Source organism: Methylocystis sp. Sn-Cys (genome assembly GCF_016745395.1).
Taxonomy (GTDB): Bacteria; Pseudomonadota; Alphaproteobacteria; order Rhizobiales; family Beijerinckiaceae; genus Methylocystis; species Methylocystis iwaonis.
Map to the genome: position 1 here is coordinate 1 of NZ_JAERVJ010000011.1, position 55,495 is coordinate 55,495.

Here is a 55,495-nt window from a genome sequence, read left to right on the forward strand (position 1 = left end):
GACGAATAAAGTTCGGAGCCGCGCTGACCTTCTACGATGTGTGAATCCGATAGCGCTTTAGCGGGGGAGGGACAGGGAGGGGGCGCCTCTCATTGTCGATGGCTATGAAGGCTTGCATCGCGCGGCGTCTACAACAAGGCGGAATACGAACCGCAGGAATGAAACCCGACAGGAAGTTCGAATGGACATTGTCGAAACCGACCGGCTGATTTTGAGAAACTTCAGGCAGGGCGACGCCGCCGATCTCTTTGCCTATCTGCGTCAACCCAGGTCGAATTGTTTCGTCTCACTCAGACTTGCGGATCTCGACGCCGCGCAAGCGGAAGTGGAGACGCGCAGTCGCAGTGATGAGCATATCGCTGTGTGCTTGCGGGGCGTCGACAGGCTGATCGGCGATTTGTTCTGCGTCCATGAGCCGCCCGACACATTTTCTGTGGGGTGGAATTTCAACGCGGATTTCGGCGGCGCCGGTTACGCCACCGAAGCCGCGCGGGCGCTCGTCGAGTATTTGTTCACGGTGAAGCAGGCCCGGCGTCTCTACGCTTATGTGGAGGAAGACAATTTCGCCTCGCAGCGCCTGTGCGAAAGATTGGGGATGCGGAGGGAGGGGCTGTTCAGAGAGTTCGTGTCCTTCGTGACCGATGACGACGGCGCCCCGATATTCGAGAACACGATGCAATACGCCATCCTGCGTAAAGAGTGGACGGCGCGACGATAACCGTCCAGGTCTTCCAGCTTGTTGTTCGACTATGAAGGCTCGCGACGCGCCGCGGCCAACGCCTCGCGCGCTTGCGCCTCCAGCGTCTCGGCCGCTTCCTTGCTGAGCCGCCCCCGCGGCGTCGCAATGTCGAGCGTCGCGACGACGCGGGCGGGGCGCGGCGAGAGCAGGAAAATCCGGTCCGCGAGCGCGGTCGCCTCGGCAAGGTCATGCGTCACGATCAGCGTCGTGATGTGTTTCTCCTCGATCAGCGCCGCGATCTTGTCGCGCAGCGCGCGCGCGAGCGCGGCGTCGAGCGACACGAGCGGCTCGTCGAGAATGAGAAGATCGGGCTTTACGGCGAGCGCCCGCGCGAGCGCTGCGCGCCGCGCCAGGCCAAGCGACAATTCGCCCGGATAATGTGTCGCATGCTCGCCAAGCGAGAGTTCGTCGAGCAGCGCGGCGATCTCATCCTCGCTCGCCTCCGGCGCGGCGATGCGGATGTTGTCGGCGACGCTGCGCCAGGGCAGCAGGCGCGGCTCCTGAAACACCATGCCGAGCCGGCCATGGGCGGGCAAATGAATATCGCCGGCATAATCATGGTCGAGCCCGGCGATCAGCCGCAGCAAAGTCGTCTTGCCGCAGCCCGAGGGGCCGACGAGGGCGCCCGCCTGTCCGATCGGCAGAGTCAGGCGCAGATCGTCGAGCGCGCGCAACGCCCGCCCGTCGGCGCTCCTGTGATCCTTATGCGCGATCGCGACGTCGAGCGCCGCCGCGCCGCCAGCGGGCGACATGTCGTTCAAGGGGTTGCACCAGAAAGGTTTCGACGGCGAGCATGAGGCCGACGAAGGGAAGAGCGTAGGCGAACAGCAGCTTCATGTCGAATTGCTGGAACGCCATATTGATCTCGAAGCCCACGCCGTTGGAGCGCCCGAGCAGCTCGACGACGAGCACGATCTTCCACACGAGCGAGAGGCCTGAGCGCGTCGCCGCGGCGAAATAGGGCGCAAGCTGCGGCAGGACGACGTGCTGCAACCGCATGGCCGGTGAGAATTTGAAGGCCTGCGCCATTTCCTCGAGCTGCGGATCGAGCGCGCGGGCGCCTTCGCGGATCATGACGACGGCGTTCGGCAGCTTGTTCAGCGCCACGGCGCCGATGGCGGCGGCCTCCGTCAAGCCCGCCCAGACATAGGCCAAGACGATCACGACCAGCGCCGGCAGATTGAGCAGCGCGACGAGCCAGGGGTCGAGCAGGCGGTCGGCGATCCTGTTGCGGCCCATCAGATAGCCGATGGCCGCGCCGAGGCTCATGGCGAGAACGAAGGCGGCGATCACGCGGGCGAGCGTGATGGCCAGATTAGAAAACAGCGCGCCGGAACGCGCTTCCTCCATGATCGCCTCGAATACGAGCGCCGGCCCCGGCAAGCGCCGCGGCTCAGAGAGCCATGCGCCAATCTGCCAAAGGCCGAGAAGCGTCGCGAGCGATATGAGGCGGATCAACGCGCGGCGGCCTCGCCGCCCTTGTAGAAGGTTCCCGGCGCGAGGGTCTTGCCGGGGCCGACGAGCTTCTCGCCCCCGGTTTCGGCCAGCACCTTGTAGAGCGCGGCGGCGTCCGCCTCTTCCTCCGCGATCGGTCGCTTGGGAATTCCCGCGACATAGCGCTTGCGGTAGATGTCGAGCGTCGCGGCGTCCTTTTGGCCGATACGGCTTGCCGCCGCCGCCCAGGCTTTGTCGTCCGTGGCGATGAGCGCTTTGGCCTTGCCCGTCATCACGAAAAACCGGGCCAGCGCGTCCTTGTTTTTGGCGGCGAAAGCGTCGTCGAACACATAGCCGGTGATGACGACATTGCCTTTGGCGCCGAGCGCCTTCTCCACATCGACGATGTCGATCGCGCGCGCGAAACCCTTGCCTTCGAGATCAGCCGCGAAATTCCAAAATTCCAGCGCCGCGTCGATTTCGCCCTGCAGGGCCTTTTCGGCGATGAGCGGCGGCGCGCCATAAAGGATGGTGGCGCTTTTCGCGAGATCGACGCCTTGCTTCAGCGCGAAGGCTTCGAGCATCAGCCAGCTCTTATCCAAAGGCCCGCCAGCGACGCCGAGCTTCTTGCCGACGAGATCCTTCACGCTTTTGATCGAGGCGTCCCGCGTCATCACCGCGCCGACCCCGGTGGAGTAGGGGTAAAGCGTGAGCTTCGCGCCCTGGGCGCGCTCACGCGCGACCCAGAGCCAGTCCGAAACGATAAGATCCGCGCTTCCGCCCTGAATGGCGATCTTGCCGGCCTCCGGCGAGGCCAGCTCCGTCACCTCGAGCTCGAGTCCCGCCGCCTTGTCGAGGCCGAAGGCTTTCACGGCGGCCATCTCCCAGCCGGTCGTGCCGGTCTTCTGCAAGGCGAGGCGCAGTTTCTCCGCCTGCGCCGGCGCGGCGAGAAGAAGAGCGGCGGCGAGAAAGGCGAGGCGGCGTTTCATGTGCTTTCCTGGATTAGCGGCGGTGGTCTTACCGCAGGAAAAGCCCTGCGTCGATGCGCTACCGGGTCGCGCGCGCGAGCATTCGATCATAGACCGCAAGGGTTTCCGCGACATGGCGCTCCAGCGTCGCCGGCGACGCCCAATAGGCGTCATAGGCCTTGTTCGACATTTGCGCGATCACCGCGTCGTTTCTCAGCTCGCGGATGGCGGAGGCCAGCGACTCCACGTCGCCGCTCTTGAACCATAATCCGGTAACGCCATCCTCCACCGCCTCGCGCGCCGCGCAGCCGTCGGCCACGATAACCGGCGTGCCCGTCGCTTTCGCCTCCAGCGCGGTGAGCCCGAAGGTCTCGTACCAGAGCGAGGGAAACACCAAGGCGCGCGCCGCGCGCATCGCCGCGCGCACCTCTGCCGGCGAGCGCCAGCCGAGGAGTTGCGCTTGCGGATAGCGCGCGGCAAGCTCCCCGGCGATCGGGCCGTCCCCGACGAAGATCGGCGTCACGCCCGCCCGCTGCGCCGCTTCGGCGAAGAGAAACGCGCCCTTTTCGGCCGAAAGCCTGCCCACGAAAAGGAAGCCGCCGTCCGTCGGGTCGCCCTTATGGCCCAGCGGCTCGGCTTCCACCGGATTGGTCACGCGATGGATGGCCGCGCCCGGCGGCAGGCAGGAGGCGAGCACTTTCTCCTGCAGATCCGAGAGCAGCAGAATATCGGAGAAGGTTTCGGCCAGATGCGCGACATGCTCGGCGATGAAAAGGCGGATGTTGCGCCAGAGTTTGAATGGATAGTTGCGCGAGTCGCAATGCGTCCTCCAGCAGGCCAAGGACATGGGCTTCAAGGGGCAGACGTCGTTTTTCTGGAAATTATAGAATCCGCCATTCGGGCAGCTCAGGAAGAATTCATGCATCGTATAGGCGGCAGGCAAGCCGCTCGCCTGTATCGGCCTGGCGATCGACGGCGACAGCGCCTTCGCCCAGCCATGCACATGGACGATCGCTCGCTCCCTCGCGAGTGCGCTCAGCGTCTCGTCGAGCGCCTTTGCGGCTTCGAAATTCCAGATTCCCTGCCGGGCCGCGTCGAGGCGGGAGGGATTGCCGAGAATATCATGCTGGCCGAGACTAACGGTTTCGACGCCGGCCGCCTCTAAGCGCGCATCGGCCGGGCCGCAGGCGGAAAAGAAAATCACCCGGGCGCCCGCGGCCTTCAGGCCCAGCGCGCTTTCGATCGCGACCTTGGATTGGCCGCCGCTGACAAAGGCATGATCCACGCAGATGACGACGGTGAAAGGGCGCATGGCGGCTCCAGGGAAAAGACGCGGAACCTTACCGAGGCGAGCTTGCGCGGGCGTAAATGCGGGGCGCCCCTCAATGTATTCATAGGTTTAAAGCTAAGCTTTATTAATCTTTTGCGCGCAATTTTGAGAGCTGTGCAATTATCGAGTGCTTTGTCTGCGAAACGCGTTGCGAGCGAGAGACAATTCATTTGATTTTAGCGCGGGCACGGGAAGCGCTTCATGGATAGGGCGGACATGGACTGCAGCGGCTGCGGGAAGCCTTCCATGCTCGGGCTGAAAGCAATACAGCACGCGGCTCTGGAAGGCGTCGCGCGCGACCAGCCCGTGAAGGCGATCATGAACCGGCTCTGCCTTCAGGTGGAGCGGCTGGCGCCCGGCGTCATCTGCTCGATTCTGTCGGTGGACCCTCTGGGAAAATTGCGTGTGCTGGCGGCGCCCAGCCTGCCGGAGGATTATTCCGCCGCGATCGACGGTCTGCTGATCGGCCCGTCGGTCGGCTCCTGCGGCACGGCCGCCTATTTCGGCAAATCCGTCGAGGTGACGGACATCGCCACCGATCCGCTCTGGGCGGATTTCAAGGATCTCGCTTTGCCGATCGGGCTGCGCGCCTGCTGGTCGTCGCCCATACGCGCCTCCGACGGCCGGGTCATCGGCGCATTCGCCTTCTATTACCGCACCTGCCGTGGCCCGAGCGCGCTCGACCGCACCATTGTCGAGGCCTGCATAAACCTTTGCGCCATCGCTCTGGAGCAGGAGGAGCGCAAAGCCAGCATCCATCGCCTCGCTTATTTCGACGGCCTGACCGGGGTCGCCAATCGCGCGGCGTTCGAAAAACGTGGACGCGAGGCGGTGTCGGAGGCGGTCAAGAACGACTCCAGCCTCGCCATCCATTGGATCGATCTGGACGGCTTCAAGAATATCAACGATACGCTCGGCCACGGGGCCGGAGACGCGGCGCTGCAAATCATCGCCAAGCGGATTGCGGACGTGCTGCGCTCTGGAGAGTATCTCGCCCGGATCGGCGGCGATGAATTCGTGGTGCTCCAGCAAGCCGCCGGCAAGCAGGAGGATGTAGAGGCGCTCGCCCGCCGGCTGATCGCGGCGGCGAGCGAGCCCGTCGATTTCGGCTTCGGGGTCTTCACCTCCATCGGCGCCAGCATCGGGGTCGCGCGCGCGCCGCAGGACGGCCTGGCGCTTCCCGATCTGATGAAAAAGGCCGACCTCGCGCTCTATGAGGCAAAGCTCGCCGGCCGCAGGCGGTTCTGCTTTTTCGACGCCGAGATCGAAGCCCATTTCGCCTCGCGCTGGCAATTGGAGCAAGATCTCAAGCTGGCGCTCGCCCGTCAGGAGTTCGAGCTCTATTTCCAGCCGATCGTCGATCTTGCCGAGGCGAAGCTCGCAGGCTTCGAGGCGCTGCTGCGCTGGCGCCGGCCGGGCCACGGTTTGCTGAGCCCGCCGCTGTTTCTCGACATCGCCGAACGCATGGGGCTGATCAACGACATTGGCGCCTGGGTTTTGAAGGAGGCCTGCACATGCGGGGCGTCGCTGCCGCACCCGCTTCGCGTCGCCGTCAATCTCTCGCCGACGCAATTGCTCAAGCCCGGCTTTGCGCTGGAGGTGGCCAGGATCGTCGGTGAAAGCAAATTCTCCCCACGCCGGCTCGAGCTCGAAATCACAGAATCGGCGCTTTTTCTGGAGAACAGCGCCACGCTCGCTTGCCTGAAGGATCTGCGGCGCCTCGGCATTTCCGTCGCCCTCGACGACTTCGGCACGGGATTTTCCGCCTTGTCGCATCTGCGGGTTTTCCCGGTCGACCGGATCAAGATCGATCGGTCCTTCGTGCAGGAGGCCGACAAAAACCCCGAAACGGCGTCGATCATCCGCGCCATCACCGGGCTGGCGCGGGAGCTCGGGGTCAGGACAACGGCCGAGGGGATCGAAACCGAGGCGCAGTTGCGCAAGCTCAAGAGCCTGGGCTGCGACGAAATCCAGGGCTATCTGGTCAGCCGCCCCAAGCCGCTCGGGGCCTTCCAGAATTTGGAGGAGCTGGCGGTCGGCGGCTCCCGCCCGGCGAAGACGGCGTAAGCGCGACCATTCGTCCGCCAATCCTTTGGCTGGAGCCTCGCGCATCCCCTTCCGAATCGCGCTAAGATGGCCGCATGGCCACGAAACCCGATCTTTTCGGCGGCGCGCCGCGCAAGGCGCCCGCGCCCAAAACCGCCGCGAAACCGACCCCTGCGGAATATGACGCCGGCTCCATCGAGGTGCTCGAGGGGCTGGAGCCCGTCCGCCGGCGCCCCGGCATGTATATCGGCGGCACGGACGAGACCGCGCTGCACCACCTCTTCGCCGAGGTGCTCGACAACGCCATGGACGAGGCTGTCGCCGGCTACGCCACCTTCATCGAGGTGACGCTGGAGCCCGATGGCTGGCTGACGGTCAACGACAATGGCCGCGGCATCCCGGTCGGCCCGCATCCCAAGATGAAGGACAAATCCGCGCTGGAGGTCGTCATGACCGTCCTTCACGCGGGCGGCAAATTCGATTCCGGCGCATATCAGACCTCCGGCGGCCTGCACGGCGTCGGCGTGTCGGTTGTGAATGCTTTGTCAGAGAAGGTGGAAGTCGAGGTCGCGCGCGAGCAGCAGCTCTACCGCATGGCGTTCTCGCGCGGCCTGCCGCTCGGCAAGCTCGTCAATGTCGGCAAGATCAACAATCGCCGCGGCACGCGCGTGCGCTTCAAGCCGGACGCGCAGATTTTCGACGCGAACGCCCATTGGAAGCCGGCGCGGCTCTTCCGCATGGCGCGCTCCAAGGCCTATCTCTATGGCGGCGTGGAAATCCGCTGGCGCTGCGACCCCTCGCTCATCGAGCCGGGTTCGGACGTCCCCGCCGAGACGGTGCTGTGCTTCCCCGGCGGGTTGAAGGATTATCTCGCCCGCGAGACGCACGATAAGGAACTCGTCACCGATCAACCCTTCTCCGGCAAGGTGACGCGCGAAGGCGGCCATGGCTCGCTCGAATGGGCGGTCGCCTGGTTCGCCGAGGACGACGGCTTCATCCATTCCTACTGCAACACGGTCTGGACGCCCGACGGCGGCACGCATGAGGCGGGTCTTCGAAACGCGCTATTGAAGGCGCTCAAGGACCACGCCGATCGCACTGGTCAGACAAAGCGCTTCAAGGATGTGACCGCCGACGATCTGATGAGCCAGGCGGCGGCGATGATCTCCGTCTTCATCCGCGACCCGCAGTTCCAGGGCCAGACCAAGAACCGGCTGATGAGCGCCGATGGCGCGCGCATCGTCGAGGGAACGGTGCGCGACGCCTTCGACCATTGGCTCGCCGCCGCGCCGACGCAGGCCAATAAGCTCCTCGACTTCGCGGTGACGCGCGCCGAAGAGCGCCTGCGCCGCAAGGCCGAGAAAGACGTCGCCCGCAAGACCGCGACGCGCAAATTGCGCCTGCCGGGCAAGCTCGTCGACTGCACCAATAATTCGGCGGAAGGCTCCGAACTGTTCATCGTCGAAGGCGATTCGGCCGGCGGCTCGGCGAAGGAGGGCCGCAATCGCACGATGCAGGCCATTCTTCCCCTGCGCGGCAAAATCCTCAACGTCGCCTCGGCGACGAAGGACAAGCTCCTCGCCAATCAGCAGCTCGCCGATCTCACGCAGGCGCTGGGTTGCGGGCTCGGCGCGCATTATCGCGAGGAGGAGCTTCGCTACGAGAAGGTCATCGTGATGACCGACGCCGACGTCGACGGCGCCCATATCGCCTCGCTGCTCATCACCTTCTTCTACCGGCAGATGCCGCGGCTCATTGAGAACGGCCATCTCTATCTGGCGCAGCCGCCGCTCTATAAGCTCACGCAAGGCGCGAAGACGGTCTATGCGCGCGATGACGCCCATCGCGACGAGCTGATCCGCACCGTGCTCACCGGCAAGGGTAAGGTCGAGACCAACCGCTTCAAGGGCCTGGGCGAAATGAGCGCCGCCCAGCTCAAGGAAACGACCATGGACCCGGGAAAGCGCACGCTGCTCAAAGTGGTTCTGGTCGGCGAGGAGCGCGAGGAGGTGGCCGATTGCGTCGAGCGGCTGATGGGCAACAAGCCCGAGGCGCGCTTTGCGTTCATCCAGGAGAAGGCGGCCTTCGCGACGGAATTGCTGGATATTTGATTGGCCCCCTCCCTGTCCCTCCCCCGCAAGCGGGAGAGGGGACGCTCACGATCAGCATGGTCTATGAAGTCCGCAATCTGCCCCCTCTCCCGCGAAGCGGGGGAGGGACAGGGAGGGGGCCAACAGCCACCACCCGCTCGCGCCCGCGCCCGTCTGCCTCTATAATGCCGCATCTCCGAAAGGTGATGCGTGAGCGATACGGACACATTCCCCGACGCCGGCGAGGCGCGCGGCGCGGCTTCGGACTGCGGCGCGATCCAGGATCAGGCCTATGCGCTCGAGCGCATGCAGCTCGCGCTCGACGCCGGCCGCACGGGCGTCTGGGACTGGAACCTCGTGACCGGCGCGGTGCATCTCGACGCCCGCGTGCGCCAGCTCTGGGGCCTCCACGACGACACCGAGCCGAGCTTCGACGTCTTCCGCAATGCGCTGCACCCGCAGGACAAACGCCGCAGCAAGGAGGCCGTCGGCCTCGCGCTCGATCCGACCTATGAAGGCGATTACGAGATCGAATATCGCGTCATCGGCGTGAAGGATAAGATCGAGCGTTGGGTGTCGATCCGCGGGCGCACCTTCTTCGAGAACGGTCGGCCCGTGCGTATCCTCGGCACGGCGCGCGACATCACCGAGCGCAAAATGCGCGAGCAGCATGTGCGCGTGCTGCTGCGCGAATTGGTGCATCGCTCGAAAAACCTCTTGGCCGTCGTGCAGGCCATGTCGCGCCAGACCGCGGCGGGCGCGCCGTCGGTGGAAGAATTTCAGCGCAAGTTCAGCGCGCGCCTTCAGGCGCTTTCCATGGCGCATGATCTTCTTGTGTCGCAGGATTGGCGCGGCGCCTCCATGCGCGAATTGGTGGGCGCGCAGCTCGCCTATTGCATGGACGTTCCCAAAGACGACCTTCCCGAGCATGCGCGGATCGAGGGCCCGAAGATCAATCTGAAGCCGGAGGCCGCGCAGAACATCGGCCTTGCGCTGCACGAGCTCGTCACTAATGCATTGAGCTATGGCGCGCTCTCCGTGCCGGAGGGAAGCGTCTCGCTAAAATGGGGCTTCGAGGAAGACCGGCTCAACATCGAATGGCGCGAGAGCGGCGGACCGCCGCTCGTCACGCCGCCGAAGGAAGGCTTCGGCCATAAGGTGGTCAAGAAGCTTGTCGCCCAGGCGCTCGACGGCGAAGCCACATTGAGCTTCCCGCCGGACGGGCTGATCTGGACGCTGTCGATCCCCGCGAGCTTCGCGATGATGCGCGAGTAGCCAATCAGGCCCCGCGCCGTCATTGCGAGCGAAGCGAAGCAATCCAGGGCCGTAATGCGGCTCTGGATTGCTTCGTCGCTTTGCTCCTCGCAATGACAGCGGGTGTCGAATTACTCCGGCTGCGCCGCACGATAGGCGTCGAAATCATCCTTCGTTTGCTTCGCATAGAGCATGGCAAACGAAGCCAGCGCATCCTCGAAAGCCTCGCCCTTGCCCATATAGCCCGCGAGCACGGCGGGCCGCGACGAGCGCGCATGGGCGCGCGCCAGCGTGCTGCCGCAGAGCTCCGCGTAGCGCGGGAAGGCTTCGTCCTTCAGCAGTTCCGAGATCGACCCGAGACGGCGCGTCTTGAGATGACGCATATAGAAGCGCCGCCCGGTTTCGGCGTCGTCCGCATGGGCGAGGAAAATATCCGACGCCGCCTGCATCACCCGCTGTCCCGTGGTCACGCGCTTTCCTTGCGACTCTTTCCAGCCTCCCTGGCCGAAACGCTCCAGCACGGAAGGCCGCGCTTCCTTGATCTGCAAAGCGAGCGGCTGGTCATCTTCCGACATATAGAGGCCGATCGCGCAGAATGTGCCGACGCTGCCGACGCCCACGGCCTTGAAGGCCGTGTCGCTGAGCCGGTAGCGCTCGAAAAGCGTGGCGAAGGGCGCCTGTAGGCCGTCTTGCACAAGATGCTCGAAAAGCTTCGGCAGATCGACGTCCGCGCCCGGATCGCGCAGCGACTCGAGATGTTGAAGCTTCGGCGGCTTGTCGACGAAGCGCCAACCGTCGCCGACCTTTTCGATTTTCGGCAGGCCGTCGATGCGGTCCTGCGGGCCGTTCCCCTCATAGATCGCAGCGCTGAGCTTGTCGTGCAGCACGCGGTCGCGCAAAGCTTTGACAATGTCGCGCAAATGAACGCGCACGTTCCAGACCTCGATCGGCGACATGGCCGCGAGCTCCAGCAGGCGCGCGCGATAGGTCTTTACCGTGCGGCGCGCGAATTGGCGCGCTTGGCTTTTGGAGAAATTCATATCCAGCGCCGCCACTGCGACGCTCGTCGCCAAACGCCGCAGATCGAAGATGATGTCGACATGCGGCAGCGTCTCGTCGAAGTCGTTGACGTCGAAAAGGATGTTGCCTTCCGGCGACGAGAAGGCGCCGAAATTCATCAAATGACAATCGCCGCAGGCCTGCGCGGTCACGCCGGGCGCGAGCTGGCTTGCGAGATCGAACGCCATGACATCGGCTGCGCCGCGCAGGAACGCAAAGGCGGACTCCGCCATCGCTTTGCGCCGCATGGGCAGCAAGGATTGCAGACGCGGGCGTTCCGTCTCCGCAATGATCGCGATCGGATCGCGGATTTCGGGCGGGACAAAATCCGCGAGCGCCTCGCGCGGGACCGCCTCACGCAGGCTTTTCCCGAGCTTGTAGCAGTCGCGCCGGCCGAGGCTGGCGGCGTCGCGATGTCCGAGATCTTGCCAATCGATTTCCGTCATGAGCGGATGTTAGCCCGCCCACATGGCGTTACCAAGTCGTCTACCCAAGCAGATCGATCAGCGGCGCAATGAGCGGCGCGTCGGCGGGCGGCATGTCGTATTTGCGCAAATCCCGCGCGCGCGCCCATTTCACCGCCTGGCCCTCCGCGGGCGTCACGAAGCCTTCCCATTTGCGGCAGACATAAAGCGGCATGAGGAGATGGAACTCCTCATAGGCGTGGCTCGCGAAAGTGAGCGGCGCGAGGCAGGGGGCTTTCACAGTAATGCCGAGTTCCTCCGCAAGCTCGCGGATCAGCGCATCCTCGGGACGCTCGCCGGGGTCGATCTTGCCGCCGGGAAACTCCCACAATCCCGCGAGCTGCTTGCCCTCGGGACGCTGCGCGATCAGCACGCGATTATCGGCGTCGACAAGCGCGCAAGCGACGACGAGAAGGAGTTTCATGCCAATCCCTATTTCCCGGAGATGACGACCTCGACCGGCTTGGTCTCTGCGCCGGTCACTGTGGCTTCCTCATATATCAGGCCGCCTTCCGTCACAAAGGACTGCTCCGGCTTCCAGATCACCTGCGTGGACAGATAGTAGCGGCCGGGCGGCACGTTTTCGAATTTGAATTGTCCAGTAGGCCCGGCCTTGGTCGTGCGGGTGTGGGCGACATAATCCGGGTCGGGGTCGTTCTTCGGGATGGACGAGGCGGGCGCGAATTTGGCGCCGTGGAAATAATAATCGAGCCGAGCAGTAGCGTAACTCGTCGCAGGGATAAGCCGCACGACCTCGCCCATCGCGTAGTGAACATGCGCGCCCGTTTTATCCGGCAGGAAAGCCTGGCCCTGAATCGTGGCCTTGCCGGGCTTGTCGAGAAACGCGGCCTCGGCTGCGTCGAAGCGCGCCTGTGGCGGCGAGGCGGACGTCGAATTGCAGGCGAGGAGGGGGAGGGGAAGGAGAATAAGGAAAAGTCGCGATAGAAACATATGCAACGCCTCGAAATGATTGACAGCAAAAAATGCAGGTTTCCGCGCAATCGAGTGAATAGCGAACTGGCGAGATTAGCCCCAATACCTCCCCTTTACGGGGAGGTCGGCGGCCAAAGGCCGCCGGGTGGGGCTCGCGCCGCAACCATTTCGATGGGGCTGGGCCCCACCCGACGCAGCTTCGCTGCGCCACCCTCCCCGTAAAGGGGAGGGATTAGCTCACGCCCAGCATCCACTCGATTGCCAGAAGCAGAGTTTCAGTATGGCGTGTGAAAAGCAAGCGCCGTCATTGCGAGCGAAGCGAAGCAATCCAGGGCCGCGCCGACGCCGCTGGATTGCTTCGTCGCTTACGCTCCTCGCAATGACGGTGGATGTATTTCCGCGGCCAACCCGCGCCCGTCATTCCCGGCAGGCCGAAGGCCTGACCGTGAATCCAGAGCAACGGCGACGCTCTTGCGAGCCTTCAGGAAACTCAGCTCCGGTAATCCCCGTTGATCGCCACATATTCCTTCGTCAGATCACACGTCCACACAGTGGCGGCGCCGTCGCCGAGGCCGAGGTCGACATTGATGACGATCTCCTGCCGCTTCATGATCTCCGAGACTTCCTGCTCGTTGTAATCCGGATCGCGCAGGCCCTTGAAGGCGACGCGCACGCCGCCGAACCAGATGGCCAGCCTGTCGCGCTCGGCATATTCGCCGGCCTTGCCGACCGCCATCACGATGCGGCCCCAATTGGCGTCTTCGCCGGCGATCGCCGTCTTCACCAGCGGCGAATTGGCGATGGCAAGCGCAACCCGCTTCGCCGCTTTCGCGCTTTCGGCGCCGGTCACCGTCACTTCGACGAATTTGCGCGCGCCCTCGCCATCCTTCACCACCTGATGGGCGAGGTCGAGCAGCACGGCGTCGAGCGCCTTCTTGAACTCAACGAGACGCCGGTCGCTGGCCTTTTCGATCTTCGGCGCGCCGCGCTTCTTGGCGGCGCCCGTCGCAAACAGCAGCAGCGTGTCAGACGTAGAAGTATCGCTGTCGACCGTGATCGCGTTGAACGAGCCCTGCACGGATTTGGCGAGCATCGTCTGCAGCGCTTCGGCGGCGATGGGCGCGTCGGTGAAGACGAAGGAGAGCATCGTCGCCATGTCGGGGGCGATCATGCCGGCGCCCTTGGCCATGCCGCTGATCGTCACGTCCACGCCGCCGATCGTCGCGGTGCGCGTCGCGAGCTTGGGGAATGTGTCGGTGGTCATGATGGCGCGCGCCGCCTCTTGCCAGCCGTCGGGCCGCGCCTCGGCGGCGAGCTTCTCCAGCACGCCCTCGAATTTCGTCGCGTCGAGCGGCTCGCCGATCACGCCCGTCGAGGCGATGAAGATCTGCCGGTCGCTCGCGCCCGTCGCGGCGGCGGCGATCTTGGCGGAGCGCTTCACCGCTTCGGCGCCGACCTTGCCGGTGAAGGCGTTGGCGTTGCCGGAATTGACGAGCAGCGCCTTCGCCTTGCCGCCCTTCAGTTTCGCGCGGCACCAATCGACCGGCGCCGAGGGGCATTTGGATTTGGTGAAGACCCCCGCGACCGCGGCGCCCTCGTCCATGACGGCGAGCATTACGTCGGTGCGGCCGGCGTAGCGAATGTTCGCGGCGCCGGCGGCGAAGCGCACGCCGTCGAGCGGCGCGATTTCGGGAATGGTTGCGGGCGCGAGCGGCGAGAGGGGGGCGTCATGGGCCATGGTGAAAACCCTGCGTATATCGATGCGGCCGCCTGAAGAGGGCGGCGCGGAGAATGTGTTTGCAAATGGGGTTTGGCGGCATGGAGCCGCGCCGTCAAGCCGCGACGCGCGCGGCGGCGGCATTTTGCGCTGTCATTCTCCGCTGCGTGCAAAAGTTTATACTCCCGTCACGGCGGCCTGCTTGTCTGGCCCTTCGCCGCAAAGCATTTTTAAGGGAGAATGATGTGTCGAAGCCTTTATACGAAATCGGCGTGGTGTTGTCCGGCGCCATCTCGGCGGGCGCCTATTCGGCCGGCGTCATGGACTTTCTCATCGAAGCGCTCGACGCCTATGAGAGCGCCAAGGCGCATCCCGGCTGGGACGGTCCCACGCATGACGTGCGCATCCCGATCATGGCAGGCGCCTCGGCGGGCGGCATGACCGCGGCGATTTCCGCGCTCCACGCCTTTCGCCGGCCCGAGCATGTGTGGCCCGGCAAGCCGCTGCCGCTGCCGCCCGCCAACCGGCTTTATTCGAGCTGGGTTCACGACATCGACATCATGCGGCTTCTCGAGACCACCGATCTCGATGGCGCCAGGGCGGCGCAGGGCGTGAAATCGGCCTTGTGCTGCGACGTCATCGACGAGATCGTCGCTAACGCTTTCGAGCTTTCGGGCGAAATACGGCGGCCAAATTGGGTGGGACGCGGCGCCTCGCGCGATCTGCGCGTCTTTCTCACGCTCACCAATCTGCGCGGCGTGCCCTATTCCTTCCAGCTCTTCGGCTCCGACGATCCGCGCCGATACGGCATGCTCAATCACGGCGACTACCTCGATTTCAACATCGGCGTGGCGCCGGGGCAGGCGGATGGCGCCCTGGCGCTGGACATTGGGAGCACGCAGACCGAGGGTTGGGAGCTTTTCCGCACGGCCGCCAAGGCGACGGGCGCTTTTCCGGTCGGCCTCGCGCCGCGCTTCATCCAAAGGAACGAGCTGGATTACTGGCATAGCCAGCGGGTCGGCTTCGAAGCCAATGGCGGGTTCACGCCTGTCTATCCTGATGACTGGGTAAAATCGGTCCAGCCCTATTCATTCGTCGCGGTGGACGGCGGGACGATCGACAACGAACCACTCGAGCTTGTGCGGCGTTATCTTGCCGGGACAGGCGGAAGCAACGAGCGCAGCGCCGACAGAGCGAATAGATCGATCATCCTCATTTCGCCCTTCCCCAATCTGCAGAAGACGACCCTCGAGGGCCGCGGAGAGAGGCTTCTCGACGTCCTGCCCAGATTATTCTCGACGCTGATCGATCAGGCGCGCTTCAAGCCGGACGAGCTGGCGCTGGCGCAGGACGAGCGCGTCTATTCGCGCTACATGATCGAACCGGAGCGGGAGCCCAATGCGCATCCCGACTCCAAGCTCTATCCGATCGCCTGTGGCGTTCTCGGCGGCTTCGGCGGCTTTCTGCACCAATCTTTCCGCCACCATGATTATTTGCTCGGCCGGCGCAATGCGCAGGCGTTTTTCCGCGCGAATTTCTCGCTGCCCGTCAGCAATCCGCTGTTTGCGGAATTCCCCGAGGCGTTGCGCAAAAAATGGCTCGTTCGCGACATCGACAGCGGCGATCTTCGTTTGCACGACACCGAGCGCGGCAAGGAGCCGGGCCTGCCGATCATCCCGCTCACGCCGGAGATCCAAGGGGTCACGCCCGACATGATGAAAGAAATCGCCATCGGCGCCAGCGATCTGCCGCGCCCTCAGGTCTTCGACAATCCGGTTGTCAGAGGCAATCTGCAGAGCGCGATCGAGAAGCGCGCCGCGACGGTCGTCGCCGCTTTGGTGGAAAACGATCTCAAAGCTTTCACCTCGGGACCGCTCGGCTTTTTCAAGCGTCTCGGCGCCCGGCATTTCGGAACGGATATGGTGGTCGCGAAAGCCAATAACGCCATTTTTGGCATTGGGGGCGCAATCGACAATGTCAGAAACGCTTTTTTCGAAACGAAAGTTTGAAGGCGGAAAATGCGCCGTTACTCCCGTCGGGCGAAAAGCCCGACGGAGAATCCGGCCCCCACCGTCATTGCGAGGAGCGAAGCGACGAAGCAATCCAGGGCAGCGAGCGTGGCTCTGGATTGCTTCGCGTCGCTCGCAATGACGGAGCTGGTTTGGCTCTGGATTCCCGATCGCTCGCTTTGCGAGCGTCGGGAATGACATCGACCCGGTCGAGCGATCGCCTTACTTCTTCTTCTCTTCCGGCTTGGCCGTCGGCGCCGGAGCCGCGCCGCCCTTGGCGGCGTCGGCCGGCTGGTCGGTGCGCTCGATCTTGGCGCCTTCGCGCAGCTTCATCACCAGCTCGCTCTGCGCCTTCTGCACGACATAGCGAGCGACCTGCTCCTTGACCTGATCCATCGGCGGGAAGGTCTTCGGGCGGGTCTCGTCGAGCTTGATGATGTGCCAGCCGAACTGGGTCTTCACCGGCTCGGAAATGTCGCCGGGCTTCATCTTCGAGGCCGCCTCGCCGAATTCCGGCACCATGCGGTCCTTGGTGAACCAGCCGAGGTCGCCGCCCTTGGAGCCCGGGTCCTTGGAGACTTCGCCGGCGACCTTGGAGAAATCCTCGCCGCCCTTCACGCGCGCGAGCGCCTTCTTGGCCTCTTCCTCGGTGGGCACGAGGATGTGATGGGCGTGGAACTCGGTCTCGGGCTTCTGGTTCTTGGCCGCCTCGTCATAAGTCGCCTTGATGGCGGCGTCGGTCGCGGCGTTCTTGGCGACATTGCCGAGCAGGGTCTCCATCAGCGCCTTGTCGCGCAGATAGGCCATCTTCCTGGCGAATTCCGGGGTTTCGGCGAGCTTGTCGGCCTGCGCCTTTTGCACGACGAGCTGCTCGTCGATGAGGAAGTCGATAATATAGCTGTCGCGCGCCTTGCCTTCGAGCTGACGCGGAATGCCCGGGCCGAGATCTTCCATGGCGATTTTGAGGTCGTCGTCGGTGATCTCGACGCCATTCACCTTGGCCAGCACCTTGGCCTGCGCGGGCGCGGCGGCGGCCATCAGGGCGACGAGACCGAGCGTCCCGAAGGCGACGCCGGCCAGGGAACGCGCGTTATAGCGGGCATTTGACATGATATGCTCCAGAAATCGAGGCAGAAGGCCCCAGAAAAGCCGCCGCCACGGTCGGCGCGGAAAGTTCCTGCGTGACGAATGGGGCGTATCTATGCCGGAGGCGGCGCCTCTGACAACTCCCCAGCGCCGGTAGCGGGCCCAGAAAACGGTCCGATGACAGACAGGAAAATCTCCCGCGTTCTCTTCTGAGAATCGGCGAGCAGCGCCTCGAGATGGGAGAGATTGGGCGAATCCCCGACCCGCAGCAGCAGTTCGGTCAGGCCGCGCGGCGCGTCCGTCGCCCGGAACGGGCCGTCAACGGCAAGGCGCAGCACTTGCGTGAGCCCCTGGTAAAGGCTCGCGGCGGCGCGAAGCGTCTCGGCCGCGCCAGCGTCGAGCAGGCCGGCGTCGCGCAGCTTGCGCAGCGCCAAAGGCGTCGTCGTGGAGAAAATCTCCGGATGCGCCGCGCCATGCAGAAGCATCAGATATTGGGCGATGAATTCGATGTCGATCAGCCCGCCCGCAACCTGCTTCACCTCCCAGGGGCTGTTCGAGCCCTTGGCCTGCTCGATGCGCTTGCGCATGGCGAGCACGTCGATTTTCAGCTTTTGCGGGTCGCGCGGCCGGGTCAGCGCGGCGCGGATCGCCGCCTCGACGCGAGCCGCGAATGCCGCCGGCCCGGCGACGACGCGGGCGCGGGTCAGCGCCATATGCTCCCATGTCCAGGCCTCTTCCGCCTGGTAAGCCTCGAAGGATTTCAGGCTTACCGCGATCGGCCCCATATTGCCGGAGGGGCGGAGACGAAAATCCGTTTCGTAGAGCGTGCCTTCAGCGGTCGGCGCCGAAATCGCGGTGATGAGGCGCTGGGTGAGGCGGGCGTAATATTGCGCCGTCGAGAGCGAACGCTCGCCCCCGATAGACTCCGCGTGCGGATCGGCCTCGTAGAGCAGCATGAGGTCGAGATCGGAGGCGGCGGTCATTTCGCGCCCGCCGAGCTTGCCCATGGCGACGACCGCCGCCGCGCCGTTCTCTATGCGGCCATGCGCCTTTTCGAACTCCTTGCAAACCTCTTCGAAGAGGCTGGCAATCAGCGTCTCGGCAAGGCGCGTATAGGCGGCGCCGGCGTCCGCGACCGAGATCGAGCCGGTCAGCACGCGCACGCCGATGAGAAACTTCTGCTCCTGGCCGAAGATGCGGGCGCGGTCCAGCGCATCTTCATAGGAGCGCGCCTCGGCGAATTGCGCCGCAAGGCGCTCACGGAGATCGGCGTCGCTCGGCAGAGTGTGGAAGAACGCCGGCTCCATCAAAGCGTCGAGCACGCGAGGCCGCTTCGAGATGGTGGCGGAGAGCTTGGGCGCCGCGCCGGTGATGGCGGCGAGCAGCGTGAGCAGGCGCGGCTGCGAGACGAGCAGCGAGAAAAGCTGCACGCCGGCGGGTAGCTTCTGGATAAGCTTGTCGAAAGCGAGAAAGGCCTGATCGGCATTTTCCGTCGCGGCGAGGGCTTCCAGCAATTTTGGCGTGAGTTCGGTCAGGCGTTCGCGCGCGACGGTCGAGCGCGTCGCGGCGTAGCGGCCAAAGTGCCAGCCACGAATAGTTGCGGTCACCATTTTGGGGTCTTTGTAGCCCATGCGCGCCAGCGTCTCGATCGTCTCGGGATCGTCGTCGTCGCCCGTGAAGACGAGATTGCCGCCGGTGGCGGAAAGCTCGGGCGCGCTTTCGAAGAGCCGCGCATAATGGCCCTGCACGATGTCGAGCCGCTTCATGAGCGCTTCGGCAAAGTCGTCATAGCCCGCAAATCCCATCATACGGGCGATATTCTCGACGCCTTCTTTCGTCTCGGGCAGCGTATGTTTCTGCTCGTCGGCGACCATCTGAATGCGATGCTCGACGTCGCGCAGGAAGAGATAGGCTTCCCGCAAATCGTCGCGCGCCTGCGCTTCCACCCAGCCGCTTTCGACGAGCTGGTCGAGCATGGGCAGCGTCGCGCGGCCGCGCAATCTTTTGTCGCGTCCGCCGGTGATGAGCTGCTGCGTCTGCGTGAAGAATTCGATCTCGCGAATGCCGCCGCGCCCCAATTTGATATTGTGGCCGATGACGGCGATCTTGCCGTGGCCTTTATGCGCATGAATCTGCCGCTTGATCGAATGCACGTCGGCGATCGCCGCGAAGTCGAAATATTTGCGCCAGACGAAGGGCGACAGCTCCTGCAAAAACTGTTCGCCCGCGTAAATGTCACCGGCGACGGGCCGCGCCTTGATATAGGCCGCGCGCTCCCAATTCTGGCCCATGCTTTCGTAATAGGAGAGCGCCGCCTCCAGCGGAATGGCGATGGGCGTCGCGCCGGGGTCGGGACGCAGGCGCAAATCGGTGCGGAAGACATAGCCGTCGCTCGTGCGCTCGCTCATGATCTTCACGATGCGCTTGGTGAGCTTCACGAAGAGATCGACGTCTTCGGAAGGGTCGGTGAGGCGGGCGCGGGAACGGTCGAAAAAGACGATGAGGTCGATGTCGGAGGAGTAGTTCAGCTCATAGGCGCCGCCCTTGCCCATGCCGAGGAAAATCCACCCAGAGGCGCGTTCGGGATCGCGCTGGTCGGCGAGCTCGAGCTTGCCTGCGTGCTGGGCTTGGCGCAGCGTGAAACGAATGGCGGCGGAAAGCATGGCGTCGGCGATGCGGGTGAGGGCCTCCGTCGCCTGCAAAGTGTCCCAGGCTTTGGAGAGATCGGCGAGCGCGATGACGAGCGCCGCTTCCTGCTTGATGAGCCGCAAACGGCGCATGATCTCGGCTTCGTCGTCCGTCTCCAGCGCGCGAGCCTCTCCGATAAGCCCGTCGACGCGCGTCTGCGGATCGGCCGCGAGCGCCGTCGTCAGACGCGCCGGGTCGCGCGCCGCAAGATCGGTGAGATAGGGTGAGGAGCCGAGGACGCCGAAGAGCAGGTCGCGCGCCTTGGGGTGTGCGGCGAGGAAGGACGCGAGCGGGCCCTTATCTTTCTCCAACACGCGATCGAGCGCCTTTTGCGCTCTTTCGGCGTCGGCGGGGGAGATGATGATTTTCGCACGGGAGAGCAGGGCGTCGGCGTCGAGCGTCAAGGCTGTCCTCTAGTTTTTGTATCAGCGCGGCATCGCCATCCGCGCTAATCCCTCCTCTTAACACGCGAAAGCGGGGTCGGAACCCACGGACCGCGAGCCTTCAGGCTCGCATATCGCAGAGCGAGCCTGAAGGCTCGCGGTCCAGGGCGCCCGGCGATCCGGCGATCGGCTGCTTATGATCCCCAAACGCGGGGCTCTCCCCTTCTCCCGCTTGCGGGAGAAGGTGGCCCTCGCGTCAGCGAGGGTCGGATGAGGGCCCACTGTTTATCGTTCCCGCTCATCCCCCAAGCCCCTCACCCACCCTCTCCCCGCGCTGTGCGCGGGGAGAGGGGCAGAGCGCGGCCGTCGCAAAGAATTTCGCCCCCTAATTTATCCCCACCCTCAAAAACCGCCTTATCCTTCCCCCGCCTCGTCAACTTGCAGGGGCGTCGTCAGGGTCGGCGGCGTCGGCGGGGTCGGTTAAGCGCGGGACGCGACCCTCGTTCCGTGCGGGACTCCGGCGCCGCCCGCCGGGTCTCTCCTTCGTGGGGAGATTGCGTGGAGAAATCCACGCAAAGGCTGGGCATAGTTTTCGCGCCCGCGACACGCGGCCCGAGTACCGAAAGGGAAAGCGCCGGCGGGCCGGAGGCGGCGCATGTCGAGGCCCTTGCGACGCGCTCGGGAGGTTCAAACCTCCCGGGAAAGAAGCAGGCGCCGTCTGGCGGCTGCGCCGGACGGAGGAACCGCCACGAGATGGCGCTACTTCGGCCCGGAAAGGTGCGCGCGAATAAAGACCGCAGCCGGGACGCTCTGGCCCCGATGCGCTTATTTTTCACGCTACCGGCCGAACGGGGCCGGGGCGTCCCGGCTTCCTGTATCGCCTCGCGTCGGAAATCGGCGGCGGGATTTGTGGCGCTGCATTGCCCCCTCCCCAACCCTCCCCCGCTTCGCGGGAGAGGGGGTAGATTGTGGCCTTCATTGAGAATGCTGATCGCGAGTGTCCCCTCTCCCGCTTTAGCGGGGGAGGGACAGGGAGGGGGCGTTTCAGTGATGTGAAGGAAGGATGCACGTGGTCACACCCGCCAGCGCCCCACACGCAATTTGCGATAAGGTTGCGCTCGAGATTTTTGTTTAGGACGCCCCAATGTCGAAAAAGAATATCGCCGCCCATCTTTCCCGCATCGCCGACGCGCTCGAGCGCCTCGCGCCGCCCGCGCCATCGGCGCCGGATTTCTCGGCCGCCGAAGCCTTTGTCTGGCGCGCGGCGGGCTCGGTCTTCCATCCGGTGGAGCGGATCAACCGCGTGAGCCTTGGCCTGCTCGAGGGGATCAACCTTCAGCGCGATATTCTCTTTTCCAACACCGCGCGTTTCGCCCAGGGCCTGCCCGCCAATAACGCGCTGCTCTGGGGCGCGCGCGGCATGGGCAAATCCTCGCTCGTCAAGGCCGTGCATGGCGCGCTGGCGGGGGAGGGGCGGCTCAAGCTCGTCGAAATCCATCGCGAGGACATCGAGGCTCTGCCCGATCTGCTCGGCGCCCTCGCCGGCGCGCCCTACCAGTTCATCGTCTTTTGCGACGATCTCTCCTTCGACGGGCCGGAGACGAGCTACAAGGCGCTCAAAAGCGCGCTGGAGGGCGGCGTCGAAGGGCGCCCTGGCAATGTCCTCTTCTACGCGACGTCGAACCGGCGCCATCTCATGCCGCGCGACATGATGGAAAATGAAAGCGCCAACGCCATCCACGGCAAGGAGGCGGTGGAGGAGAAGGTCTCGCTCTCCGACCGTTTCGGTCTTTGGATCGGTTTCCACAACTGCAATCAGGATGATTACCTCGCGATGGTCTTCGGCTACGCCCGCCATTATGGGCTGGAGGCGCCGGAGGCCGATATACGCGCGCAGGCGCTGGAATGGGCGATGACTCGCGGCGCGCGCTCGGGCCGCGTGGCGTGGCAATTCGTGACCGACCTTGCCGGGCGGTTGGGGAAGACGCTGTAGATGAGACGGACGGCTCTCCTCATCGCCGCGCTGGCGATCGCTCTGCTCCTGCTTTGGCTGTTTGCGCCGAGGCCGGAGGAGGAGGCGGGCCGGCGCATCGAGGGCCGCGCCAAAATCGAACTGATTGAAGCCTGCAATCAGGCGGCCGCCGATACCGGGCGCGCCATTCGCTTCACCACTGCCGATGTCGTCGCGCCCGCTAAGGAAGCGGTCGAGACGGCGAGCGGCGTGGCGCTGCTCGCCGCGATCCTGCAAGCGCGCCGCGCGGGCCAGCTCTGCGCCTGGGACGGGATCGACCCGGCGACGATCACGGCGGAGGCATCGAGATGAAATCCGGCGCGCCGACACAGCGTCCGAGGCGGTCTCGCTTGCTCCTCAGGAAGACGCCTAAGTGTTTGGCGCAGATGCAAAATCCCCTCATGCGGAGGAGCCTGCGCAGCAGGCGTCTCGGAGCACGAGGGGCGTCGCAACGCCGCTTTGTCAGCAGAACCGCCTCAGGGCGCCGGATGCGAGTGGCCTTCGCCCTCCTTGGGCTCGGGGATCAGCGAGCCTTTGCCGTCCGGCAGGGCGGCGGGCAGCAGCTCGAAATTCAGCAGCACGACCGGCGTCTTGCCGACATTCGACGACTCATGGGTCTGGGCGCCGGTCTCGGTGAAGCAGTCGCCTGCTTTGTAGACGGTGGTCTTGCCGCCGATGGCGTAGGCCATTTCGCCAGAGACCATGCAGCGGATGCCCGGCCCGACATGGTGGTGGGCGTGCATATAGCCGGTTTCGTCCATGGTGACCTGCGTCACGCGGATTTTGTATTTGCCGGTGAGCTCGGAGAGATGGCCGAGGTCGGCGAGCTCCGCCAGAGCCTTGGCGTGGAAGCCCTTGAGATCGACGCCATCGGCGCGAGCGGCGCCGGCGAAGGAGAGGCAGAAGAGGGCGAGGCAGGCTGCAAGCTTATTCGACATGGCGCTTCCTTTATTTCTGGCCCGCCAGTCTATCGGAGCCCGGGCGCCCAGCAAGCGACCTTGTCGCTTTGCGCCGGCGCCAGGGGAGGCCCGCGCCGCCCCCCTTCACTCTCGCGGCCTGCTGGCCTAAGAGAAGCGCCATGCGCGACACGCCCGAGCTCACCTCCGCCGCCGACATGCTTGCCGATTTGCGCGGCGAGATCGACCGCATCGATCTCGATATGCATCGGCTGCTGATGGCGCGCGGCGAGATCATCGACCGACTGATCGCTGCCAAGCGCGCTCAGGGCGGCGGCTGCGCCTTCCGGCCGGATCGCGAGGCGCAGATGATGCGCGCGCTGGTCGAGCGTCACCATGGCCTGCTGCCGCTCGACGCGGTCGAGGGTATCTGGCGCGTCATCGTCTCGACCTTCACTTATGTGCAGGCGAATTATTCCGTGCATGCCGACGACTCGGGCGGCGACGCGCAGATGCGCGACAGCGCTCGCTTTCACTTCGGCTTCACCGTGCCTTATGTGGCCCATCACGGCGCTCGCGCGGTGATCGACGCGGTTGCGGCCTCGCGCGGCGATCTCGGCATGTTGCGCGCAGCCGGCGCCCTGGAGGAGGGCGCCTGGTGGATGCGGCTCATCGGCGAGCGCGCGCCCAAGATCATCGCGCGGCTGCCTTTCGTCGAACGCCCCGATCATCCGGCGGGTCTGCCCGTCTTCATCGTGGCGCGGCTCGCCGCGGACGCCGCGTCGCGCGACATTCTTCTGCACGCAATCAATTTGCCGCATTGGACGCACGCCATCCCCGCCGTCGTCTCGGCGCTAGAGGGCGAAATCCTCGCCAGCGCGCCCCATGCCGGCGGCCTGTCGCTCATGGTGGCCGCCCCGGGCCGCGTCGAGGCCGCGCGCTTTGCGCAGGAGTTGGCGGGGGCGGGCGTGGCCGACGCCGTCGTGGAGCCCATCGGCAGCCACGCCGAAAGATACGAACTCAGCGAAGCGCGCAGCGGCGTCTTTGCGCCCAGGAGCTAAGCCATGACGCGTCCCATCCCTCGCCCCGGCGTCCTCGATATCGACGCCTATGTGCCCGGCAAGGCCGGCGCGCCCGGCGCAGGCCGCGTTTTCAAGCTCTCGGCCAATGAAACGCCGCTCGGCCCGTCGCCGGCGGCCGTGCAGGCGCTGCGCGACATGGCGCATCAGATCGCCATCTATCCGGAAGGCTCGTCGGCGGCGCTGCGCGAGGCGGTCGGCGCCCGCTATGGGCTCGATCCTGCGCGCATCATCATGGGGGCGGGCTCCGACAATATTCTTGAGCTGCTGGCGCTCGCCTATATCGGGCCGGGCGACGAGGGCCTCTACAGCCAATATGGCTTCCTGGAATATAAAATCGTGACGCTCGCCGCCGGCGGCGTCCCCGTCGTCGCGCCCGAGACCGATTACACGGCGAATGTCGACGCCATATTGGAGCGCGTGACCCAGAAGACGAAGATTGTCTTCCTGGCCAACCCGAACAATCCCACCGGCAGCTATCTTCCGGCCGCGGAGGTCGAGCGGCTCGCCAAGGGCCTGCCGGCGCGCACGCTTCTCGTGCTCGACGCGGCCTACGCCGAATATGTGACTCGCGCCGATTACGAAGCGGGGATCGCGCTCGTCGACGCCCATGAGAATGTCGTCATGACGCGCACTTTCTCGAAGATCTATGGTCTGGCGGGCGTGCGGCTCGGCTGGGGCTATGGGCCGGCGCATGTGATCGATTCGCTCAATCGCATCCGTTCGCCGTTCAACGTGTCGAGCGCGGCCTCGATCGCGGGCGTCGCCGCGGTGCAGGACACGGCGCATGTCGCGGCGGCCGTTGCGCACAACCAGAAATGGCTGCCCTGGCTTACGCGGGAAATTTCGAGCCTCGGGCTCGAGGTTTTGCCGAGCGTCGGCAATTTCATCGCCATCCGTTTCCCGCAAACGCCGGGCCGCACGGCCGCCGACGCCGATCGGTTCCTGACAGCGCGGGGCCTCGTGCTGCGCGCCATCGGCGCCTATGGCATGGGCGAATTTCTGCGCCTGACCATCGGCTCGCAGGAGGCCAATGAAGCGGTGGTCGCCGCGCTCGGCGATTTCATGTCGGACAGGAAAGCGGCGGCCAATGGCTGAGCCGATCTTCGACAGGCTGGCGATCGTCGGCGCGGGCCTCATCGGCTCGTCCATCGCCCGGGCGGCCCGTGACTATGGGGCGGCAGGCGAGATCGCAATTGTCGACGCCTCGCAGCAGGTCATGGCGCGCGTGCGCGAATTGGGCATTGCGGACGACGCAGGCGGCGATGTGGCGCAGGCTCTGAAGGGCGCCGATCTCATCATTATCTGCACGCCGGTCGGCGTCTGCGGCGTGGTCGCGCAAGCAATCGCGCCCCATCTCGAAAAAGGCGCCATTCTCTCCGACGTCGGGTCGGTGAAAGGCGCGGTTGTGGCGCAGATTGCGCCCCATGTGCCGGCGGGGGTTCATTTCATCCCCGCGCATCCGCTCGCCGGCACCGAATTCTCGGGCCCCGACGCGGGCTTTGCGACGCTGTTCCAGAATCGCTGGTCCATCCTCACGCCGCTCGAAGGCGCAGACGCCTCTGCGGTGGCGCGGCTCGCGAATTTCTGGACGCGAATCGGCGCGAAAGTCGAATCGATGAGCCCCGAGCATCACGACAAGGTGCTGGCGCTCACGAGCCATCTGCCGCATCTCATCGCCTACAACATCGTCGGCACGGCGGATGATTTCGGTGAGCAGACGCGCTCGGAGGTCATTAAATTTTCGGCCTCGGGCTTTCGTGATTTTACCCGCATCGCCGCCTCCGACCCCACCATGTGGCGTGATATTTTCCTCAATAATCGCGAGGCGGTCCTCGAAATGCTCGGACGCTTCAACGAGGACTTGAGTGCGCTTCAACGCATGATTCGCCGCGGCGACGGCGAGGGACTCTTCGACTTCTTCACCCGCACGCGCGCTATTCGCCGTTCGATCGTCGAGCAGGGACAAGACACGTCCGCGCCGGATTTCGGCAGGAGATAATCAAAACCAAAACACAACTTAGACGAATTTAGCTTCGCCTCGAGCATTGACTGTGCTAGAGTGATTTTATTCTAGCAGCGCGTTTTCGGTCCGCATCGAAAAATGTAGACGCCAGAAATCGCGAATTTTTCAAGAATGAAGCGCGCTTGTCGCAGAAGACTTATGAGCTTTTGCGGGTGGCGTTCTAAGACGTTCAAGGACGTCGACATGCCGACTATCTATGTCGTTGCGCAAGAGCAGGACGAACGGGCGGCTATTGCCGCGCTTGTTTGCCAGGAGTGTCGCTCCGTCGAGGTTTTCAAAGACGTGTCGGCCTTTCTCGCCCATAAGGACCCGAGCGAGCCCGGATGCGTCATTCTGGAGCTCAAAGAGCCAGCCTCCGCGTCGATTCGACGGTTGCGAGAGTTCCTCGAGCCGCTGCCGATCATCGTTGTCTCGCCGAGCGCAGTCGTTGCGCGAGCGGTGCAGGCGATGAAACAGGGCGCCGCGGATTTCCTCGCCAAGCCGCTCGAAAAGGAAAGGCTCGTTTCCGCCGTCCAGCGGGGACTCGACATCAGTTGGGCGCGAATGGAGCAGACGCGGCGCAAGCACGAGTTGCTCGCGCGATACCAAACGCTCAGCGCGCGCGAGAAGGATGTGGTCGGCGCCATCCTCGATGGGCGCCCGAACCGGGAAGTCGCTTTGCAGCTCGGCATTCGACCACGCACCGTCGAGATTCACCGCTCGAATGCAATGGCCAAACTTGGGGCGCGAACCTTGCCCGAGCTGGTGCGCATCTGGTTCGACCTCGCAGACGGCGACATGTGCTGAATTAAGCGCCAAAGAGGCACTCGGGAGTCATGTAAATACTTGCGAAAACCTCGTTTCACAGAGAATTAGGTATATTCCCCAAATTGAGCGGCGCGCCTGTCGCGGCTAGGTTCCGGGCCACAGTTTCGGTGTCCGCTGCGGCTTGTTCCAGCGTTTCGTGCGGGGAGTACAAATGACCGAACTCGGCAAATTTGGCGTTGCTTTGGCGTTGAACGAAATCACTCTTTCAGCATCCGTTACCCCCATGCATCGGACGCTTCTTGCAAGTTATCGGATGAATGCGCATCGCGGCGAGACATCGGCGCGCGAGCTGATTCTGAGCGATCTTCGCAGCTTTCTCGATCTCGGCGCGCTCGACCGCGCCACGGACATACTGATCGTCCTGGCGCTTTTCATGAGAGAGTCGGCGCGCAATGAGCGGCGTCTGTCGCTCGCGAAAAGGCGCCATCACGACGCGATTGCCCTCCAACGCGGGCGTGGCGCCACGCGGGCGCATTATTCAGTCGGCAAGAATGCGAATGCTCTACAGCAGCCGAACCTGCGACTGGTGTCGTCCGAAAACATGCATCTCGAGGCGGTGGAAGGCGAGGGGGGCGACGCCCTTCGCTGATCAGGAGGTCTTTTTTCCGGGGCCGATGCGCAGGACGTCATTCGCGTTGCGAGAGATGAAATCCTGAAGCCCGCCGGAGAGCTTGGCGAGCAACCAGGGCAGTTGCACCTCTATCCGAACCAGCTCGGGCAGCACCGTCATTCGCGCCGTCGCGCTTTGGCCCAGCGCGGCGACGCGGACCGTGGCGACGTCGCCCGCCCAGCTTACTTCTGACTGCGCGACCTTATCCACATATTCACGCTGCAGCATCTCGATGCGCTCGGCGAGACGCTTTTTCGCGGTCTCCACTCCAAGATCATGCGGCACGGTGATCGTTATGGTGTTCGCCATGAGCGCTTCTCTCTGCCCGACGCTGATGTAGGCGCCGGCGCGCCTAAAGGAAAGCGTCGCCCTCTCCCGATCTGATAGCATTTCCGTTTGAACAGCTCGCATCGAATCCAGAGCCATAAAAGCGCTGGTTTTATTCAGAGCCCGTCATTGCGAGCGAAACGAAGCAATCCAGGGCAGCGATGCGGCCCTGGTTTGCTTCGTCGGCTCCGCCTCCTCGCAATGACGGCGGTGAGTTCCTGTGTGTCCGAGCGTCGGGGGATGGCGCCGAACCAATCGAGCGGATCTCGGATGAACTATCGCAGTAAGCCGGGCCGCTAAAAAAATGGGCCGCCCAGAGGGCGGCCCACCGATTCTCATCCGTAAGTCTCCAGCTTCACCAGAAGCCGGCTCCTTATGGATCAGTAGCTGTAATACATATCGAACTCGACCGGATGGGGCGTCATTTCGAAGCGATAGACGTCCTGCATCTTGAGATCGATGTAAGCGTTGATGAAGTCCTCGTTGAACACGCCGCCGGCCGTCAGATAGGCGTAGTCGGCCTTGAGGCTGTCGAGCGCTTCACGCAGCGAGCCGCAAACCGTCGGGATCGCCTTCAACTCTTCCGGCGGCAGATCGTAGAGATCCTTGTCGGCCGGCGCGCCCGGATCGATCTTGTTGGCGATGCCGTCGAGGCCGGCCATCAGCATGGCCGCGAAGGCGAGATACGGGTTCGCCGTCGGATCGGGGAAGCGAACCTCGATGCGCTTGGCCTTCGGGTTGGAGCCGAAGGGAATGCGGCAGGAGGCCGAGCGGTTGCGCGAGGAATAGGCGAGCAGCACTGGCGCCTCGAAGCCCGGGACCAGACGCTTATAGGAGTTGGTCGACGGGTTGGTGAAGGCGTTCAGCGACTTGGCGTGCTTGATGATGCCGCCGATGTACCACAGGCACTCCTGGGAGAGGCCGGCGTATTTGTCGCCAGCGAACACCGGCTTGCCTTCCTTCCAGATCGACTGGTGGACGTGCATGCCCGAGCCATTGTCGCCATAGACCGGCTTCGGCATGAAGGTCGCCGACTTGCCGTAGGAATGCGCCACCTGATGGATCGCATACTTATAGATCTGCAGGTGGTCGGCGACGGTGACGAGCGTCTCGAACTTCAGACCGAGCTCATGCTGGGCGGAAGCCACTTCGTGGTGGTGCTTCTCGACCTTGACGCCCATGGCCGCCATGGCGGCGAGCATCTCGGAGCGCATGTCCTGGGCCGAGTCGACCGGCGGGACCGGGAAGTAGCCGCCCTTGGTGCGGACGCGATGGCCGAGGTTGCCGCCCTCATAGGCGGTGTCGGAGTTTGTCGGCAGCTCGACCGAGTCGAGCTGGAAGCCCGTGTTGTAGGGGTCGGACGAGAAACGGACGTCGTCGAAGACGAAGAATTCGGCCTCGGGGCCGAAGAAGGCGGTGTCGCCGACGCCGATCGACTTCACATGCGCCATGGCCTTCTTGGCGATCGAGCGCGGGTCGCGGTTGTAGGGCTGGCCGGTCGCCGGCTCCACGACGTCGCAGACGATCGACATGGTCGAGGCCGCGAAGAAGGGGTCCATGGTGACGGTCGAGAGGTCGGGCAGGAGCGTCATGTCCGACTCGTTGATCGCCTTCCAGCCGGCGATCGACGAGCCGTCGAACATGATGCCTTCGTTCAGCGCCTCTTCGTCGACGATCGACACGTCGAAGGTCACGTGCTGCCACTTGCCGCGCGGATCGGTAAAGCGGAAGTCGACGTATTTTACGTCGTTGTCCTTGATCTGCTTGATTACGTCCTTGGCAGTTGTCATGTCGATCCTTGCCTCTTCCTTGGGTTTAGTTGCATGCGTTTGCGGCGCAGCGGAGCGGCGAAACAGTCTTTCTAGGAAGCTCACGATAGCCCCGAAGGTTAAATCGCGTCCACGCCGGTTTCCCCCGTGCGGATTCTGATTGCGCCCTCGATGTTCGAAACAAAAATCTTGCCATCGCCGATGCGACCCGTCTGGGCGGCCATGCGAATGGCCTCGACGGCGCGATCGACGGCCTCGTCCGCAAGGACGATCTCGATTTTTACTTTCGGCAGGAAGTCAACGACATATTCGGCCCCCCGGTAAAGCTCGGTGTGACCCTTCTGGCGGCCGAAACCCTTCGCCTCGGTGACAGTGATGCCTTGCAGACCAGCCGCCTGCAGCGCCTCTTTCACTTCATCGAGCTTGAAAGGTTTAATGATCGCCTCGACTTTTTTCATCGCTTATCCCCGCTGCGCCTGAAGCTCCCGCCCGCACCCGCGCTTCGCCTTTGCCGACGCCGCCGAGCTTCTACCACCTGAGCGATTTCCGCGCCATGGCCAATCGGTCGGCGCCGAAACCCGTGATGATGCCTGATATTTAGGCTATATGATTAAGTTATGAGCTAAATTTGCTCGATTCATCAGCGCTAGTCTGAATAGGATACGACCGGCAGATCGGCGCGGGCGCCCCACTCCGACCATGAGCCGTCATAGACTGTCGCCATCGGCCGGCCAGCGGCGGCGAGGGCAAGGCTGAGGATGCAGGCGGTCATGCCCGATCCGCAGCTTGCTATCGTCCGCTTTGCAGGATCGAGGCCCGCCGCGGCGAAGGCGGCTTCCAATCCCGCTTTGTCTTTCATCTTTCCGCCCTCGATCACCTCGCCGAAGGGCAGATTATGAGCGCCGGGCATATGGCCGGCGCGCAGCCCCGGACGCGGCTCGGGGGCGCGGCCCATGAAGCGCTCAAAGGCGCGTGCGTCGACGACCTGAGCGTCGCCGCTCGAAAGCCACGTGTCTAGCTGTTTCCAATCGGCGACGAGTTCCGGATTGAATGCGGGCGTAAAGTCGCGCGGTTCGCGGGTGACATCGCCCGTCTCGAGCGGCCGTCCCTCCGCCTTCCACGCCGGAAGGCCCCCGGAAAGGATCGAGACCTTTTTCACGCCGAAGACCTTCATCGTCCACCAGAGGCGCGGGGCCGAGAAGAGGCCGACGCTGTCGTAGATGACCGCGCGCATGCCGTCTCCAAAGCCCAGCCGGCGCATCTCGGCGGCGAAGACCTCGGGCGAGGGGAGCATATGCGGCAGGCCGGTCGAGTGATCGGCGATCGCGTCTATGTCGAAAAAGACGGCGCCCGGGATATGCCCCGCCAAATATTCGGCCCGCGGATCGCGGTTCGCCGCCGGCATATGCCAGGACGCGTCGAAGACGACGATTTCCGGCGACGCAAGATTCTCGGCAAGCCACTGCGGCGGAACGAAAAGCGTGGAGGGGTTGATGTCAGGCGCCATGTATTCTTCTTCCCTCTTCAAGTGGCGGCGCGGGCCAGCGCGCTCGTGACGGCGGCGATTTTTCGCAGAAGCGTTTCGTTCCGGATCTCCCCGTCCGCGTCCAGCGCGTCCCGGCCAACGGGGACGTCGGCGCAGGCGGCTTCGACGACATTTGCGCCGGCCTTGTCAAGGACAAGGCGCAGCGCATGGAAGGCGTCGCGCGCGCCGCCATGGGCGGATGGATTGATCCACCCCACGGGGCGGCGGTAGAGGCTGCTTGCGCCGATGGTCCAATCCAGCAGATTTTTGAAGCTGCCCGGCAACGATCCGGCATATTCGGGCGTCGAAAACAGGATGGCGTCGGCGCGCGCGAGATCTTCTCTCAGGTCCCGCACGCCGGGCGGCGGGGCGTCATGGTCGCAATCCGGATTGAAATGCGGCAATGCGTCGAGCCCGCAATAGGGCGACATCTCGACGTCGGGGCCCGCGAGCCGCGCCGCCGCCGCAAGCACGGCCGCATTGACCGAGCCGGCGCGCAGGCTCCCGCAGATCGAAACGATTCTGGTCCGTCCTTGCGTCATCCTCGCCGCCGACTCTTCACCGCCGCCCCTTCGTCGCCGTCCCTTGGGCGCCGGCGCTGCTTGCATCCAGCGCCGTCCGGGGGACAATAAGCCGATTCGATTCTCACTGTCTCCCTGGCGCGGTTATCATGCTCGACATCCCCGGCAAGGCCTGCGGCCCCTGCCATTTCTGCTGCAAGGTCCTCGAAATCGAGGAGATGAAGAAGACCGCGGGCAAGCTCTGCGAACATTGCGCCGGCGCGGGAGGTTGCGGCGTTTACGCAACGCGCCCCGAGGTTTGCCGGGATTATTACTGCCAATGGAAAGAAGATCGCGGGCTGCCGGCGACGATGCGGCCCGACAAGGTCGGGACGCTCCTCATGGACGATCCGGACAGCGACGAGTACCACGCGGTTTGCGATCCGGAGAAGCCCTTTTCCTGGCGCAATCCTCTCATATTCAGACATCTCGTCTCGGAAGCGAAAGCCGGTAGGATGGTTGTCGCCAAGGCGGGGCTGCGCGCCTGGCGCATCTATTCGGACGGGCATTGGCAGGAGTCGGCGTGAGGCTTCGTTCCGCGACGCGCCACCTACTGCAGTCTTGAGCAACATGAGCCGGATCTTGAAGCTTTTCCCGCCCTCCGCGGCTTTGCCGATTGCGGCGCTGCTTTGCGCCGGCGCCGGGCCGACCGCGGCCGAAACGATCAAGGCGCACTACGCCTTGAGCCTGATGGGGCTCTCGATCGGCAGCGCCTCCGCTTCGGGCGTGGTCGAGCCGGAAAGCTACCGCGTCGATATTTCCATGCGGACCTCGGGTCTCGCCAATCTCGTGAACAACACCAAGGGGGCGGCGACCGCGAGCGGCGGCTTGACCGCCGCCGGCCCGTCGCCTTCGGCCTACGCCAATACGACCTCGAACAACGACGAGACGCGCACGGTGCGGATGTCGCTTGCCAGCAACGCCGTGCGCGCGGTCGAGGTGAAGCCGGAGCCTTGGGACGCGGAGATGCGCGTTCCGCTCAACGACGGCGCAAAGAAACGCATCGTTGATCCCGTCAGCGCGCTGATCATGAGCGTTCCCCAGAGCCAGGAGCTTATTGGGCCGGCCGCCTGCAACCGCACGATCTCTGTGTTCGACGGCGTGACCCGTTTCGACGTCCAGCTCTCTTTTGCGGGCGCTCACACGGCTCAGACGCACGGCTATTCGGGGCCAGTCGCCGTTTGCTCGGCGCGTTACACGCCGATCGCCGGACACCGCCCCGATAGTAAGTCGACCCGCTATTTGGCTGAGAACCGGGATATAAACGTGTGGCTCGCGCCCTTGCCGGACGTGCATGTCGTCGTGCCGATCCATATCGACATGCGCACCGGCGCGGGCCAGCTCGTCATCGACGCCTCGGATTTCCAAATCGCGCCGCGGCGGGCCGACGCGGGCAGGTGAGCCAAGCGGAGCTTTAGCCTCCTTAGTCGATACGCACTTCCTTGGTCTTTTTCCGGTTGCGGCGGTCGGACTCATATTCGAGGTAGCGGATTTCCTTCGGCTCCCCGTCGGCGCGCAGGCAGAACGCCGGGCGAGGCGTAAAGCCGCCGGCCGGATTTTCGAAGCAATCGGAGAAACGCAGCTCGCACTGGAACATGGTCTCGGTTTTCGGAGCCGCCTGCGCAGCGACGGCGTGGGCTTTGTCGACCGCCTGCTTGCAGAGCCCGGAATCGAACCCCCAGGCCTGACATTCGCTCACCGAGGACATGTATTTCCCGTCTTCCGTGCAGGCTGGGGCCGTGCGCCGCGCATAGAAAAACGAGAAGCCGGCGGCGGCCAGCGCAACGAGGATGACGACCAATTTCAAAGGCGTGTTAGCCATGAGCGCTCGCTTTGTTAATCATTCGGACATTAGTCGTCTGCAATACGGGCGGGCAAGCGCAATCTCCACGGCCGTCTCGCGCGACGACAGTCCCGCGCCTGCGCATTTGCGCGCCGACAACGAGGTCGCTTGACAAGGATCAGCGACTACAATAGTTCGTTGCATCACCGCATTTCGGAACCACGGTCGATGAGCTGTGGAAGCAAACGCTCACCGAGCGCGGACAGGGCAGAACAGATATGCGCCCGCCCTTTCGAGGATCGCGTTAAACGCGCGATGGGAACATGTCGGCGATGCGATCCTAAAACTTGGTATCTCACGATTCCGCCGGCGACGACGGATCAGATGGCAGCATGTCGGCTAATGGTTAGAACCGACAGTTAAGTGTGACAGAAGGAGGAGATAATGGGCGCTATTCTCGAACTCACCAGCTATGCGGCGACCCCCGTCGGCATGATCGCGATCATCGTGATCGGCGCGGCTGCTTACTTCGCTGCGCGTTGGGTCTTCACCGACTAAATCAGCGCTTCTAGCAGCTTACGTTCAGGCGCGACGCGTCGGCACTTGCCGATGCGGCGCGCCTTAATTTTTTTTGCGGTTGTCCTTTCGGCGTTCGTTGCCCGCGTGAGAACGCTTGCGTCTTGCCGCGCCATGAGTATTCTGGGCCCGCTTCCCAACTCGAATGGGCAGGTATCAATTCGGCGTCGCTTCGAGGACGGTCAACCAGATCAATGGCTGTCGCGATGCATATGAGGCGTTTTTTCCGTTCTCGTGGCGCCGCCATGCGAAAGTGGAAAAAATGGGAGCGCCTACCTTTTCGATCAGGGCTGGGAGGGGCGGATGGACAATATCCGGGCGAGCGGGGAAAGTGCGGATCTCGCGAAGACCGCTCCGCGCCCAGAAGGTGACGACGGCGCGCCGTCGCAGCAGGCCGCCAGCATCGATGTCGCCATCGCCGACAAGAGCCCGCTGATTCTTGCCGGCCTCGACAAGCTCCTGTCCGACGACAAGCGTTTCAACCTCGTCCTCAAAGTGACGGATGGCGAAGAGTTTCTCGAGGCCGCCCGGCAGCAGAAGTTCGCGATCGCGGTCATTGGCTGGCAATTGCCCACGCTGCATGCGCGCGATGTTTTACGCGCCCTCTCGCGCCAGGTCTCGGCGCCCAAGATCGTGGTCTATAGCGGCACCAACGATCCCGCGGCGCCTGCCGAGACACTGCAGCTCGGGGGCGCGGGCTTCGTCTCGAAGCGCGCCCCGCCAGAACGGCTTCTCGACGTGCTGGCGGCGGTGGCGGCGGGCGATATGGTCTTTCCCTTCGTCGACATCCGCAAGATGCGCAGCGATCCTTTGGAGAATCTCACGTTGCGCGAGAGAAGCCTCTTGTCGGCGCTGGGGTCGGGCCACACCAACAGCCAGCTCGCCAAGGATTTCGGCGTTTCGATCAACACGATCAAATTCCATCTGCGCAATCTTTTCGAGAAGCTCGACGTGCGTAACCGAGCTCAAGCGATCGCTTTGTTTCTCGAAATGAAGCACGGTAGCTGGCCGGGCGGCTCCGGCGGGCGCAGCATGGAGCCGACGACAACCACGCGCGGGCGGCGGCGCGCCGAATAGGCGCGCGCTGCAATTTTTTAGGGCGCCGGAAAGAGCGTGTCGGTCTTTCCCGTCAGCCAATAGGCGGCGAGGCCCACCCATTCATGCGCCGCGAATTCGAGGAGCCCGAAGCTTCGCGACGCGTGGCGCGGCACGCTCCAGCCGCTCATCTCGCCGGCCGTGCGGTAATCGACGGGATAGGCGATCACGGGAAAGCCGGCCTTGCGGAAGATGCCGACCGAGCGCGGCATATGCATCGCGGAGGTAACAAGCAGCCAGCGCTCGCCGGGCTTGGGCTGCACGAGGTCGCGCGTAAAGGCGGCGTTCTCGAATGTGTTCCGGGATTTATCTTCGTAAAGCACGTCGCCCTGGTCGAGGCCGACTTCTCGCCAGAAACGCTGCACCGTCCCCGCTTCCGTATAGGCCGACCCGCGCAAGGCCGAGGTGCCGCCCGTGAAGACGAGGCGCGCCGTCGGATACTGCCGCTTCAAGGCGATTGGCGCGGTGAGGCGCTCCGCCGCTTCGGCTAGGGTGACACGGTTGCGCATGCCGCTCAGATTTTCGTCGACAGAGCCGCCGAGCACGATAATCCCATCCGGCGCCGGCATGTCATCGGGCGGCGGCGGAAAACGCGCTTCGAGCGGGATCGCGACGAGACCGGCGAGCGGCGAAAAGCCCATGACGAGCAGAAGGACGATCGCGCCGCCGGAGAGCGCGCAACCTGTCCTTTTGAAACGGGTGACAGAAAGTGCGACGCCGAGAGCGCCGATAAACAGCGCGAAATGCGTCGGCGTCGCGAGGAATTCGAAAATCTTGGAAAAGATGAAGAACATGGGAACTCAGTGAGAAAAAACTTCCTCAAGCCAATGGCGCGGGGTTGGCGCCGAGAAGGGAGAGGAAGTCGAGCATCGATCGGTTCTCTGTCATTCCCGACGCTCGCGAAGCGAGCGATCGGGAATCCAGAACAACATTAGCGCTATTGAGGCTCTGGATTCCCGGTCGGGCTTTCAGCCCGCCGGGAATGACAAGACGCCCCAGCGGAAACGGCCTTACATATTCGGATAGTTTGGCCCGCCGCCGCCTTCCGGCGGAACCCAGGTGATGTTCTGCGCCGGGTCCTTGATGTCGCAGGTCTTGCAGTGCACGCAGTTTTGCGCGTTGATCACGAAGCGCGGATCGGCCTTCGCCTCCTCATCGCCATAGACGACTTCATAGACGCCCGCCGGGCAGTAGAGTCGCGCCGGCTCGCCATAGATCGGCAAGTTTTTCTCGATCGGAATCGACGGGTCGACCAGCTTGAGATGCACCGGCTGGTCTTCCTCGTGGTTCGTGTTCGAGACGAAGACCGAGGAGAGCTTGTCGAAAGCCGGCTTCTGCGTGAGCTTCTGATAGATGATCGGGGTGACTTCCGAGAGCGGCTTCAGGCAGGCATGGTCCGGCTTGCCGTGCTTAACCGTGCCGAAGAACGAAAAGCCGAAAAGCTCGTTCGTCCACATGTCGAGGCCAAAGAGCGGCGCCCCGAGGTAAGTGCCGAGCTTGGACCAGATGGGCTTCACATTGCGCACCGGCTTGAGGTCGCGACCGATGTCCGACGCGCGCCAGGCGGCGTCGTAAGCACTCACCTCGTCATGCGCGCGGCCTTCGGCGATCGCCGCGGCCACATGCTCGGCAGCGAGCATGCCAGAGAGAATGGCGTTGTGAGAGCCCTTGATGCGCGGCACATTCATGAAGCCGGCCGCGCAGCCGATCAGCGCGCCGCCGGGGAAAACCAGCTTGGGCACGCTCTGCCAACCGCCTTCGGTGAGCGCGCGCGCGCCATAGGCGAGACGCTCGCCGCCTTCCAGCGTCGGCGCGACCATCGGATGACATTTGAAGCGTTGGAATTCGTCGAAGGGCGAGAGCGTCGGGTTCGAATAGTTCAAGTGCACGACGAAACCGACCGACACCAGCCCATCCTCGAAATGATAGAGGAAGGAGCCGCCGCCCGTGTCGGACTGCAGAGGCCAGCCGAAGGAGTGCTGCACGCGGCCGGGATGGTGCTTCTCCTTGGGGATGCGCCACAGCTCCTTGAAGCCGATGCCGAATTTCTGCACGTCGCTGTTCTTGCAGAGATCGTATTTGGCGAGCAGTTGCTTCGACAGAGAGCCGCGCGCGCCTTCCGCAAAGAGCGTATATTTGGCGCGCAGCTCCATGCCGCGGGTGAAGCTGTCCTTTGGCGTCCCGTCGCGGTCGACGCCCATGTCGCCCGTGGCGATGCCGAGCACCTCGCCCTTGTCGCCGTAGAGAATCTCTGCGCCGGCGAAGCCCGGGTAAATTTCTACGCCCAGCGCCTCGGCCTCCGAGGCCAAGAAGCGCACGACATTGCCGAGCGAGCCGATGAAATTGCCGTGGTTATTCATCAGCTTCGGCATCAAGATATTGGGGATGCGGAAGCCGCCCTTTTCGGAAAGCAGCAGGAACTGGTCGTCGTGCACCTGCGTCTTCAGCGGCGCTTCGTCATGCGAGCGCCAGGAGGGGAGGAGGCGATCGAGGCCGATGGGATCGATGACGGCGCCGGAGAGAATATGCGCGCCGGGCTCGGAGCCTTTTTCGATGACGACGACGGAGAGATCGGGCGCGACCTGCTTGAGCCGAATCGCGGCGGCGAGGCCGGCCGGTCCCGCGCCGACGATCGCCACATCATAGTCCATGCCCTCGCGCTCAGGCAATTCCGTAATCTCTTCAGACATTTCCGATCCCTTTTCGCGTCCTTTTCGCGCAGCGTCGGCGGCACTCTAGCCTTTTTCTTCGCGGCGCGCCAAAACTAGGCCCTGGAGTCGGCGGATTGGGCGGCTCGGAGGCGATCAACCGATGTTTTCTTGCCTCTCCTGGCCTGCCGCAGTCTGGTTGTTTATCGCGGCGACTGCATTGCACAATCTGGAAGAGGCGCTCTGGTTGCCGGGTCCGCACGAAAGCGCGGGCGCATGAAGCGGCTCGGCCTTCTCCTTGTCATTCTTATCCTTGCCGCCGGTCTTTGGTGGGGCCTCACGCGCAACAATGGGTTGCGGCAGATTGCCTTCCTTGGCTACGTGGAAGGTGAAACCCTCTACATTGGCCCCAATGAAGGCGAGCGGCTGGCGCAGCTCTTCGTTGCGGCAGGCTCCGTGGTGAAGCCCGGCGATCGGTTGTTCAACATGTCGACGACGCTTCTCGATCGCAGCCGCGCCGAGGCCGTCGCGCGCATTGGCCAGCTCGAGGCGCAGGTCCAGAACCTCCAGGCGGCCATTAACCGGCCGCAGCAGATCGCCGTGCTGCAAGCCGCGCTGGAGCGCGCCGAGGCGGCGCTGACCCTGTCGCGCAATGATTACGACCGCCAGCGTAAGCTCTTCGCCACCGGCGACATTCCGAAATCGACGCTCGACCGCGCCGAAATGGCGCTGAGGCGCGACGAAGCCAGCGTGAAGGAGGCGCGGCGACAGGTGGAGGCGGCGCGGATTCCGGGGCGCACGCAGGAAATCGAGGCGGCGCAGGCATCGCTCAATCAGGCACATGCGCAATTGCAGGCGATCGACATTCGCATCGGCCGCCAGAATGTCGTCGCGCCGGCCGGCGGGGTGGTGCAGGACGTGTTTTTTCGCCCCGGCGAAGTGGTCAACGCCGGCCAACCCGTGGTGGCGCTGCTGCCGCCCGAGAACCGCAAGGTGCGGTTCTATGTGCCGGAGCCGCGCCTCGCCGGCGTCCGGCTCGGCGCGCGCGCGCGGGTGCAATGCGACGGCTGTCCGGGGGATCTCTACGGCCGCATTTCCTTCGTCGCGAGCCGGCAGGAATATACGCCGCCGGTGATTTTCAGCGACGTCGAGCGGGCGAAACTCGTATTCAAAGTGGAAGCGCGGCTCGAAGGGAAGGCGCGGGAACTGCCCTTGGGGATGCCGGTTTCAGTGACGCCGTTGGCGGAAGCGGCGGAGGCGGGGAAGTGAGAAAGCCGCAACTGTCTTTGGCTATTGCCGGGAATCTCTCGGCGTCATGCCCGGCCTCGTGCCGGGCATCCACGCCAGGCAGCCGCGGCGCCGTCGCCACATCATCAAGGTCTTTGCAGCTTCGGGGCGTGGATGGCCGGGACAAGCCCGGCCATGACGGCTGAGAGGCGGGCGGGCAATGATAGAATCAGCGTCGCCCGATATTGCGATCGACGTCTCGGGCCTCACCAAAATCTTTGGGGAGAAGAAGGTCGTCGATAATTTCACCCTGCGCGTGCGTCGCGGCCATATCCAAGGCTTCCTAGGCCCGAACGGCAGCGGCAAAACCACGACGATCCGCATGCTCTGCGGCCTGTTGACGCCCGATGGCGGCGAGGGGCGCTGCCTCGGCCTCGACATCCGCACGCAGCAGGACGAGATCAAGCGCCAGGTCGGCTACATGACCCAGGGCTTCTCGCTCTATCGCGATCTCACCATTCGTGAAAATCTCGAATTCGTCGCGCGCATCTATGGTCTCGAGGCGCCGGAAGACATGGCGCAGTCGGCGCTGGAGCGGCTGGGGCTCACGGCGCGGGCGGGTCAGCTTGCAGGCGAACTCTCCGGCGGCTGGAAGCAGCGGCTGGCGCTTGGCGCCTGCATTCTGCCGGGGCCTTCGCTGCTTCTCCTGGACGAGCCGACGGCCGGCGTCGATCCGAAAGCCCGCCGCGATTTCTGGGACGAGATCCACCATCTCGCCAATGAAGGCCTCACCGTCCTCGTCTCGACGCATTACATGGACGAGGCCGAGCGTTGCCACGAGATTGCGTATATTCTCGATGGGAAACTGCTGGTCTCGGGCACGATCGAGGACATTATCCGCAACGCAGGGCTCACGACCTATGTCGTCACCGGCGAAGGACTCGACGCTTTGGCGGCCGAATTGAAACATGCGCCGGGCGTCGACATGGTCGCGCGTTTCGGCGCGGCCCTGCATGTCGGCGGTCGCGATGCGCGCGCGATGGAAACGGTCGCCGCGCGCTACGCCGACGCCGCGCATCGCTGGACGCATGACCAGCCGACGCTGGAAGACGTCTTCATCGATCTGATGACGCGCAACCATCGGAACGGCCAATGACGGAAGCGCCGAGGCACATGGATGCGCGGCCCGCGCGGCGGGGACGCCTCGCGCAATCCTGGCAGCGGCTCGTCGCCATGTTCGTGAAAGAGTTTATTCAGCTCCGCCGCGACCGGCCGACGCTCGGCATGATCGTGGGCATTCCGCTCATGCAATTGCTGCTCTTCGGCTTTGCGATCAACACGGACCCAAAGCATTTGCCCACTGCAGTGCTGATGAGCGACGACAGCCCGATTGCCCGCGCGCTCCTCGGCGCTTTGCGGGCGACAGACTATTTCGACGTCAAATATGTCGCGAAGGGAGAGGAGGACGCCGATGCGTTGATCCTTTCCAACCGCGCGCTCTTCGTCATCCAGATCCCGCCGGATTTCTCGCGCCGGCTGGTGCGCGGCGAGCGTCCTTCGCTCCTTGTCATTGCCGACGCCACAGACCCCACGGCGACCATCGGCGCCGTTGCGGCGGCCGCCGGCGCCGCCAATCAAGCGCTCGATCGCGAGCTTACCGGACCGCTCGCGTCACTCGCTCAAAATGCGCCGCCCTTCGATTTGCAGGTGCAGCGACGCTACAATCCGGCGGGCGAGGCGCGCCGTAATATCGTGCCGGGGCTCATCGGCACCATCCTCACCATGACGATGCTGATCTATACGGCGCTGTCGGTCACGCGCGAGACGGAGCGCGGCACGATGGAAGCGCTGCTCGCCATGCCGGTGAAGCCCGTTGAAATCATGCTCGGCAAGATCACGCCCTATGTTTTGGTTGGCGCCGTGCAAATGGCGACGATTCTGATCGTTGCGCGCTTTCTCTTTCAAGTGCCCATCGTCGGCTCGCTCTTCGTGCTCGTGCCGCTGACGCTGCTGTTCATCATCGCCAATCTGTCGATGGGCTATACGCTGTCGACCATCGCCGAGAATCAGCTCCAGGCGATTCAGATGACCTTCTTTTTCTTCCTGCCGAGCATGTTGCTCTCGGGCTTCCTCTTTCCCTTCTATGGCATGCCGGTCTGGGCGCAATATATCGGCGAGGCGCTGCCGCTCACCCATTTTTTGCGAATCGTGCGCGCTGTGATGTTGAAAGGCTCGGGCTTCGTCGATCTCGCGACGGACGCCGGCGCATTGGCGCTGTTCGCGCTTGTCGCAATGAGCATTGCCGTCATGCGCTTCCGCCAGACGCTGGATTGACGGATGGCCGCGGACGCCTAACATTGAGACCATGGAGGCAGCCATGACGAAGCCAGAAGCCGACCCGATCACGCGCTTCAACACGATTTGGAAAGTTGCATTCGTTCTCGCGCTGCTTCTCGGCGCCTATAATCTCTGGTCCTTCTTCAACAGCAGCCGCTATCAGGCCCTCTGCGGCGCCTCTTATTGGGAGTTGAGCCGCGCGCAGCTCGACGGCTGCCTGGAGCAGAAGCAAAATCTGGAAGGCAAATAGGTCCGCGAGGGGAAATCGCGATGGGCAAGACTTTCGCTTACGCCATTTGCTGTGCGCTTATGCCGGCGGCGGCTGGCGCCACCGAGATTCACCTCGATTGCGCGCGGTCGAACCAGACGGCGATGGTCGATATCGACACCGACCGGCAGTTTTTGCAGATCATGTGGGGCGAAGGCGTCGCCGAGGAATATAAGCAGGGCGACTCCTATATTTCCGGGCCGGACAAATACGGGCGCAAGGAGAAGGTCGTCTATGTGATGGGTCTCGACAAGAGCCTCGTCACCTTCGGCACGGATCGGCTCTGCATGGAGGACGGCGCCAAAAAATGCCGCGAGCAACACGTGCGCAACACACTTGACGTCGCGCGCGGCGAAATGAAATACGATAACGGCGACGAGATCGCCGTTCTGACCTGCCATCCCGCGCCGCCGGGGCGGCGGTTTTAGGCGTAAAACCGCGCTCCCAGCTTCTGACGGGCCCACTTTCATCCGGAAAGGCTGCGGCGTCGTAAGTCGCGCAGCTCCCTCCGTGACAAGGGCCCCTATGATTCGCCTGGAAAACATCAGCAAGCAGAACGGCTCCCAGATTCTCTTCGTCGAGGCGTCGGCGGCGCTCCTGAAAGGGGAAAAAGCCGGCCTCGTCGGCCCGAACGGCGCCGGCAAGACGACGCTGTTTCGGATGATCTCGGGCCGCGAGCTGCCAGACGAAGGCCAGGTCTCGACCGATCGCGGGGTCACGATCGGCTATTTCAATCAGGAGGTCGGCGAAATGTCGGGCCGCAGCGCCGTGGCCGAGGTGATGGACGGGGCGGGGCCCGTCAGCATCGTCGCCGCTGAGCTGCGGGAGCTCGAGGCGGCCATGGCCGATCCCGACCGCGCCGACGATATGGACGCGATCATCGAACGCTATGGCGAAGTGCAGGGCCGCTTCGAGGAACTCGACGGCTATGCGCTGGACGGGCGCGCGCGCGAGGTCCTCGCCGGCCTCAACTTCAGCCAGGAGATGATGGACGGTGACGTCGGCGCGCTGTCGGGCGGATGGAAGATGCGCGTCGCGCTCGCCCGCATCCTGCTCATGCGGCCGGACGCCATGTTGCTCGACGAGCCGAGCAACCATCTCGACATCGAAAGCCTCATCTGGCTCGAGGCGTTTCTGAAAGGCTATGAGGGCGCGCTGCTGATGACCTCGCATGATCGCGAATTCATGAATCGCATCGTCGATAAGGTCATTGAGATCGACGGCGGCGCGCTGAATACCTATTCCGGCGATTATGAATTCTACGAGCAGCAGCGTGCGCTGAACGAAAAGCAGCAGCAGGCGCAATTCGAGCGTCAGCAGGCGATGCTCGCCAAGGAGATCAAATTCATCGAGCGCTTCAAGGCGCGCGCCTCGCACGCGGCGCAGGTGCAGAGCCGCGTGAAGAAGCTCGACAAGATCGAGAAGATCGAGCCGCCGAAGCGCCGCCAGACCATACTCTTCGAATTCCGGCCCGCGCCGCGCTCGGGAGAGGATGTCGCGACGCTGAAGAGCGTGCACAAGAGCTACGGCAGCCGGCGCATCTATGAAGGGCTCGATTTCGCGGTGCGCCGCAAGGAACGCTGGGCCGTGATGGGCGTCAACGGGGCCGGGAAATCGACGCTTCTCAAGCTCATCGCAGGCGCGGCGCAGCCGGACGACGGCGCGGTGACGATCGGCGCCAGCGTGAAAATGGGTTATTTCGCCCAGCACGCCATGGAGCTTCTCGACGGCGACCGCACGGTTTTCGAGGAGCTGGAATACACTTTTCCGCAGGCGGGGCAGGGGTCGCTGCGCACGCTCGCTGGCTGTTTTGGGTTTTCGGGCGACGACGCGGAGAAGAAGTGCAATTTTCTCTCTGGCGGTGAGAAGGCGCGGCTCGTCATGGCCAAGATGCTGTACGATCCGCCGAACTTTCTCGTGCTCGACGAGCCCACCAACCATCTCGATCTCGCGACGAAAGAGATGCTCATCGCCGCGCTCGCCGAATATGAGGGCGCGATGCTGTTCGTCTCGCATGATCGCCGCTTCCTGGGGGCGCTTTCAAATCGCGTTCTCGAGCTGACGCCCGAGGGCGTTCATAAATATGATGGGGGCTATACGGAATATGTTGCGCGCGCGGGCTATGAAGCGCCGGGATTGCACGATTGACCGGCGCGGCTTCTTCTTGGAACTATTATAAAAAGCTCAATATTTGAGCGCTCCGCCCGCTTGGCTAAATCTCGGACATGCGCCACTATGTTGCGTGTCTATATAGCGCTGGCGGGCGGCCTCCAAAGCTGGGCCGGGAGAGAAGATCGGACGCTGCTCTCTTGACCATCGGCGCGCAACCTTGATGACGGAACGCATCCATGACCGATCTGGTTGAACAACGCGCCTTACAGTCCACGCAAACGCTTCCCGGCGCCGCCCCCGCCGAAGAGCAACCCAACGCTTTTGCGAGCGGCGTCGCTCTTCAAGACACGACTGTCCTGATCCATGTGCGCTTCCGGCCGGATGGCAAGGTTTGGGAAATCGCCGAATGCCCCGACAGCATGGATAAGGACGAATGGTTCAAGCGGCTTTGCGCCCGCGCGGGTGATAAGTTCCAGACGCGCTGCGGCGCACGCGGACTCTTCCGCCTGTCGCTCGCGCAACTCGAGGCGCTGAAAGCGCCTATTCTCCACTGATTAAGAAGAAAGCGCGGCGGCGCGTTGCGTCGCCGCGCTGCCTGCGCGTGTTATCTTCCGCAAAAGACGTCATGCAGCAGCGCGATCACGCGTTGCACGCGCTCGTCCGCGAGCGAATAATAGATTGTGCGAGAGTCGCGCCGCGTCGTCACAAGGCCGTCTTGCCGCAATCTCGCGAGGTGCTGCGAGAGCGCGGATTGGCTCAGCCCAACGGCCTCCTGCAAATCTGTGACGCAGATCTCGCCCTTATGCAGCTCGCACAAAACCATGAGCCGATGCGCATTGGCGATCGCTTTCAGAAAATGCTCGGCCTCCTCGGCCTTGGGAATGAGGGCCTGGATAACGTCGGCTTGCGGTTTCGACGTCGAGCTTCTGGCTGTCCTCTGGGGTTTCGGCAAAAGCGTGAGATCCTGAAGCGTCATATGCGTGGCCCCTTGCTGGTCAGCGGGCAGATCGCGTTCTGAAAAAGCCATGTTGACGCAGTGCTAGCGCCAATCCGGACTATAGTCAACTAGTTCTATAGACTTTGGCAGCAACTTCTTGTTCGGCCGTCGCAACTTTGGCGTCCCGGCCTTTGCGCCCAGCGCCGGCGCCGCGTTTAGCGCGGCGAGCGGCCTTGTCGTCTGTCTGCCGGCGCCAGAGCCGCGCATAGGCGCCGCCCTGCGCCAGAAGCTGCGCATGCGTGCCGGTTTCGACGATCCGCCCGGCGTGCATCGCAAAGACCTGATCGCAGTCCACGACTGAATCGAGCCGATGGGTGACGAGCAGGACGGTGCGGCGTCTCTTGAGGCGGTGCAGAGTGTCGATCAGCCGCAGCTCGTTTTCGGGATCGAGCGCGCTCGTCGGTTCGTCTAGGACGAGGAAGGGCGCTTCGCTCACCAGCGCTCGTGCAATCGCGAGGCGCTGTCGTTGGCCACCTGAGAGATTCGCGCCGCCTTCGCTGAGGACTGTGTCGTAGCCCTCAGGGAGAGCGTCGATGAACTCCGCCGCGCCCGCGAGCGCCGCTGCGTCTTCGATCTCCGCGCTGCTCGCCGACGGCCTTCCATAGGCGATGTTCTCGGCGACGCTTGTCGGAAGCACGAGATTGTCTTGCGTCACGAAGGCGAAATGCGCGCGCAGGTCCACGAGACGCGCCCGGCGAATGTCGAGGCCGTCGAGCCGCACGGCGCCGCGAGACGGGTCGTGAAATCGCAGCATCAACTTGAGCAGCGAGCTTTTGCCAACGCCGCTCGGCCCGACGAAAGCGACCATCTCGCCCGGCGCGACTGTGGCCGTGATGTCCGACAGCACCGGGCAGTCGCACCGATAGGCGAAGGAAACATGGTCGAAAGAGAGACGCCGCGGGCGCGGCGGCAGCGGTTGCGCGTCCGGCCTGTCCTTGATCGCCTCAGGCTCGTCCAGGACGAAAAACACACGCCGCGCGGCGGCTTCGAACGTGCGAATTTTCGAGAAAAACTCGGCGAGCCATTTCAGAGGGTCCCAAAGCTTACGCAAATAATCCATGAAAATGATCAGCGCCCCCACCGTCATGCCGTCCGGCGTCGGCGCGAGAAACTGGTCGTGATACACGAGCCAACCGCCATAGCCGAGAATGATCGCGCCGCCGATCGAGAGGATAATGTCGCGCGCGAGCGGATAGAGCTGCTCCTGCCAGTTCAGTCGCAATAGCGCCTTTACGCTGCGCGCGACAGCGTCCTCGAAGCGGCGGAACTCGAAGGGCTCGCGTCGGAAGGCTTGCGACAGCGGCACGCGCGACATCGCCTGCTGGATATGCGCGGTGAGATCGGCGTCGATCTGCTTCGATTCGAGCGCGCGCTGGTGAATGCGCATGCCGAAACGCCAGTTGCTCCACAAGATCAGCGGAGCCACCGCATAGGCAGCGAAAGTGAGCGGCGCGCTGCGCGACAATAGTATCGCGGTCATGACGGTAAGCGTCACGGCCGCAACGGAAGTGCCGATCATAATGTCGACGACGCCCCACGGGCCGAAGGCGTCGGTGGTCAGGCGGTAGATGGAGTCGCCCAGCGGGCGCGATTGGTGATAGCCCAGATCGAGTCGTTGCAGCTTGCCGAAAAGATCGGCGCGCACGCGCGTGGTGCCCCAATAGTTCAGGTAAAAATTGATCATCATCCGCACCATCCAGGCCGAATAGCCGATGATCTGCAAAGAGAGGCCGATAATGACGAGGCCGACAATCTGCCCCGGCTTGTCCTCTGGCAGGACGGCGAGAAAATAGCCGTGCAGCCAGCCGCCTTTTGGCTCCGTTGTCAGCACCGAGTCCACGAGCACGGCAAGCGGCCAGGCTTCCAATAATCCGACGCCTACGGAAACGCCGATGAGGAAGACCAGCGTCGCGATCCAGGGCCAATTGGGCGAAAAGTAAGAGAAGGCGCGTTCGTAGACCGTGCGTTTTGCGCCGGCGTGCAGTCGCTCGTCTGTCGGGTTCATGCGCCCTTCAACGCGCGGCCAAGCAAAAAGGTCGCGCTGGCGCGCTGTGCAAACATACTGGCAAACAAGAAAAAACCTGTCTTGCGGAAGCGGGGCCGGCGATCTGCCCATATGAACGTCTTGCTACGTATTCGTACTTACTTCCCATGCTCACCGCGCAAACGATCTAGCGCTGATCGCTTCGATCGTCCGGCGATCGCGACCGGCGTTTCAGTCTCTGAAGCGCCGGCGCTGTGGCAACCGGATGAGAGGCTGCTCGGCTGGAAGGATGCGCTGACCGGCTACGGCAGGGGCTGAAAGAGCCCTCGAACTTCCAGCGCAGCGGTGGAAACGGGAGGTCAACATGCCACGCAGTCACGGCACGGAACAAGGCAAAGGCACCGAGAAGTCCAAGGGCACGATGACGGTTCAGGAAGCCGGCAAGATGGGCGGCGAGATCCGTAAGGAGGAACTCGGCCCGGAAGGCTATTCCGAGATCGGCAAGATGGGCGGCGAGGTCCGCAAGGAGCAGCTCGGCCACGAGGGCTATTCGGAAATGGGTAAGAAGGGCGGCGAGGCGCGCAAAGAGCAGCTCGGCCCGGAAGGCTATTCCGAACTCGGCAAGATGGGCGGCGAAGCGCGCAAGGAGCAGCTCGGTCCTGAGGGATACTCCGAACTCGGCCACAAGGGCGGGCAGCGCGTGAAGCAGCTCATCGAGGAAGGCAAGCGCGCCGAAGGCGAGGGCGCTGGCGAGGAGGAAGAAGGCGGCGAGGAAAGCCCTCGCGGCAAACCGCGCCACTGACGCCGACTTTTGAAGGAGAAGCGAGATGGCCCAGCGGCAATCTGGTCAGGAACCCGGGAAGGCCGGCAAGGGAAAGATGACCGTCCAGGAAGCCGGCCACCTCGGCGGCGAGAAGGGCGGCCATAAGGGCGGTCAGCGGGTCAAGGAGCTGATCGAGGAAGGCAAGGAGAAAGAACAGGAACAGTCGACGGGCAAGGGCGCCCAACCCAAGCAGCGCCACTGACGGTGGGCCACAGGAGAAGGACGCCATCATGCCGCAGAAGCACACTGAGCCCGAGAAGCCGCCGGTTCGGCACGGGCAGATGACGGTCGAGGAGGCGGGACGCCTCGGTGGCCACAAGGGCGGCCAGCGCGTGAAGCAGCTTGTCGAGGAAGGCAAGCGCGTCGAGCGCGCGGAAGGCGCCGAGGACATCGAGAACACGCAGGATGAAGAGGAGGACGGCGAAGCCTGATCCTTGGGTTTCGCCGCAACGGCGAAAGGAACAGAAGATGCCGCAGAAACACAGTGGAACGCAGGGCGGCGGGAAGTCGCCGGCCAAGCCGATGACCGTCAAGGAAGCCGGCAAGATGGGCGGCGAGATCCGCAAAGAAGAGCTGGGGCCCGAGGGCTATTCCGAGCTTGGCCACAAGGGTGGGCAGCGCGTGAAGGAGCTCATCGAGGAAGGCAAGCGCTCGGAAGGCGGCGGCCCCGCGAAGGGCGGCAAGAAGCACTAGCCTCGCTAGGAGGACATCATGCCTCGAACGACCGAAAACACGGGCGAGGGTCGCGGCAGCGGCCATAAGGGACCTGCGAAGGGCTTCGCCTTCGGCGTCGCATCGGTGACGCAGGCGCTCCATGGCGCAAGCTTCCCGATCTCCAAGGAGGATCTCATCCGAGAGCACGGCAAGGAGGAGGTCAACTGGACGAAGGACAGCTCCGAAAGTCTGGGCGACATTCTCAGGGACGTGGATAAGGACGAGTTCCTTTCGGTCGCCGACGTCGCTTCGGCCGTTTCCGAAGCGCACCGGGAGGAGGGGGAGGAGGAGTAGCTTCCCCCCTCCAAGACCATCGACCAAGACCGTCGACCAGAGGGGGGCCGGCGGGCTGCTCGAAAGCAATATTCCGGAGATTGCGAAGCGTTGTTTTTTGCGCAGAAGCCGGCGGCGGAGGCTGACTGGCTGCGGCCTCGATTGCGCCGCCGCGCCCGCGGCGTTACAACGCGCTCCTTCACACATCGCCAGCGACTCACGCCGATCCGTGTCGGCGAATGAGCGCGACAGGAGCGTCAAATGGTTGCGGTTACTTTCCCCGACGGGGCGTCCCGTCAGTTCGAGGCCGGCGTCACGGGCTTCGACATCGCCAAAAGCATCTCCCCCTCTCTGGCCAAGCGCAGCGTCGCCATGACGCTCGACGGCGCGCTCGTCGATCTGATGAAGCCGGTCGAGAAGGACGCAAAGCTCGAATTCGTCTCGCGCGATGACCCCCGCGCGCTGGAGCTTATTCGCCACGACGCCGCCCATGTGCTGGCCGAGGCCGTGCAGGAGCTTTACCCCGGCACGCAGGTCACCATCGGCCCGGTCATCGAGAACGGCTTCTATTACGATTTCCATCGCGCCGAACCCTTCACGCTCGAGGACCTGCCCGTCATCGAGAAGAAGATGCGCGAGATCATCGCCCGCGACGCGCCGATCGTGCGCGAGGAATGGGACCGCGACCACGCGAAGACCTGGTTTATCGCCAAGGGCGAGACCTTCAAGGGCGAGCTGATCGACAGCATCAAGTCGGACGAGCCGCTCTCCGTCTACAAGCAGGGCCACTGGCTCGATCTCTGCCGCGGCCCGCATCTGCCGTCGGTCGGCAAGATCGGCAACGCCTTCAAGCTGATGAAGGTCGCGGGCGCCTATTGGCGCGGCGACTCGAGCAAGCCCATGCTCTCGCGCATCTACGGCACCGCCTGGACGACGCAGGAGGAACTCGACGCTTACCTGCATCGCTTGGAGGAAGCCGAGCGCCGCGACCATCGGCGCTTGGGGCGCGAGATGGATCTCTTCCATTTCCAGGAGGAGGGACCGGGCGCGATCTTTTGGCATCCCAAGGGCTGGACGCTTTTCCAGTCGCTCGTCTCCTACATGCGCCGCAAGCAGAAGGCCGCCGGATATACGGAGGTCAACACGCCGCAGGTGCTCGACCGCGCGCTGTGGGAGACCTCCGGCCATTGGCAGACCTATCGCGAGAACATGTTCGTCACCAAGACGGAGGACGAGCGCGTCTTCGCGATCAAGCCGATGAACTGCCCCGGCCATGTGCAGATCTTCAAGAACGGCTTGAAGTCCTACCGCGACTTGCCGGTGAAGATCGCCGAGTTTGGCGTCGTGCATCGCTACGAGCCCTCGGGCGCGCTGCACGGCATGATGCGCGTGCGCGCCTTCACGCAGGACGACGCGCATATCTTCTGCTCCGAAGACCAGATCATGGACGAGGCGCTGAAGATCAACGACCTCATCCTCACCATCTATCGCGACTTCGGCTTCGACGACGTTGTGGTGAAGCTCTCCACCCGTCCTGAGAAGCGTGTGGGCTCCGACGAAGCCTGGGATAAGGCGGAAGCCGCTTTGTCGCGCGTGTTGGATGAGCTCGCCAAGCGTGGGCTGAAGACCGGCGTTCAGGCGGGCGAGGGCGCTTTCTACGGGCCCAAGCTCGAATATACGCTGCGCGACGCCATCGGCCGCGAGTGGCAATGCGGCACGACGCAGGTCGACTTCAACCTGCCGGTGCGCTTCGGCGCTTTCTATATCGGCGCCGACAGCGAGAAGAAGGTCCCGGTGATGATCCACCGCGCGATGTTCGGCTCGCTGGAGCGCTTCACCGGCATATTGATCGAGCACTACGCCGGCCATCTGCCGCTGTGGCTCTCGCCGCTGCAGATCGTGATTTGCACGATCACGCAGGAGGCAGACGACTACGCCTATGAGGTTGCTGCCGCGGCCCGCAAGCTCGGCCTCAATGTCGATGTCGACGCCCGCAACGAGAAGATCACCTATAAGGTGCGCGAACATTCGCTGGCCAAGGTTCCCGTTCTTCTCGTCGCCGGCAAGAAGGAGGCGGCCGAGCGGACGATCTCCATCCGCCGCCTCGGCTCGCAGCAGCAGACGCAGCTCGGCATCGACGAGGCGCTGAGGCAGCTCGCCGATGAGGCGACGCCGCCGGATGTGAAGGGGGCGGCTTAGGGCGCATATGCCGGGGGGCGTGTTGCTGAGGCGCCCCCTCCCTGTCCCTCCCCCGTTTCACGGGAGAGGGGACACTCGCGACCAGCATTCTCAATGAAGGCCACAATCTACCCCCTCTCCCGCGAAGCGGGGGAGGGCCGGGGAGGGGGCAATCCAGCGCCACGACTCCCGCCGCCGTTTCCGACGCGAGGCGATACAGGAAGCCGGGACGCCCCGGCCCCGTTCGGCCGGTAGCGTGAAAAATAAGCGCATCGGAACCAGAGCGTCCCGGCTGCGGTCTTTATTCGCGCGCACCTTTCCGGGCCGAAGTAGCGCCATCTCGTGGCGGTTCCTCCGTCCGGCGCAGCCGCCAGACGGCGCCTGCTTCTTTCCCGGGAGGTTTGAACCTCCCGAGCGCGTCGCAAGGGCCTCGACATGCGCCGCCTCCGGCCCGCCGGCGCTTTCCCTTTCGGTACTCGGGCCGCGTGTCGCGGGCGCGAAAACTATGCCCAGCCTTTGCGTGGATTTCTCCACGCAATCTCCCCACGAAGGAGAGACCCGGCGGGCGGCGCCGGAGTCCCGCACGGAACGAGGGTCGCGTCCCGCGCTTAACCGACCCCGCCGGCGCCGCCGACCCTGACGACGCCCCTGCAAGTTGGCGAGGCGGCTGGAGTGTAAGAGAGGTTTTGGGGGTGGGGATAGATTGGAGCGAAATTTTTGATGAGGGCCGCGCTCCGCCCCTCTCCCCGCGCTTGCGTGGGGAGAGGTTGGGCGAGGGGCGTGGGGGATGAGTGGACACGAAAAACGCGGCAAGGCGTTCGTGGCCTATACGCACGCCCGGGTTCCGGCGCCGTCCCCTCACCCAGCCTCGCAAGTGGGGAGAGGGGCAGATGCTCCCAAAATGCTTAGGTTGTGGTAGCTTTGGCGGGCATTTTTTGAAGCAGGTTGTCGGAATGCATATTGTCCATAACGAACGGCTGAAATTGCGCGCGGCCTTGCTCAACACAGCGGCGGGCTCGTCGTTTACCGTCGGCGTCCTTGCACCGATAGCGGCGGCATACTACTCTGCGGCTTCGACGCCGGAGCTTTGGACAATCATCCTAGGGGTGGTTATGTGGCTTTTGACCGCTGTCGTCCTACATCTATCGGCGGACTATATCCTAGGGGCGCTACGCGAATGACAACCATTCAGACGTTCGCTTTCGTTGTCCTCCCGGTCATAATCATGATCGCGGGAGCTGGGATCGCCTATCTCTCAGTCAACTCGAAATGACGTCCTGTTAAGGATCAAAGCCCCATCGACGCCCCGCTCAGGCGGGGCTCTCAGGTTTGTCAACAAACCTCCGAGGCGGCCTCGTCCTTCGAGACGCGAGCTTCGCTCGCTCCTCAGGATGAGGCCTAAGTGTTTGGCGTAGATGCAGAAGCCCCTCATGCTGAGGAGCCTGCGCAGCGGGCGTCTCGAAGCACGAGGGGCGTCGGCGCCTCTTAATCGAAGGCTGATGCCCGCTTGGTGGCCTCGGAAGCGCTTGCGGATGCGCCAAGCAGTCCTCATGCTGCATGCTGAGGAAGCGGCGAAGCCGCTGTCTCGAAGCACGAGGACTGTGATGGGGATCGAAGGCGCGAGTGTCTACATCCTCCTTTGCGCCGACGGCAGCTATTACACAGGATTGACGCGCAAGGAGGTCGAAACCCGCGTCAGCGAGCACAACGCCGGGATCAACGCCGATTACACATCGCGGCGGCGACCCGTGAAGCTGCTCTGGTCCGCGCATTTCGAGCAGTTGATGGATGCTATAGCAACCGAGCGACGCATCAAGGGCTGGAGCCGCGCCAAGAAAGAGGCGCTCATGAGAGGTGATTTCGAGGCTTTGCCGCTGTTGGCGGCGCGCCGGAATAAGAAGGGCGCCGACAGGGAGTCGCCGAGCTGAGGGACTTCCCAATCGCGTAACCGAGGGCTGCGGGGCCGGACTGTAGGCACCGTGGCGGAGGCCCCTCGCCCTTCGAGACGGCCGCTTCGCGGCCTCTTCAGGGTGAGGGGCCTTGGAGTTGGCCCGTGAGATCATAGAATGGTTTTCAGCCGTCTAATACCGCGAAATGCGGGCGGCTCGCTAAGGACTTTAGATTATGTCATTCTCAAAACTGGAAGTTCTTGAGTGGTTTAACCGACAAGATCGATGCTATCGACTCTCTCTTTTGTGTACTTATTGGATACGAGACACAGCTCCATACAAACCTAACGTGTCTGAGGTCGCGAGAGGCCACTGGATGGAGGTTCGTGATGAATGGCGATCATTTGCCGATCTGGCAGATATGCTTGAACAACAATCGTCTCGAGATGCACTATCATCGGACTTTGCCCTCAATCAGCTACACGCATTGATACGGGCTCCATTCGGCATTCTCGAAGCTTACTGCAAGAACTACGACAAGGCTCACACAGCACGATGCCTTTGGAAAGAAATGCAAGGCGCGCCTTGGTTCCATTTTGCAAGAATCATTAGAAATGCGATCTCGCATAATTTCCGCTTCTACTACGTTCAAAAGGATAAACCGTTGCTGCCCATCGTGTGGAATGGCATCACACTGTCTTTGGAAATGGAAGGGCAATCGGTCGTTTACGAATTGTGGCACAAAAAAGGGTATGAGTTGTTTTTTGAGATGAAGGCTTTCGCCGAGGCGTTGCCAGAAGCGACGCAGGCGTAGTGTACGCCAGCCCCCATGACTTGGGATGGGCTCTACGCTACCGGAGGCCGCATTTCGGCGCCCGCGAACGGGATGAGCTTGCTCCCGCCCAGCATTCTCTCCCTCGCCCGCTCACCCGCTTGACGACTCCGCCCCGCCATGGCCATTAAGCGCTAGGCCAAAAGGCGCGCCGTTTTGCTTCGAGGAGAGACTCCGGCATGAATATCCACGAATACCAGGCCAAAGCCATTTTGCGCGAGTTCGGCGCGCCCGTCGCCGCTGGCTTTCCGGTCCTGAAGGCCGATGAGGCCGCCGAGGCCGCCAAGAAGCTTCCCGGCCCGGTCTATGTGGTGAAGGCGCAGATCCACGCCGGCGGCCGCGGCAAGGGCAAGTTCAAGGAAGAGGCGGCCGGCCCGCAGGGCGGCGTGCGCATCGCCAAGTCGATCGAGGAGGCGGAAGGCTTCGCCAAGCAGATGCTCGGCAATACGCTCGTCACGATCCAGACCGGCGAGCCCGGCAAGCAGGTCAACCGCCTCTATATCGAGGACGGCGCCGCGATCGACAAGGAATTCTACCTCTCCATGCTGATCGACCGCGCGACCTCGCGCATCGCCTTCGTCGTCTCGACGGAAGGCGGCATGGACATCGAGAAGGTCGCGCACGACACGCCCGAGAAGATCGTCACCTTCTCGGTCGATCCGGCCACCGGCCTGATGCCGCATCACGGGCGCCGCGTCGCCGACGCGCTCGGCCTCAAGGGCGATCTTGCCAAGCAAGCGGGCGATCTCGTCGGCAAGCTCTATACGGCCTTTGTCGCCAAGGACATGGAGCTTCTCGAGATCAATCCGCTGATCACCACCAAGGACGGCAAGCTGCGCTGCCTCGACGCCAAGGTGAGCTTCGAGAACAATGCGCTCTATCGCCATCCGGAGCTGGCCGAGCTGCGCGATCTTTCCGAAGAGGACGAGAAGGAGATCGAGGCCTCGAAGCACGACCTCGCCTATATCTCGCTCGACGGCAATATCGGCTGCATGGTCAATGGCGCTGGCCTCGCGATGGCGACCATGGACATCATCAAGCTCTATGGCGCCTTCCCGGCGAACTTCCTCGACGTCGGCGGCGGCGCCACGACCGAGAAGGTGACGGCGGCCTTCAAGATCATCACCGCCGATCCGAATGTGAAGGGCATTCTGGTCAATATCTTCGGCGGCATCATGCGCTGCGACACCATCGCGGAAGGCGTGATCGCGGCGGTGAAGGAAGTGGGGCTCAAGGTGCCGCTGGTCGTGCGCCTCGAAGGCACCAATGTCGATCTTGGCAAGAAGATCATCAGCGAGTCGGGGCTGAATGTGATCCCGGCCGACGATCTCGACGACGCCGCGCAGAAGATCGTGAAGGCGATTAGCTAAAGCTGAGTCCGTACTTTCATCTGGCTTGGCCCCTCGTCCTTCCAAGGACGAGGGGTTTTTTCTTTTTGCGTGACACATCTTCATGTCGCCGCCCGCGTCATGGCCGGGCTTGTCCCGGCCATCCACGCCGAGCAAGTGGCAGCTAACGCTGGGAACGGGACTTCGGAGCCTTTTGTCCATAGCGACAACGCGTCTCGGTCCGCTATGCCCCTTGGCGTGGGTGGCCGGGACAAGCCCGGCCATGACGGCTGTGAGATGCGTGACTCCCCTAGCGCCTATGGGGGTGAATAGCGTCAGATCGCCATTCATGCGATTGCTCGCGGGGCGTATCCTTCCGCCTTGCTTCGCGGGCGCAAAACCGCCATCTTTGGGGCCGAACCTGACCACTCCGGCCACTCGTCCGGGCGGATGCGCCATGTCTTGCTTCAAGGACGCGCCGCCCTTTTCCTAGGAAAGCGCCCGTGCCTCGTTTCGCTGATCCGCTCGCTGCCGCGTCCCGCGGCGCCAGGAGCCTGTTGCTGCGCGGCGGCGTGGCGCTCGTCGCCCTTTCCGCCGCCTGGTGCGCTTTCCCGACGGCGA

54 protein-coding genes (1 of these 54 cut by a window edge) are annotated in these 55,495 nt (G+C 63.7%); 33 read left to right on the forward strand and 21 right to left on the reverse strand.

All coding sequences use genetic code 11. The annotated features are described in order from the left end of the window. The first annotated feature begins 181 nt into the window (after positions 1-181). Positions 182-718, forward strand: coding sequence for a GNAT family N-acetyltransferase (locus JJT62_RS17800; RefSeq protein ID WP_202074141.1), 537 nt, complete (start codon positions 182-184; stop codon positions 716-718). Between the two features lie 29 nt (positions 719-747). Here the strand turns inward: JJT62_RS17800 and JJT62_RS17805 are convergent, their stop codons facing one another. From JJT62_RS17805 to JJT62_RS17820, 4 genes are read right to left on the reverse strand one after another with little or no spacing between them, the layout of a single operon-like run. After that, positions 748-1,491: an ABC transporter ATP-binding protein gene (locus JJT62_RS17805; protein WP_202074209.1), complete on the reverse strand. Its 744-nt coding sequence runs from the start codon at positions 1,489-1,491 to the stop codon at positions 748-750. Further along, the gene (locus JJT62_RS17810; RefSeq protein WP_202074142.1) at positions 1,442-2,197 is read right to left on the reverse strand and encodes an ABC transporter permease; all 756 of its coding nucleotides are present in this window, start codon (positions 2,195-2,197) and stop codon (positions 1,442-1,444) included. Before JJT62_RS17810 ends, JJT62_RS17805 begins: the two co-directional genes overlap by 50 nt. Continuing rightward, on the reverse strand, positions 2,194-3,162 hold the full coding sequence (locus JJT62_RS17815; protein WP_202074143.1) for an ABC transporter substrate-binding protein: 969 nt from the start codon (positions 3,160-3,162) through the stop codon (positions 2,194-2,196). The genes JJT62_RS17810 and JJT62_RS17815 overlap by 4 nt, the downstream gene beginning before the upstream one ends. Before the next feature lie 58 nt (positions 3,163-3,220). Then, positions 3,221-4,453: a glycosyltransferase family 4 protein gene (locus tag JJT62_RS17820; protein WP_202074144.1), complete on the reverse strand. Its 1,233-nt coding sequence runs from the start codon at positions 4,451-4,453 to the stop codon at positions 3,221-3,223. A 219-nt stretch (positions 4,454-4,672) separates the two neighbouring features. Between JJT62_RS17820 and JJT62_RS17825 the strand changes: the two genes are divergently transcribed. The 3 genes from JJT62_RS17825 to JJT62_RS17835 all read left to right on the forward strand — a co-directional run bounded on the left by JJT62_RS17825 (position 4,673) and on the right by JJT62_RS17835 (position 9,882). Further along, entirely contained in the window at positions 4,673-6,538 is a 1,866-nt protein-coding gene (locus tag JJT62_RS17825) for a bifunctional diguanylate cyclase/phosphodiesterase (RefSeq protein WP_246744985.1), read from the forward strand. A 74-nt stretch (positions 6,539-6,612) separates the two neighbouring features. Then, positions 6,613-8,628: a DNA topoisomerase IV subunit B gene (gene parE, locus JJT62_RS17830; RefSeq protein ID WP_202074145.1), complete on the forward strand. Its 2,016-nt coding sequence runs from the start codon at positions 6,613-6,615 to the stop codon at positions 8,626-8,628. Between the two features lie 189 nt (positions 8,629-8,817). After that, entirely contained in the window at positions 8,818-9,882 is a 1,065-nt protein-coding gene (locus JJT62_RS17835; RefSeq protein WP_370568583.1) for a sensor histidine kinase, read from the forward strand. A 110-nt stretch (positions 9,883-9,992) separates the two neighbouring features. Here JJT62_RS17835 and JJT62_RS17840 read toward each other — a convergent pair whose 3' ends face one another. From JJT62_RS17840 to argJ, 4 genes are all read right to left on the reverse strand, one after another. Continuing rightward, positions 9,993-11,366 carry a DUF2252 domain-containing protein gene (locus tag JJT62_RS17840; RefSeq protein ID WP_202074146.1) on the reverse strand — a complete coding sequence of 458 codons (1,374 nt, stop codon included), beginning with the start codon at positions 11,364-11,366 and terminating at the stop codon, positions 9,993-9,995. 40 nt (positions 11,367-11,406) lie between these two features. Continuing rightward, positions 11,407-11,808 (reverse strand): 8-oxo-dGTP diphosphatase MutT, encoded by a 402-nt coding sequence (mutT, locus tag JJT62_RS17845; RefSeq protein WP_202074147.1) that lies wholly within the window; start codon positions 11,806-11,808, stop codon positions 11,407-11,409. Between the two features lie 8 nt (positions 11,809-11,816). Further along, a complete protein-coding gene (locus JJT62_RS17850; RefSeq protein ID WP_202074148.1) occupies positions 11,817-12,335 on the reverse strand; it encodes a carboxypeptidase regulatory-like domain-containing protein in 519 nt (172 codons plus the stop codon). Positions 12,336-12,807: 472 nt separating this feature from the next. After that, positions 12,808-14,055: a bifunctional glutamate N-acetyltransferase/amino-acid acetyltransferase ArgJ gene (gene argJ, locus JJT62_RS17855; RefSeq protein WP_202074149.1), complete on the reverse strand. Its 1,248-nt coding sequence runs from the start codon at positions 14,053-14,055 to the stop codon at positions 12,808-12,810. Positions 14,056-14,279: 224 nt separating this feature from the next. Here argJ and JJT62_RS17860 point away from each other — a divergent pair, with 224 nt between their 5' ends. Then, positions 14,280-16,043, forward strand: coding sequence for a patatin-like phospholipase family protein (locus JJT62_RS17860; RefSeq protein ID WP_202074150.1), 1,764 nt, complete (start codon positions 14,280-14,282; stop codon positions 16,041-16,043). A gap of 222 nt (positions 16,044-16,265) precedes the next feature. Here JJT62_RS17860 and JJT62_RS17865 read toward each other — a convergent pair whose 3' ends face one another. Both JJT62_RS17865 and JJT62_RS17870 read right to left on the reverse strand, forming a co-directional pair. Next, complete coding sequence (locus tag JJT62_RS17865) at positions 16,266-17,153, reverse strand: peptidylprolyl isomerase (protein ID WP_202074151.1); 888 nt, start codon at positions 17,151-17,153, stop codon at positions 16,266-16,268. An 89-nt stretch (positions 17,154-17,242) separates the two neighbouring features. Further along, the gene (locus tag JJT62_RS17870; RefSeq protein WP_202074152.1) at positions 17,243-20,221 is read right to left on the reverse strand and encodes a bifunctional [glutamine synthetase] adenylyltransferase/[glutamine synthetase]-adenylyl-L-tyrosine phosphorylase; all 2,979 of its coding nucleotides are present in this window, start codon (positions 20,219-20,221) and stop codon (positions 17,243-17,245) included. Positions 20,222-21,344: 1,123 nt separating this feature from the next. On the opposite strand from JJT62_RS17870, the gene JJT62_RS17875 reads away from it, so the two are divergent. Beyond that, complete coding sequence (locus JJT62_RS17875; protein ID WP_202074153.1) at positions 21,345-22,193, forward strand: ATP-binding protein; 849 nt, start codon at positions 21,345-21,347, stop codon at positions 22,191-22,193. Continuing rightward, positions 22,194-22,523 (forward strand): hypothetical protein, encoded by a 330-nt coding sequence (locus tag JJT62_RS17880; RefSeq protein ID WP_202074154.1) that lies wholly within the window; start codon positions 22,194-22,196, stop codon positions 22,521-22,523. Between the two features lie 164 nt (positions 22,524-22,687). Here JJT62_RS17880 and JJT62_RS17885 read toward each other — a convergent pair whose 3' ends face one another. Beyond that, on the reverse strand, positions 22,688-23,149 hold the full coding sequence (locus JJT62_RS17885; RefSeq protein ID WP_202074155.1) for a cupin domain-containing protein: 462 nt from the start codon (positions 23,147-23,149) through the stop codon (positions 22,688-22,690). Between the two features lie 140 nt (positions 23,150-23,289). Between JJT62_RS17885 and JJT62_RS17890 the strand changes: the two genes are divergently transcribed. The 5 genes from JJT62_RS17890 (at position 23,290) to JJT62_RS17910 (ending at position 27,608) form a co-directional block, all read left to right on the forward strand. Beyond that, positions 23,290-24,168: a chorismate mutase gene (locus tag JJT62_RS17890; RefSeq protein WP_202074156.1), complete on the forward strand. Its 879-nt coding sequence runs from the start codon at positions 23,290-23,292 to the stop codon at positions 24,166-24,168. 3 nt (positions 24,169-24,171) lie between these two features. Beyond that, entirely contained in the window at positions 24,172-25,284 is a 1,113-nt protein-coding gene (gene hisC, locus JJT62_RS17895) for a histidinol-phosphate transaminase (RefSeq protein ID WP_202074157.1), read from the forward strand. After that, positions 25,277-26,188, forward strand: a complete 912-nt coding sequence (locus JJT62_RS17900; protein ID WP_202074158.1) for a prephenate/arogenate dehydrogenase family protein — start codon at positions 25,277-25,279, stop codon at positions 26,186-26,188. The genes hisC and JJT62_RS17900 overlap by 8 nt, the downstream gene beginning before the upstream one ends. Before the next feature lie 207 nt (positions 26,189-26,395). Continuing rightward, entirely contained in the window at positions 26,396-26,998 is a 603-nt protein-coding gene (locus JJT62_RS17905; protein ID WP_202074159.1) for a response regulator transcription factor, read from the forward strand. Positions 26,999-27,170: 172 nt separating this feature from the next. Then, positions 27,171-27,608: a hypothetical protein gene (locus tag JJT62_RS17910; protein ID WP_202074160.1), complete on the forward strand. Its 438-nt coding sequence runs from the start codon at positions 27,171-27,173 to the stop codon at positions 27,606-27,608. Here JJT62_RS17910 and JJT62_RS17915 read toward each other — a convergent pair whose 3' ends face one another. The 5 genes from JJT62_RS17915 to JJT62_RS17935 form a co-directional block, all read right to left on the reverse strand. After that, positions 27,609-27,938: a polyhydroxyalkanoic acid system family protein gene (locus JJT62_RS17915; protein WP_202074161.1), complete on the reverse strand. Its 330-nt coding sequence runs from the start codon at positions 27,936-27,938 to the stop codon at positions 27,609-27,611. It lies immediately after the preceding gene. 398 nt (positions 27,939-28,336) lie between these two features. Continuing rightward, positions 28,337-29,746 carry a type I glutamate--ammonia ligase gene (gene glnA, locus JJT62_RS17920; protein ID WP_202074162.1) on the reverse strand — a complete coding sequence of 470 codons (1,410 nt, stop codon included), beginning with the start codon at positions 29,744-29,746 and terminating at the stop codon, positions 28,337-28,339. A gap of 98 nt (positions 29,747-29,844) precedes the next feature. Next, positions 29,845-30,183, reverse strand: a complete 339-nt coding sequence (locus JJT62_RS17925) for a P-II family nitrogen regulator (RefSeq protein ID WP_202074163.1) — start codon at positions 30,181-30,183, stop codon at positions 29,845-29,847. 188 nt (positions 30,184-30,371) lie between these two features. Beyond that, positions 30,372-31,232, reverse strand: coding sequence for a 3-mercaptopyruvate sulfurtransferase (sseA, locus tag JJT62_RS17930; RefSeq protein WP_202074164.1), 861 nt, complete (start codon positions 31,230-31,232; stop codon positions 30,372-30,374). A gap of 17 nt (positions 31,233-31,249) precedes the next feature. After that, positions 31,250-31,792, reverse strand: a complete 543-nt coding sequence (locus tag JJT62_RS17935; RefSeq protein WP_202074165.1) for an NADPH-dependent FMN reductase — start codon at positions 31,790-31,792, stop codon at positions 31,250-31,252. A 128-nt stretch (positions 31,793-31,920) separates the two neighbouring features. On the opposite strand from JJT62_RS17935, the gene JJT62_RS17940 reads away from it, so the two are divergent. After that, positions 31,921-32,337, forward strand: a complete 417-nt coding sequence (locus JJT62_RS17940) for a hypothetical protein (RefSeq protein ID WP_202074166.1) — start codon at positions 31,921-31,923, stop codon at positions 32,335-32,337. A 55-nt stretch (positions 32,338-32,392) separates the two neighbouring features. Next, positions 32,393-33,211, forward strand: coding sequence for a DUF3108 domain-containing protein (locus JJT62_RS17945; protein ID WP_246744986.1), 819 nt, complete (start codon positions 32,393-32,395; stop codon positions 33,209-33,211). 22 nt (positions 33,212-33,233) lie between these two features. On the opposite strand, the gene JJT62_RS17950 is transcribed toward JJT62_RS17945, so the two are convergent. Further along, positions 33,234-33,632 carry a DUF1190 domain-containing protein gene (locus JJT62_RS17950; protein ID WP_202074168.1) on the reverse strand — a complete coding sequence of 133 codons (399 nt, stop codon included), beginning with the start codon at positions 33,630-33,632 and terminating at the stop codon, positions 33,234-33,236. Positions 33,633-34,472: 840 nt separating this feature from the next. On the opposite strand from JJT62_RS17950, the gene JJT62_RS17955 reads away from it, so the two are divergent. Further along, positions 34,473-35,246: a response regulator transcription factor gene (locus JJT62_RS17955; RefSeq protein ID WP_202074169.1), complete on the forward strand. Its 774-nt coding sequence runs from the start codon at positions 34,473-34,475 to the stop codon at positions 35,244-35,246. A gap of 17 nt (positions 35,247-35,263) precedes the next feature. Here the strand turns inward: JJT62_RS17955 and JJT62_RS17960 are convergent, their stop codons facing one another. Further along, positions 35,264-36,058, reverse strand: a complete 795-nt coding sequence (locus tag JJT62_RS17960; RefSeq protein WP_202074170.1) for a YdcF family protein — start codon at positions 36,056-36,058, stop codon at positions 35,264-35,266. Between the two features lie 216 nt (positions 36,059-36,274). Beyond that, the gene (locus JJT62_RS17965; protein WP_202074171.1) at positions 36,275-37,954 is read right to left on the reverse strand and encodes an electron transfer flavoprotein-ubiquinone oxidoreductase; all 1,680 of its coding nucleotides are present in this window, start codon (positions 37,952-37,954) and stop codon (positions 36,275-36,277) included. A 234-nt stretch (positions 37,955-38,188) separates the two neighbouring features. Between JJT62_RS17965 and JJT62_RS17970 the strand changes: the two genes are divergently transcribed. From JJT62_RS17970 to JJT62_RS19270, 7 genes are all read left to right on the forward strand, one after another. Continuing rightward, a complete protein-coding gene (locus tag JJT62_RS17970) occupies positions 38,189-39,181 on the forward strand; it encodes an HlyD family secretion protein (protein WP_202074172.1) in 993 nt (330 codons plus the stop codon). 178 nt (positions 39,182-39,359) lie between these two features. Beyond that, a complete protein-coding gene (locus JJT62_RS17975; RefSeq protein ID WP_202074173.1) occupies positions 39,360-40,295 on the forward strand; it encodes an ABC transporter ATP-binding protein in 936 nt (311 codons plus the stop codon). After that, positions 40,292-41,473, forward strand: coding sequence for an ABC transporter permease (locus JJT62_RS17980; protein ID WP_202074174.1), 1,182 nt, complete (start codon positions 40,292-40,294; stop codon positions 41,471-41,473). The genes JJT62_RS17975 and JJT62_RS17980 overlap by 4 nt, the downstream gene beginning before the upstream one ends. Before the next feature lie 43 nt (positions 41,474-41,516). Further along, the gene (locus tag JJT62_RS17985) at positions 41,517-41,726 is read left to right on the forward strand and encodes a hypothetical protein (protein ID WP_202074175.1); all 210 of its coding nucleotides are present in this window, start codon (positions 41,517-41,519) and stop codon (positions 41,724-41,726) included. A 20-nt stretch (positions 41,727-41,746) separates the two neighbouring features. Then, entirely contained in the window at positions 41,747-42,172 is a 426-nt protein-coding gene (locus JJT62_RS17990) for a hypothetical protein (RefSeq protein ID WP_202074176.1), read from the forward strand. A gap of 97 nt (positions 42,173-42,269) precedes the next feature. Beyond that, positions 42,270-43,892, forward strand: a complete 1,623-nt coding sequence (locus tag JJT62_RS17995) for an ABC-F family ATP-binding cassette domain-containing protein (protein ID WP_202074177.1) — start codon at positions 42,270-42,272, stop codon at positions 43,890-43,892. 200 nt (positions 43,893-44,092) lie between these two features. Continuing rightward, positions 44,093-44,410, forward strand: a complete 318-nt coding sequence (locus JJT62_RS19270) for a hypothetical protein (RefSeq protein WP_246744987.1) — start codon at positions 44,093-44,095, stop codon at positions 44,408-44,410. Between the two features lie 50 nt (positions 44,411-44,460). Here the strand turns inward: JJT62_RS19270 and JJT62_RS18005 are convergent, their stop codons facing one another. Both JJT62_RS18005 and JJT62_RS18010 read right to left on the reverse strand, forming a co-directional pair. After that, entirely contained in the window at positions 44,461-44,832 is a 372-nt protein-coding gene (locus JJT62_RS18005; RefSeq protein WP_202074178.1) for a helix-turn-helix transcriptional regulator, read from the reverse strand. Between the two features lie 85 nt (positions 44,833-44,917). Beyond that, positions 44,918-46,858, reverse strand: a complete 1,941-nt coding sequence (locus tag JJT62_RS18010) for an ABC transporter ATP-binding protein (RefSeq protein ID WP_202074179.1) — start codon at positions 46,856-46,858, stop codon at positions 44,918-44,920. A gap of 111 nt (positions 46,859-46,969) precedes the next feature. Here JJT62_RS18010 and JJT62_RS18015 point away from each other — a divergent pair, with 111 nt between their 5' ends. From JJT62_RS18015 to JJT62_RS18065, 11 genes are all read left to right on the forward strand, one after another. After that, complete coding sequence (locus tag JJT62_RS18015) at positions 46,970-47,155, forward strand: hypothetical protein (RefSeq protein ID WP_202074180.1); 186 nt, start codon at positions 46,970-46,972, stop codon at positions 47,153-47,155. A 46-nt stretch (positions 47,156-47,201) separates the two neighbouring features. After that, positions 47,202-47,639 carry a KGG domain-containing protein gene (locus tag JJT62_RS18020; protein ID WP_246744988.1) on the forward strand — a complete coding sequence of 146 codons (438 nt, stop codon included), beginning with the start codon at positions 47,202-47,204 and terminating at the stop codon, positions 47,637-47,639. A gap of 25 nt (positions 47,640-47,664) precedes the next feature. Further along, a complete protein-coding gene (locus tag JJT62_RS18025; RefSeq protein ID WP_202074181.1) occupies positions 47,665-47,862 on the forward strand; it encodes a hypothetical protein in 198 nt (65 codons plus the stop codon). A gap of 28 nt (positions 47,863-47,890) precedes the next feature. Further along, entirely contained in the window at positions 47,891-48,091 is a 201-nt protein-coding gene (locus JJT62_RS18030; protein ID WP_202074182.1) for a hypothetical protein, read from the forward strand. Positions 48,092-48,128: 37 nt separating this feature from the next. Then, positions 48,129-48,353, forward strand: a complete 225-nt coding sequence (locus JJT62_RS18035) for a hypothetical protein (protein ID WP_246744989.1) — start codon at positions 48,129-48,131, stop codon at positions 48,351-48,353. 18 nt (positions 48,354-48,371) lie between these two features. Beyond that, positions 48,372-48,668 carry a DUF2795 domain-containing protein gene (locus JJT62_RS18040; protein WP_202074184.1) on the forward strand — a complete coding sequence of 99 codons (297 nt, stop codon included), beginning with the start codon at positions 48,372-48,374 and terminating at the stop codon, positions 48,666-48,668. Positions 48,669-48,908: 240 nt separating this feature from the next. Next, the gene (gene thrS / locus JJT62_RS18045; protein WP_202074185.1) at positions 48,909-50,846 is read left to right on the forward strand and encodes a threonine--tRNA ligase; all 1,938 of its coding nucleotides are present in this window, start codon (positions 48,909-48,911) and stop codon (positions 50,844-50,846) included. A gap of 1,511 nt (positions 50,847-52,357) precedes the next feature. Then, entirely contained in the window at positions 52,358-52,753 is a 396-nt protein-coding gene (locus tag JJT62_RS18050) for a GIY-YIG nuclease family protein (RefSeq protein WP_370568584.1), read from the forward strand. Between the two features lie 337 nt (positions 52,754-53,090). Then, positions 53,091-53,528: a hypothetical protein gene (locus tag JJT62_RS18055; protein WP_202074186.1), complete on the forward strand. Its 438-nt coding sequence runs from the start codon at positions 53,091-53,093 to the stop codon at positions 53,526-53,528. Positions 53,529-53,725: 197 nt separating this feature from the next. Further along, positions 53,726-54,916 (forward strand): ADP-forming succinate--CoA ligase subunit beta, encoded by a 1,191-nt coding sequence (gene sucC, locus JJT62_RS18060; RefSeq protein WP_202074187.1) that lies wholly within the window; start codon positions 53,726-53,728, stop codon positions 54,914-54,916. Positions 54,917-55,377: 461 nt separating this feature from the next. Beyond that, positions 55,378-55,495 carry the 5' portion of a tetratricopeptide repeat protein gene (locus JJT62_RS18065; protein WP_370568585.1) on the forward strand. The gene runs 1,673 nt beyond the window's last position, so the window shows 118 of its 1,791 coding nt (coding positions 1-118); its start codon is at positions 55,378-55,380; the stop codon falls past the right edge of the window.

Excerpts from the sequence above, each read along its gene's own strand:
- JJT62_RS17800 (WP_202074141.1), top strand. The coding sequence starts at position 182 with ATGGACATTGTCGAAACCGACCGGCTGATTTTGAGAAACTTCAGGCAG.
- JJT62_RS17805 (WP_202074209.1), bottom strand. The coding sequence starts at position 1,491 with ATGTCGCCCGCTGGCGGCGCGGCGGCGCTCGACGTCGCGATCGCGCAT.
- JJT62_RS17815 (WP_202074143.1), bottom strand. The coding sequence starts at position 3,162 with ATGAAACGCCGCCTCGCCTTTCTCGCCGCCGCTCTTCTTCTCGCCGCG.
- JJT62_RS17820 (WP_202074144.1), bottom strand. The coding sequence starts at position 4,453 with ATGCGCCCTTTCACCGTCGTCATCTGCGTGGATCATGCCTTTGTCAGC.
- JJT62_RS17825 (WP_246744985.1), top strand. The coding sequence starts at position 4,673 with ATGGATAGGGCGGACATGGACTGCAGCGGCTGCGGGAAGCCTTCCATG.
- parE (WP_202074145.1), top strand. The coding sequence starts at position 6,613 with ATGGCCACGAAACCCGATCTTTTCGGCGGCGCGCCGCGCAAGGCGCCC.
- JJT62_RS17840 (WP_202074146.1), bottom strand. The coding sequence starts at position 11,366 with ATGACGGAAATCGATTGGCAAGATCTCGGACATCGCGACGCCGCCAGC.
- mutT (WP_202074147.1), bottom strand. The coding sequence starts at position 11,808 with ATGAAACTCCTTCTCGTCGTCGCTTGCGCGCTTGTCGACGCCGATAAT.
- JJT62_RS17850 (WP_202074148.1), bottom strand. The coding sequence starts at position 12,335 with ATGTTTCTATCGCGACTTTTCCTTATTCTCCTTCCCCTCCCCCTCCTC.
- argJ (WP_202074149.1), bottom strand. The coding sequence starts at position 14,055 with ATGGCCCATGACGCCCCCCTCTCGCCGCTCGCGCCCGCAACCATTCCC.
- JJT62_RS17865 (WP_202074151.1), bottom strand. The coding sequence starts at position 17,153 with ATGTCAAATGCCCGCTATAACGCGCGTTCCCTGGCCGGCGTCGCCTTC.
- JJT62_RS17875 (WP_202074153.1), top strand. The coding sequence starts at position 21,345 with ATGTCGAAAAAGAATATCGCCGCCCATCTTTCCCGCATCGCCGACGCG.
- JJT62_RS17880 (WP_202074154.1), top strand. The coding sequence starts at position 22,194 with ATGAGACGGACGGCTCTCCTCATCGCCGCGCTGGCGATCGCTCTGCTC.
- JJT62_RS17885 (WP_202074155.1), bottom strand. The coding sequence starts at position 23,149 with ATGTCGAATAAGCTTGCAGCCTGCCTCGCCCTCTTCTGCCTCTCCTTC.
- JJT62_RS17890 (WP_202074156.1), top strand. The coding sequence starts at position 23,290 with ATGCGCGACACGCCCGAGCTCACCTCCGCCGCCGACATGCTTGCCGAT.
- hisC (WP_202074157.1), top strand. The coding sequence starts at position 24,172 with ATGACGCGTCCCATCCCTCGCCCCGGCGTCCTCGATATCGACGCCTAT.
- JJT62_RS17900 (WP_202074158.1), top strand. The coding sequence starts at position 25,277 with ATGGCTGAGCCGATCTTCGACAGGCTGGCGATCGTCGGCGCGGGCCTC.
- JJT62_RS17905 (WP_202074159.1), top strand. The coding sequence starts at position 26,396 with ATGCCGACTATCTATGTCGTTGCGCAAGAGCAGGACGAACGGGCGGCT.
- JJT62_RS17910 (WP_202074160.1), top strand. The coding sequence starts at position 27,171 with ATGACCGAACTCGGCAAATTTGGCGTTGCTTTGGCGTTGAACGAAATC.
- JJT62_RS17915 (WP_202074161.1), bottom strand. The coding sequence starts at position 27,938 with ATGGCGAACACCATAACGATCACCGTGCCGCATGATCTTGGAGTGGAG.
- glnA (WP_202074162.1), bottom strand. The coding sequence starts at position 29,746 with ATGACAACTGCCAAGGACGTAATCAAGCAGATCAAGGACAACGACGTA.
- JJT62_RS17925 (WP_202074163.1), bottom strand. The coding sequence starts at position 30,183 with ATGAAAAAAGTCGAGGCGATCATTAAACCTTTCAAGCTCGATGAAGTG.
- sseA (WP_202074164.1), bottom strand. The coding sequence starts at position 31,232 with ATGGCGCCTGACATCAACCCCTCCACGCTTTTCGTTCCGCCGCAGTGG.
- JJT62_RS17935 (WP_202074165.1), bottom strand. The coding sequence starts at position 31,792 with ATGACGCAAGGACGGACCAGAATCGTTTCGATCTGCGGGAGCCTGCGC.
- JJT62_RS17940 (WP_202074166.1), top strand. The coding sequence starts at position 31,921 with ATGCTCGACATCCCCGGCAAGGCCTGCGGCCCCTGCCATTTCTGCTGC.
- JJT62_RS17950 (WP_202074168.1), bottom strand. The coding sequence starts at position 33,632 with ATGGCTAACACGCCTTTGAAATTGGTCGTCATCCTCGTTGCGCTGGCC.
- JJT62_RS17955 (WP_202074169.1), top strand. The coding sequence starts at position 34,473 with ATGGACAATATCCGGGCGAGCGGGGAAAGTGCGGATCTCGCGAAGACC.
- JJT62_RS17960 (WP_202074170.1), bottom strand. The coding sequence starts at position 36,058 with ATGTTCTTCATCTTTTCCAAGATTTTCGAATTCCTCGCGACGCCGACG.
- JJT62_RS17965 (WP_202074171.1), bottom strand. The coding sequence starts at position 37,954 with ATGTCTGAAGAGATTACGGAATTGCCTGAGCGCGAGGGCATGGACTAT.
- JJT62_RS17970 (WP_202074172.1), top strand. The coding sequence starts at position 38,189 with ATGAAGCGGCTCGGCCTTCTCCTTGTCATTCTTATCCTTGCCGCCGGT.
- JJT62_RS17975 (WP_202074173.1), top strand. The coding sequence starts at position 39,360 with ATGATAGAATCAGCGTCGCCCGATATTGCGATCGACGTCTCGGGCCTC.
- JJT62_RS17980 (WP_202074174.1), top strand. The coding sequence starts at position 40,292 with ATGACGGAAGCGCCGAGGCACATGGATGCGCGGCCCGCGCGGCGGGGA.
- JJT62_RS17985 (WP_202074175.1), top strand. The coding sequence starts at position 41,517 with ATGACGAAGCCAGAAGCCGACCCGATCACGCGCTTCAACACGATTTGG.
- JJT62_RS17990 (WP_202074176.1), top strand. The coding sequence starts at position 41,747 with ATGGGCAAGACTTTCGCTTACGCCATTTGCTGTGCGCTTATGCCGGCG.
- JJT62_RS17995 (WP_202074177.1), top strand. The coding sequence starts at position 42,270 with ATGATTCGCCTGGAAAACATCAGCAAGCAGAACGGCTCCCAGATTCTC.
- JJT62_RS19270 (WP_246744987.1), top strand. The coding sequence starts at position 44,093 with ATGACCGATCTGGTTGAACAACGCGCCTTACAGTCCACGCAAACGCTT.
- JJT62_RS18005 (WP_202074178.1), bottom strand. The coding sequence starts at position 44,832 with ATGACGCTTCAGGATCTCACGCTTTTGCCGAAACCCCAGAGGACAGCC.
- JJT62_RS18010 (WP_202074179.1), bottom strand. The coding sequence starts at position 46,858 with ATGAACCCGACAGACGAGCGACTGCACGCCGGCGCAAAACGCACGGTC.
- JJT62_RS18015 (WP_202074180.1), top strand. The coding sequence starts at position 46,970 with ATGAACGTCTTGCTACGTATTCGTACTTACTTCCCATGCTCACCGCGC.
- JJT62_RS18020 (WP_246744988.1), top strand. The coding sequence starts at position 47,202 with ATGCCACGCAGTCACGGCACGGAACAAGGCAAAGGCACCGAGAAGTCC.
- JJT62_RS18025 (WP_202074181.1), top strand. The coding sequence starts at position 47,665 with ATGGCCCAGCGGCAATCTGGTCAGGAACCCGGGAAGGCCGGCAAGGGA.
- JJT62_RS18030 (WP_202074182.1), top strand. The coding sequence starts at position 47,891 with ATGCCGCAGAAGCACACTGAGCCCGAGAAGCCGCCGGTTCGGCACGGG.
- JJT62_RS18035 (WP_246744989.1), top strand. The coding sequence starts at position 48,129 with ATGCCGCAGAAACACAGTGGAACGCAGGGCGGCGGGAAGTCGCCGGCC.
- JJT62_RS18040 (WP_202074184.1), top strand. The coding sequence starts at position 48,372 with ATGCCTCGAACGACCGAAAACACGGGCGAGGGTCGCGGCAGCGGCCAT.
- thrS (WP_202074185.1), top strand. The coding sequence starts at position 48,909 with ATGGTTGCGGTTACTTTCCCCGACGGGGCGTCCCGTCAGTTCGAGGCC.
- JJT62_RS18050 (WP_370568584.1), top strand. The coding sequence starts at position 52,358 with ATGCGCCAAGCAGTCCTCATGCTGCATGCTGAGGAAGCGGCGAAGCCG.
- JJT62_RS18055 (WP_202074186.1), top strand. The coding sequence starts at position 53,091 with ATGGAGGTTCGTGATGAATGGCGATCATTTGCCGATCTGGCAGATATG.
- sucC (WP_202074187.1), top strand. The coding sequence starts at position 53,726 with ATGAATATCCACGAATACCAGGCCAAAGCCATTTTGCGCGAGTTCGGC.